The organism is Mesorhizobium sp. WSM4819 (assembly GCF_055811215.1).
In genome coordinates, this window is record NZ_JBVVQO010000002.1 from 56995 (window position 1) to 114505 (window position 57511).

The 57511-nt window shown below is 62.9% G+C and carries 47 protein-coding genes and 5 pseudogenes (2 of these 52 running past the window's edge); 17 read left to right on the plus strand and 35 right to left on the minus strand.

Going from position 1 to position 57511, the window contains the following annotated elements; genetic code table 11:
* Together argF and AC0L18_RS02390 are read right to left on the minus strand one after the other, a co-directional pair.
* Positions 1 to 669, minus strand: partial view of an ornithine carbamoyltransferase gene (gene argF / locus AC0L18_RS02385; protein WP_473490477.1) — the 5' portion only. The gene continues 243 nt to the left of window position 1, outside the view; only the first 669 of its 912 coding nucleotides appear in the window; it begins with the start codon at positions 667 to 669; its stop codon lies beyond the left edge, outside the window.
* A gap of 16 nt (positions 670 to 685) precedes the next feature.
* A complete protein-coding gene (locus AC0L18_RS02390; protein ID WP_287345646.1) occupies positions 686 to 1885 on the minus strand; it encodes an aspartate aminotransferase family protein in 1200 nt (399 codons plus the stop codon).
* Between the two features lie 355 nt (positions 1886 to 2240).
* On the opposite strand from AC0L18_RS02390, the gene AC0L18_RS02395 reads away from it, so the two are divergent.
* Positions 2241 to 2759 (plus strand): GcrA family cell cycle regulator, encoded by a 519-nt coding sequence (locus tag AC0L18_RS02395; protein WP_027155176.1) that lies wholly within the window; start codon positions 2241 to 2243, stop codon positions 2757 to 2759.
* A gap of 127 nt (positions 2760 to 2886) precedes the next feature.
* Here AC0L18_RS02395 and AC0L18_RS02400 read toward each other — a convergent pair whose 3' ends face one another.
* The 3 genes from AC0L18_RS02400 to AC0L18_RS02410 all read right to left on the minus strand — a co-directional run bounded on the left by AC0L18_RS02400 (position 2887) and on the right by AC0L18_RS02410 (position 6185).
* A complete protein-coding gene (locus tag AC0L18_RS02400; RefSeq protein WP_023802182.1) occupies positions 2887 to 3894 on the minus strand; it encodes a magnesium and cobalt transport protein CorA in 1008 nt (335 codons plus the stop codon).
* 91 nt (positions 3895 to 3985) lie between these two features.
* Positions 3986 to 4711 carry a phosphate signaling complex protein PhoU gene (gene phoU / locus AC0L18_RS02405; protein ID WP_023802181.1) on the minus strand — a complete coding sequence of 242 codons (726 nt, stop codon included), beginning with the start codon at positions 4709 to 4711 and terminating at the stop codon, positions 3986 to 3988.
* Positions 4712 to 4913: 202 nt separating this feature from the next.
* A complete protein-coding gene (locus AC0L18_RS02410) occupies positions 4914 to 6185 on the minus strand; it encodes a sensor histidine kinase (protein WP_473490478.1) in 1272 nt (423 codons plus the stop codon).
* A 193-nt stretch (positions 6186 to 6378) separates the two neighbouring features.
* Here AC0L18_RS02410 and ppk2 point away from each other — a divergent pair, with 193 nt between their 5' ends.
* Positions 6379 to 7287: a polyphosphate kinase 2 gene (gene ppk2, locus AC0L18_RS02415; RefSeq protein ID WP_473490479.1), complete on the plus strand. Its 909-nt coding sequence runs from the start codon at positions 6379 to 6381 to the stop codon at positions 7285 to 7287.
* 70 nt (positions 7288 to 7357) lie between these two features.
* Here ppk2 and AC0L18_RS02420 read toward each other — a convergent pair whose 3' ends face one another.
* The 3 genes from AC0L18_RS02420 to AC0L18_RS02430 form a co-directional block, all read right to left on the minus strand.
* Positions 7358 to 8104: an enoyl-CoA hydratase-related protein gene (locus AC0L18_RS02420; RefSeq protein WP_084646899.1), complete on the minus strand. Its 747-nt coding sequence runs from the start codon at positions 8102 to 8104 to the stop codon at positions 7358 to 7360.
* A 15-nt stretch (positions 8105 to 8119) separates the two neighbouring features.
* On the minus strand, positions 8120 to 8758 hold the full coding sequence (locus tag AC0L18_RS02425) for an acyl-homoserine-lactone synthase (RefSeq protein ID WP_027155170.1): 639 nt from the start codon (positions 8756 to 8758) through the stop codon (positions 8120 to 8122).
* A gap of 97 nt (positions 8759 to 8855) precedes the next feature.
* Positions 8856 to 9590 carry a helix-turn-helix transcriptional regulator gene (locus AC0L18_RS02430; protein ID WP_023802176.1) on the minus strand — a complete coding sequence of 245 codons (735 nt, stop codon included), beginning with the start codon at positions 9588 to 9590 and terminating at the stop codon, positions 8856 to 8858.
* A gap of 276 nt (positions 9591 to 9866) precedes the next feature.
* Here AC0L18_RS02430 and AC0L18_RS02435 point away from each other — a divergent pair, with 276 nt between their 5' ends.
* The 4 genes and pseudogenes from AC0L18_RS02435 to AC0L18_RS02450 form a co-directional block, all read left to right on the plus strand.
* The gene (locus AC0L18_RS02435; RefSeq protein WP_473490480.1) at positions 9867 to 10700 is read left to right on the plus strand and encodes a transporter substrate-binding domain-containing protein; all 834 of its coding nucleotides are present in this window, start codon (positions 9867 to 9869) and stop codon (positions 10698 to 10700) included.
* Between the two features lie 321 nt (positions 10701 to 11021).
* Positions 11022 to 11273, plus strand: a complete 252-nt coding sequence (locus AC0L18_RS02440; protein ID WP_473490481.1) for a prevent-host-death protein — start codon at positions 11022 to 11024, stop codon at positions 11271 to 11273.
* Positions 11274 to 11394: 121 nt separating this feature from the next.
* Complete coding sequence (locus AC0L18_RS02445) at positions 11395 to 11661, plus strand: hypothetical protein (protein ID WP_473490482.1); 267 nt, start codon at positions 11395 to 11397, stop codon at positions 11659 to 11661.
* Positions 11662 to 11864: 203 nt separating this feature from the next.
* A pseudogene (locus AC0L18_RS02450) lies at positions 11865 to 12014 on the plus strand (transporter substrate-binding domain-containing protein); the annotation flags it as partial.
* Positions 12015 to 12107: 93 nt separating this feature from the next.
* Here the strand turns inward: AC0L18_RS02450 and AC0L18_RS02455 are convergent.
* A complete protein-coding gene (locus tag AC0L18_RS02455) occupies positions 12108 to 12518 on the minus strand; it encodes a tellurite resistance TerB family protein (RefSeq protein ID WP_091600334.1) in 411 nt (136 codons plus the stop codon).
* Positions 12519 to 12685: 167 nt separating this feature from the next.
* Here AC0L18_RS02455 and AC0L18_RS02460 point away from each other — a divergent pair, with 167 nt between their 5' ends.
* Positions 12686 to 14335: a lysine--tRNA ligase gene (locus AC0L18_RS02460; protein ID WP_473490483.1), complete on the plus strand. Its 1650-nt coding sequence runs from the start codon at positions 12686 to 12688 to the stop codon at positions 14333 to 14335.
* On the opposite strand, the gene AC0L18_RS02465 is transcribed toward AC0L18_RS02460, so the two are convergent.
* From AC0L18_RS02465 to AC0L18_RS02495, 7 genes are all read right to left on the minus strand, one after another.
* Complete coding sequence (locus AC0L18_RS02465) at positions 14298 to 15134, minus strand: thermonuclease family protein (protein ID WP_473490484.1); 837 nt, start codon at positions 15132 to 15134, stop codon at positions 14298 to 14300. The two genes, AC0L18_RS02460 and AC0L18_RS02465, sit on opposite strands and share 38 nt — an antisense overlap.
* Before the next feature lie 9 nt (positions 15135 to 15143).
* Entirely contained in the window at positions 15144 to 15794 is a 651-nt protein-coding gene (locus tag AC0L18_RS02470) for a S24 family peptidase (RefSeq protein ID WP_091600331.1), read from the minus strand.
* Between the two features lie 82 nt (positions 15795 to 15876).
* A complete protein-coding gene (locus AC0L18_RS02475; protein WP_473490485.1) occupies positions 15877 to 18096 on the minus strand; it encodes a 3-hydroxyacyl-CoA dehydrogenase NAD-binding domain-containing protein in 2220 nt (739 codons plus the stop codon).
* Between the two features lie 14 nt (positions 18097 to 18110).
* On the minus strand, positions 18111 to 19319 hold the full coding sequence (locus AC0L18_RS02480) for an acetyl-CoA C-acetyltransferase (protein ID WP_473490486.1): 1209 nt from the start codon (positions 19317 to 19319) through the stop codon (positions 18111 to 18113).
* Between the two features lie 30 nt (positions 19320 to 19349).
* Positions 19350 to 20519 carry an acyl-CoA dehydrogenase family protein gene (locus tag AC0L18_RS02485; protein WP_473490487.1) on the minus strand — a complete coding sequence of 390 codons (1170 nt, stop codon included), beginning with the start codon at positions 20517 to 20519 and terminating at the stop codon, positions 19350 to 19352.
* 56 nt (positions 20520 to 20575) lie between these two features.
* Positions 20576 to 22372, minus strand: a complete 1797-nt coding sequence (locus AC0L18_RS02490) for an acyl-CoA dehydrogenase (RefSeq protein ID WP_473490488.1) — start codon at positions 22370 to 22372, stop codon at positions 20576 to 20578.
* Positions 22373 to 22669: 297 nt separating this feature from the next.
* Positions 22670 to 23131 carry a MerR family transcriptional regulator gene (locus tag AC0L18_RS02495; RefSeq protein WP_023802166.1) on the minus strand — a complete coding sequence of 154 codons (462 nt, stop codon included), beginning with the start codon at positions 23129 to 23131 and terminating at the stop codon, positions 22670 to 22672.
* A 446-nt stretch (positions 23132 to 23577) separates the two neighbouring features.
* Between AC0L18_RS02495 and AC0L18_RS02500 the strand changes: the two genes are divergently transcribed.
* From AC0L18_RS02500 to AC0L18_RS02515, 4 genes are all read left to right on the plus strand, one after another.
* Positions 23578 to 27555, plus strand: a complete 3978-nt coding sequence (locus AC0L18_RS02500) for a peptidoglycan-binding protein (protein ID WP_473490489.1) — start codon at positions 23578 to 23580, stop codon at positions 27553 to 27555.
* Positions 27556 to 27744: 189 nt separating this feature from the next.
* Complete coding sequence (locus AC0L18_RS02505) at positions 27745 to 28668, plus strand: sulfite exporter TauE/SafE family protein (RefSeq protein WP_473490490.1); 924 nt, start codon at positions 27745 to 27747, stop codon at positions 28666 to 28668.
* Positions 28668 to 29459 (plus strand): TIGR02186 family protein, encoded by a 792-nt coding sequence (locus tag AC0L18_RS02510; RefSeq protein WP_473490491.1) that lies wholly within the window; start codon positions 28668 to 28670, stop codon positions 29457 to 29459. Before AC0L18_RS02505 ends, AC0L18_RS02510 begins: the two co-directional genes overlap by 1 nt.
* 108 nt (positions 29460 to 29567) lie before the next feature.
* Positions 29568 to 30824, plus strand: a complete 1257-nt coding sequence (locus tag AC0L18_RS02515; RefSeq protein WP_473490492.1) for an Hsp70 family protein — start codon at positions 29568 to 29570, stop codon at positions 30822 to 30824.
* Positions 30825 to 30830: 6 nt separating this feature from the next.
* Here AC0L18_RS02515 and AC0L18_RS02520 read toward each other — a convergent pair whose 3' ends face one another.
* A complete protein-coding gene (locus tag AC0L18_RS02520) occupies positions 30831 to 31733 on the minus strand; it encodes a LysR substrate-binding domain-containing protein (RefSeq protein ID WP_473490493.1) in 903 nt (300 codons plus the stop codon).
* A 279-nt stretch (positions 31734 to 32012) separates the two neighbouring features.
* Here AC0L18_RS02520 and AC0L18_RS02525 point away from each other — a divergent pair, with 279 nt between their 5' ends.
* The 3 genes from AC0L18_RS02525 to AC0L18_RS02535 are packed head-to-tail and all read left to right on the plus strand — an operon-like array spanning position 32013 to position 36622.
* Complete coding sequence (locus AC0L18_RS02525; RefSeq protein ID WP_473490494.1) at positions 32013 to 34946, plus strand: molybdopterin oxidoreductase family protein; 2934 nt, start codon at positions 32013 to 32015, stop codon at positions 34944 to 34946.
* On the plus strand, positions 34943 to 35677 hold the full coding sequence (locus AC0L18_RS02530) for a 4Fe-4S dicluster domain-containing protein (RefSeq protein ID WP_473490495.1): 735 nt from the start codon (positions 34943 to 34945) through the stop codon (positions 35675 to 35677). Before AC0L18_RS02525 ends, AC0L18_RS02530 begins: the two co-directional genes overlap by 4 nt.
* 9 nt (positions 35678 to 35686) lie before the next feature.
* A complete protein-coding gene (locus AC0L18_RS02535) occupies positions 35687 to 36622 on the plus strand; it encodes a dimethyl sulfoxide reductase anchor subunit family protein (protein ID WP_473490496.1) in 936 nt (311 codons plus the stop codon).
* Between the two features lie 6 nt (positions 36623 to 36628).
* Here AC0L18_RS02535 and pdeM read toward each other — a convergent pair whose 3' ends face one another.
* From pdeM to AC0L18_RS02565, 6 genes and pseudogenes are all read right to left on the minus strand, one after another.
* Complete coding sequence (pdeM, locus tag AC0L18_RS02540) at positions 36629 to 37345, minus strand: ligase-associated DNA damage response endonuclease PdeM (protein ID WP_027155152.1); 717 nt, start codon at positions 37343 to 37345, stop codon at positions 36629 to 36631.
* Positions 37342 to 39864, minus strand: a complete 2523-nt coding sequence (locus AC0L18_RS02545) for a ligase-associated DNA damage response DEXH box helicase (protein ID WP_473490497.1) — start codon at positions 39862 to 39864, stop codon at positions 37342 to 37344. Before AC0L18_RS02545 ends, pdeM begins: the two co-directional genes overlap by 4 nt.
* Positions 39865 to 40020: 156 nt before the next feature.
* Positions 40021 to 40386: pseudogene (locus tag AC0L18_RS02550) on the minus strand (endonuclease domain-containing protein).
* Positions 40387 to 40535: 149 nt separating this feature from the next.
* Positions 40536 to 41396, minus strand: coding sequence for a C40 family peptidase (locus AC0L18_RS02555; protein ID WP_473490498.1), 861 nt, complete (start codon positions 41394 to 41396; stop codon positions 40536 to 40538).
* 94 nt (positions 41397 to 41490) lie between these two features.
* Positions 41491 to 41841, minus strand: coding sequence for a MarR family winged helix-turn-helix transcriptional regulator (locus tag AC0L18_RS02560; RefSeq protein WP_023802155.1), 351 nt, complete (start codon positions 41839 to 41841; stop codon positions 41491 to 41493).
* Between the two features lie 62 nt (positions 41842 to 41903).
* Positions 41904 to 43268, minus strand: a complete 1365-nt coding sequence (locus AC0L18_RS02565; protein ID WP_473490499.1) for a leucyl aminopeptidase family protein — start codon at positions 43266 to 43268, stop codon at positions 41904 to 41906.
* A gap of 122 nt (positions 43269 to 43390) precedes the next feature.
* Between AC0L18_RS02565 and AC0L18_RS02570 the strand changes: the two genes are divergently transcribed.
* Entirely contained in the window at positions 43391 to 44212 is an 822-nt protein-coding gene (locus AC0L18_RS02570) for a tetratricopeptide repeat protein (RefSeq protein ID WP_473490674.1), read from the plus strand.
* 217 nt (positions 44213 to 44429) lie between these two features.
* Here the strand turns inward: AC0L18_RS02570 and AC0L18_RS02575 are convergent, their stop codons facing one another.
* From AC0L18_RS02575 to AC0L18_RS02620, 10 genes and pseudogenes are all read right to left on the minus strand, one after another.
* Positions 44430 to 45446 (minus strand): type II secretion system F family protein, encoded by a 1017-nt coding sequence (locus tag AC0L18_RS02575; RefSeq protein WP_473490500.1) that lies wholly within the window; start codon positions 45444 to 45446, stop codon positions 44430 to 44432.
* A gap of 12 nt (positions 45447 to 45458) precedes the next feature.
* Positions 45459 to 46472 carry a type II secretion system F family protein gene (locus AC0L18_RS02580; protein WP_473490501.1) on the minus strand — a complete coding sequence of 338 codons (1014 nt, stop codon included), beginning with the start codon at positions 46470 to 46472 and terminating at the stop codon, positions 45459 to 45461.
* A 29-nt stretch (positions 46473 to 46501) separates the two neighbouring features.
* Positions 46502 to 48016 carry a CpaF family protein gene (locus AC0L18_RS02585; RefSeq protein ID WP_473490502.1) on the minus strand — a complete coding sequence of 505 codons (1515 nt, stop codon included), beginning with the start codon at positions 48014 to 48016 and terminating at the stop codon, positions 46502 to 46504.
* Positions 48017 to 48045: 29 nt separating this feature from the next.
* Positions 48046 to 49329, minus strand: a complete 1284-nt coding sequence (locus AC0L18_RS02590) for a CpaE/TadZ family protein (RefSeq protein WP_473490503.1) — start codon at positions 49327 to 49329, stop codon at positions 48046 to 48048.
* Positions 49330 to 49378: 49 nt separating this feature from the next.
* Entirely contained in the window at positions 49379 to 50107 is a 729-nt protein-coding gene (locus tag AC0L18_RS02595; protein WP_473490504.1) for a CpaD family pilus assembly protein, read from the minus strand.
* A 14-nt stretch (positions 50108 to 50121) separates the two neighbouring features.
* On the minus strand, positions 50122 to 51642 hold the full coding sequence (locus AC0L18_RS02600) for a type II and III secretion system protein family protein (RefSeq protein WP_473490505.1): 1521 nt from the start codon (positions 51640 to 51642) through the stop codon (positions 50122 to 50124).
* The gene (gene cpaB, locus AC0L18_RS02605; RefSeq protein WP_473490506.1) at positions 51639 to 52451 is read right to left on the minus strand and encodes a Flp pilus assembly protein CpaB; all 813 of its coding nucleotides are present in this window, start codon (positions 52449 to 52451) and stop codon (positions 51639 to 51641) included. The genes AC0L18_RS02600 and cpaB overlap by 4 nt, the downstream gene beginning before the upstream one ends.
* A 210-nt stretch (positions 52452 to 52661) precedes the next feature.
* The gene (locus tag AC0L18_RS02610; RefSeq protein WP_473490507.1) at positions 52662 to 53180 is read right to left on the minus strand and encodes an A24 family peptidase; all 519 of its coding nucleotides are present in this window, start codon (positions 53178 to 53180) and stop codon (positions 52662 to 52664) included.
* 141 nt (positions 53181 to 53321) lie between these two features.
* Entirely contained in the window at positions 53322 to 53489 is a 168-nt protein-coding gene (locus AC0L18_RS02615) for a Flp family type IVb pilin (RefSeq protein ID WP_473490508.1), read from the minus strand.
* A gap of 337 nt (positions 53490 to 53826) precedes the next feature.
* Positions 53827 to 54104 (minus strand): annotated as a pseudogene (locus AC0L18_RS02620) (GIY-YIG nuclease family protein); the annotation flags it as partial.
* A gap of 250 nt (positions 54105 to 54354) precedes the next feature.
* Here AC0L18_RS02620 and AC0L18_RS02625 point away from each other — a divergent pair.
* Positions 54355 to 54703: pseudogene (locus AC0L18_RS02625) on the plus strand (transposase); the annotation flags it as partial.
* Here the strand turns inward: AC0L18_RS02625 and AC0L18_RS02630 are convergent.
* Positions 54697 to 55084, minus strand: a pseudogene (locus AC0L18_RS02630) (diguanylate cyclase domain-containing protein); the annotation flags it as partial. The pseudogenes AC0L18_RS02625 and AC0L18_RS02630 overlap by 7 nt on opposite strands.
* A gap of 115 nt (positions 55085 to 55199) precedes the next feature.
* Positions 55200 to 57005 (minus strand): GtrA family protein, encoded by a 1806-nt coding sequence (locus AC0L18_RS02635; RefSeq protein ID WP_473490509.1) that lies wholly within the window; start codon positions 57003 to 57005, stop codon positions 55200 to 55202.
* 127 nt (positions 57006 to 57132) lie between these two features.
* On the opposite strand from AC0L18_RS02635, the gene AC0L18_RS02640 reads away from it, so the two are divergent.
* A protein-coding gene (locus AC0L18_RS02640) for a glycosyltransferase (RefSeq protein WP_473490510.1) crosses the window boundary here: on the plus strand, positions 57133 to 57511 show its 5' portion. The gene runs 608 nt beyond the window's last position; only the first 379 of its 987 coding nucleotides appear in the window; its start codon is at positions 57133 to 57135; its stop codon lies beyond the right edge, outside the window.

The window sequence follows — 57511 nt, forward strand, 5'->3', positions numbered from 1 at the left end:
GCAATCGGTAACGACACAGTCGGCCTCGTGGACGGCCTCCTCGGGCGAGCGGGTGAAGTTCAACTTGCCGCCATGCGCCCTCGACCAGTCGACATGCTTCTGCGCCGGCTCGCTGCCTTCCGGCACGGCCACGTTGAGGTTGAAGCGGAACCGCGCCGAGGCCTCCAGCAGCGAATGCAGCACGTTGTTGCCGTCGCCGGTCCAGGCGATGGTCTTGCCGGCGACCGGGCCGCGATGCTCCTCGAAGGTCATGATGTCGGCCATCAGCTGGCAGGGATGGGTGTCGTCGGTCAACCCGTTGATGACGGGGACGGTCGCGTTCTCGGTCAGCTCCAGCAGCCGGTCATGCGACGTGGTGCGGATCATGATCGCATCGACATAGCGCGACAGCACCTTGGCCGTGTCGGCGATGGTTTCGGAGCGGCCGAGCTGCATCTCGGCGCCGGTCAGCATGATGGTCTCGCCGCCGAGCTGGCGCATGCCGACGTCGAAGGACACGCGCGTGCGCGTCGACGGCTTGTCGAAGATCATCGCCAGCACCTTGCCTTCAAGCGGTTTTGTCCACTCGCCAGCCTTGAGCCTTGCCTTTCGCACGACGGCATCGTCCAGCATAAGGCGCAGATCGCCCTCGGAAACGGCGGAAAGATCGGTGAAATGGCGAAGGCTCATGTGGGTCTTCCGACTGTTATTTCGCCGCAGCCGCGGCGATGGCGTCCGACAGGCCCCGGGCGCCGGCGCGGATGCGGTCGAGCGCCGCATGGATCTCGGCGTCGGTGACGGTGAGCGGCGGCAGCAGGCGAAGAACGTTGTCGCCGGCCGGAACCGCCAGCAGATGCTGGTCGCGCAACGCCATGTTCACCTTGGTGTTGGGCGCGGCGCATTTCAGGCCAAGCATCAGGCCGCTGCCTCTGATGTCTTCAATGACATCGGGAAATTCGTCGGCGACACCCGCCAGCCCCTGCTTCAGCAGCAACGCCTTGCGCTGCACATCCTCCAGAAAACCGTCTGCCAGTACGACGTCGAGCACGGCGTTGCCGACCGCCATCGCCAGCGGATTGCCGCCGAAAGTCGTGCCGTGCACGCCGGCGGTCATGCCGACAGCGGCCTCGTCGGTGGCGAGGCAGGCGCCCACCGGGAAGCCGCCGCCGATGCCCTTGGCGACCGCCATGATGTCGGGCGTGACGCCAGCCCATTCATGCGCGAACAGTTTTCCGGTGCGGCCGATGCCGCACTGGACCTCGTCGAAGATCAGCAACAGATCATGCTGTTCGCAGAGCTGCCTCAGCCGCTTCAGCGACTGCGTCGGCACCGGGCGAATACCGCCCTCGCCCTGCACCGGCTCGATCAGGATCGCGGCGGTCTCTGATGTGATCGCCTTTTCGGCGGCGTCGATGTCGTCGAAGCCGACCTGGTCGAAACCTTCGACCTTGGGGCCGAAACCTTCCAGGTATTTATACTGGCCGCCGGCGGCGATGGTCGCCAGCGTGCGGCCATGAAAGGCGCCTTCGAAGGTGATAATGCGAAAGCGCTCGGGATGGCCCTTGACGAAATGGTAGCGCCGCGCCGTCTTGATGGCGCATTCCAGCGCCTCGGCGCCGGAATTGGTGAAGAACACCTTGTCGGCGAAGGTGGCGTCGGCCAGCCGCTCGCCCAGACGGCTCTGCCCCGGAATCTCGTACAGGTTGGAGACATGCCAGAGCTTGGCCGCCTGTTCGGTGAGTGCCGAGACCAGATGCGGATGGCTGTGGCCCAGCGAATTCACGGCAACGCCGCCGCCAAAATCGAGATACCGCTCGCCCTTGTCGGTGACCAGCCAAGTGCCTTCCCCATGGTCGAAGGCCAGGGGTGCGCGGGTAAAGGTCTCGAAAAGCGCCGAACCGCTCATTATATGCGTCTCCGGAACCGGAAAATCAAAAAGCCGCCAAAGCGGCGGCCTGTGCGGCTTATCGTGTTTTTCGGCCATGAAGTCAACGAAAACGTCGCGCAAGGACGCGCGGCAAGCTTTCCAGCGAGACGCCGGCTCATCAGCGACCGGGCAAGTTGGGGAAAACCGAAAAAACCGATTCGTGTTGGCCCTCGGACTCTTGTCACCGAGTCAGCGCATAAGGTACTTATAGGTCGAGAAATAACTAGATTTCGTGCGGCGGACCTAATCACCCGATATATGTGGTGTCTGCCCGGCGGAAGCCGGATCGTGGAAGGATTCCGATCGCCGCACATTTCAGCAGGAGCGCGGTCTCATGAATTGGACTGACGAGCGGGTCGAACTTCTTAGAAAATTGTGGTCGGAGGGGCTGAGCGCCAGCCAGATCGCCGCCCAGCTTGGGGGTGTCAGCCGCAATGCCGTCATCGGCAAGGTGCATCGGCTGAAACTGTCGGGCCGCGGACGCGCGACTGCCACGCCGGCACGCCAGAAGAAGAGCGTGCAGGGATCGACCGTGCAGAAATCGGTGTCGCGGGCCGCGAGCACTGCGCGGCATATCACCACGTCGATCGGCGCGACCGCGCTGCAGGCGCAATTCGACGCCGTACCGGTGACGCGTCATTATGTCCGTCCGGTCGAGAACGTAGTCGTGCCGATCTCGCGGCATCTGCAACTCGTCGAATTGACGGAGCGGACATGCAAATGGCCGAATGGCGATCCGCTTTCGGAGGAGTTCCATTTCTGCGGCAACGACGCGGCCGAAACCGGACCCTATTGCAAGTATCACGCCCGTGTTGCGTTTCAGCCCGCTTCGGAGCGGCGGCGCAGTAGGTAGGGGAGTAAGGGAGTAAGGCAGTATATATGGGGTGAACTGCAAAAGACTGCGCTCGTGAGGCGCCATCTTTCCTTACTGCCTTACTGCCCTACTGCCCTACTGCCCTACTGCCCTACTGCCCTACTCTTCACAGCCAGCCGCTCTTGCGGAAGCGCCAGTAGAGAACCGAGCAGACCAAAATAATCGCTCCCAGAACGACCGGGTAGCCATATTCCATCCTAAGTTCCGGCATGTCGTTGAAGTTCATGCCGTAGATGCCTGCGAGCGCCGTCGGCACCGCCAGGATTGCAGCCCATGAGGCGAGCTTCTTGGTGATCGCCGTTTCCTGGCTCTGGCCAACCAGGAGGCTCGCCTCGAAGGCAAATGCGAGCACCTCCCGCAAGCTGTCGATCTTCTCCTGGACGGTGCGGATGTGGTCGGTGACGTCGCGGAACAGCGGGTGCATGGCCGCATGGATCTGCGGCAGGTCGGCGCTGGTCAACCGGCGGCAGACTTCCACCAGCGGCAGCGCGGCGTTGCGCAGGCGCAAGAGATCGCGGCGCAGCATATAGAGCCGCTCTATGTCGGAGCCGGTCATCGGCTTCAGCAGAACCCTGTCCTCGATCGCCTCGACCTCGTCCTCGATCTGCTCGAGCACCGGCATGTAGTTGTCCACGATGAAATCGAGAATGGCATAGAGGACGAAATCCTCGCCTTTGGCTAGCGAATGCGGGCAGCTTTCCCAATGCTGGCGAACGGCGGCATAAGAAGTCGACGGACCGTGCCTGACGCTGACGATGTAGCCGGCGCCGACGAACAGATGCGTCTCGCCGAAGGTGACGCGCCTGTCGATCAGTTGAGCCGTGCGGGCAACGATGAACAACGCATCGCCATATTGCTCGATCTTCGGCCGCTGATGCGGATGCTCGGCGTCCTCGATCGCCAGATCGTGCAGGTGGAATTGCGCCTGGACACGAAGCAACAGGTCGCGGTCCGGCTCCAGCAGGCCGATCCAGACGACATGACCAGGCTTCTTGGCCCATTCGCCGGCTTCCTCGATCGGAATGTCGGCGACACGCCGGCCGGCGGTATAGACGCTGGAAGCGACGATGGCCGATGTCGGCGGGGCCGGCGTCAGGTTCCGAACGGTTTCCATCGCTACCTCCTGGAGGCATGGCCTCGGGTCAGGATCAGGAACGTTCGGTAAAGCTTAGCCTAAATCAGCAAGGGGTTCGAGAGGCAGCCGTTCACTTCGCCGGTAGCGTTGCGGGAAGCACAATCTTGTCTGTCTTGTCACCTTTCGGCCGCTCGGCCGGCATCTGGTCGCCGGTGACGATGTAGTAGATCGTCTCGGCGATATTGGTGGCGTGGTCGCCGATCCGCTCGATGTTCTTGGCGCAGAACAGCAGGTGCGTGCAGGGCGTGATGTTGCGCGGGTCTTCCATCATGTAGGTCAGCAACTCGCGAAACAGCGAGGTGTACACGGCGTCGATCTGATCGTCGCGGTCACGCACGAAGCCGATCTTTTCCACCGAGCGCGACGCATAGACGTCGAGCACTTCCTTGAGCTGCGTCAACGCCAGGTCGGCTAAGGCCTCGATGCCGCGGAACAGGCTGGTCGGCTGGCGCCCTTCTATGACGGCAACCACGCGCTTGGCGACATTCTTGCCGAGGTCGCCGACCCGCTCGAGATCCGCCGAGATGCGAATCGCGCCGACGATCTCGCGCAAATCCGTCGCCATCGGCTGGCGCTTGGCGATGATGATGATCGCCTTGTCGTCGATCTCGCGCTGCCCCTGGTCCAGAACGGCATCGTCGCGGATGACCTTCTGGGCAAGGCCAGGGTCAGCGTTGACCAGAGCGGCAATCGCCTGTTCGACCATGCGTTCGGCATGCCCGCCCATCGCGGCAATGCGCTTCGACAGATATTTCAGCTCCTCGTCATAGGCGCTGACGATGTGCACGGACTGCATGGAGATGCCTTCCCGGGTCTTCTGGTCCGAGTCGTTCCTCGAATCCCCGCTGATACGCTAGCCGGATGACAGAAAAAAGAAAGCGTTAGAGCGACGTGCGTCCACTAGGCCACAGAATAGGCTCTAAAGTCCTGTATCCACGCATCCGGCGGTCCTAAAGTCTTCCGGTACTCGGGCCGGCCCGTTCTTAGATAGTGAGGTGTCAGTGCGCCGGCAAATGCACCGTGAAAGCTGCGCCGTTGCCGACCTCCGACTTGATCGACAGTCTGGCGTTGTGGCGCGTCAGGATATGCTTGACGATGGACAGGCCAAGGCCGGTGCCCTTCTGGGTCCGGCTGTTTTCGACATCGACGCGGTAGAAACGTTCGGTGATGCGCGGGATGTGCTCCTCGGGAATGCCGGGGCCGAAGTCCCGGATGGTGACGTCGATGCCCGGTTCGGGACCGTCATCGCTGTGGGCAATCGTCACCACGACACGTCCACCCGACTGTCCGTATTTGCAGGCGTTTTCCAGCAGATTTTCGAAAACCTGGAAAAGTTCATCGCGATCCCCCGGCACATTGAGTGGTCCTTTCGCGAAATCCCGCTCGATGGCAACGCCGTTTTCCCGGGCAAGCGGACCCAGCGAATCGATGACGCTGTCGAGGGTCTGGCGGAGATCGACCTCGGTTCCCGGCTTCAGATAGGGTTTCATCTCCAGCCGCGACAGCGACAGCAGGTCGTCGATCAGGCGCGCCATGCGGCCGGTCTGGTTGTGCATGATCTGCAGGAACTGCTCGCGCGCCGCCGGGTCGTTGCGGGCCGGGCCGCGCAGCGTCTCGATGAAACCGGAAATCGAGGCGAGCGGAGTTCGCAGCTCATGGCTGGCATTGGCGATGAAGTCGGCCCGCATCCGGTCGATGCGGCGCGCCTCGCTCTGGTCCTTGAAGACCAGCACATAGAGGTCGGTGCCGTGGCCGACCGAAGATGCACTCACGCGATAGGCCCGTTCGACCGGCAGCTTTTCGGTATATTCGACGACGTCCGAAGCGGCGGCGCCCGACAGGATACTGTCCAGCAAGGCCTGCATCTCGGGCGCGCGGAATTTTAGCGACAGCGACATGCCCGGTGCGATGCCGCCGAAGGCGGCGAAGGCGGCGGCGTTGGCATGGACAATTGTCGCGGTGCGATCGAAGATGATCAGCGGATCGGCAACGGCGGCCGCCAGATATTCTCCCGACAGCTGTTGTAGCCCGCCTGCCTCGATCGCCGCGGCATCCTCCGCGGACTGGCGCGCTACGCCGGCAGGCAGCATCGCGGCGGCGAGCAGCAGCACAGCACATGCCAGCAGCACAACATGGAAGGACATGTCTGCGAAACCATAGACCGTCAAGATCGCGACGATGCCGGTCGCTAGCAGCCAGCGGCTGTTCCACAACCGGGTGGCGACGGCTTGCGCCGTGGTTCGCTGTTCTGCGCCGCCCATATCAGCCATTGTCAGCTACTGTCAGCCATTCGCGCGCACTGTGCCTCCGTCCCACCCCGACCGGCAGGTTGGAAACTTCCCGCTGACCGGCGCTATCACTAAATCTGCTGCATCGTTCCTTTCGAAAATCGATTCCGATTTTCGGGCCGATGCAGTAAGGCTCCCAATAGCATGAGTCCGGAAGCTGGAAAGGTTCGTCTCGATGAAAAACCCTAGGGAAAATGCTGCCGCGCCTGTTCCAGGTCCGCAAAAGATCCGGATCAACGGCAAGGAGTTCGAGTTCGACATCGAGGATCCCAAGCTTCCGGACTGGATCGAGGACAACAAGCTGACCGCCGGCGGCTACCCCTACGACAAGAAAATAAAAAGCGACGAGTATGACGAGACGCTCGAGCGGGTGCAGATCGAGTTGGTCAAGGCACAGGCATGGCTGCAATCGACGGGCAAGCGGGTGATGTCGCTGTTCGAAGGACGCGATGCCGCCGGCAAGGGCGGCACAATCTTCGCGCTGCGCCAGTACATGAACCCCAGGACAGCGCGCAACGTGGCGCTGACCAAGCCTAGCCCAACCGAAATCGGGCAATGGTATTTCCAGCGCTATGTCGCGCACTTTCCGACATCCGGCGAGTTCGTCACCTTCGACCGCTCCTGGTACAATCGCGCCGGCGTCGAGCCGGTTATGGGCTTCTGCACGCCGGAGCAGCATCAGAAATTCCTGGACGAGACGCCGTATTTTGAACGGATGATCTGCAACGAGGGCATCCATTTCTTCAAATTCTGGCTGAACATCGGTCGGGAAACACAGCTCGAGCGGTTTCACGATCGCCGCTGGAGTCCTTTGAAGAACTGGAAATTCTCGCCGATCGATATTGCCGGCATCGCCAAATGGGACGATTACACCAAGGCGCGCGATCTCATGTTCGAACGCACGCATAAGGAATTCGCGCCCTGGATCATCATACAGGCCAACGACAAGCGGCGCGCGCGACTTGCCATCATCCGGCGCATCCTGTTGTCGCTTCCCTATGACGGCCGCGATCTCGACGCCATCGGCAAGGAAGACAAGAAGATCATCGGGGAAGGGCCGTCGTTCCTGGGAAGACAGGCCTGAAGCGCTGCCGCGCGCCCCAAGGACGCGCGGCACGATTCCGGATATTCCTGTCATTCTGCCGAATGACGTCTCATGCCGCCAGCCGGGCAATCCGCTGCAGCCGCCGCAGTGTGGTATCGTCCTGCAAAGCCTGCTGAAACAGCGAAATCTCCTGGTCGATGCGATCGCAGAGTGCGCCTGTGTCGCCCTTGAGCAGGTCGCGCGTCTGCAGCAGTGCGGCGACCGGCTTCTTGGCGAGTTGCCTGGCTCTGCCAAGTGCGGCTTCCTCGACGTCGCCCACCACGATCTCCGTGACCAGGCCAAGCATCCTGGCGTCTGCGGCACTGAGCGTGTCGCCCAGGCAGAAGAAGCGGAAAGCGCCGGCATAACCGAGTTTTTGCGGCGCCAGGATGCTGGTCGCCGCGTCCGGCACGAGGCCGAAATCGACGAACGGCACCCGGAACGTGCTTTCGTCAGATGCGATCACCATGTCGCAGTGGAACAGGATGGTGCAGCCGACACCGACGGCGTCGCCGTCGACACAGGCAAGGACCGGTTTGGGGAACGTCGCCAACGTGCGGAACATGTCGGTGACGGCAGCGATCAACCGTTGATGCTTGGTGGCGTCGAGGAACTCGGAGAAATCGCCGCCGAGGCAGAAGCAGCCGGCGAGGCCGCGCAGCACCACGACGCGCACATCATCGTCGATTGCAGCTTCGTGGAAGATCCTGGCCAGGCTTTCATAGGCTCGCCCGTCCAGCACCGGCCGGCCGTCATCCGACGACACCGTGACGATCAGCGAATGATTGCGGAACTCTGTTTGCGGGTGGATGTTCATGGCTGTCTCCAATTCTCACGAGGCCTGCCTCATTCCGAGCCTGTCGGGATATCCCCTGGCCAGAACCGGCGCGAAATGACTGCGACGCGACCGCACCACCTCAAGCGTGTGCTCGTTGAAGGTGAGCAGTGTGGCGACGACCTGCTGGTTGCCATAGGTGCGCTGGTAGCCAAGCGGTTTCGCCAAGAAGTGCAACTGCAGCGCCCGCAGGACCCACATCGGTTCGAACTCGATGATCACCTGGTTGACATTCCGCTTCAGCCCCCACTCGACGAAGCCGGCAATGAGCTCGGTGCCGACCGTCGAGACGCCGCGCTTGCCGTCACGAAAGCCCGGCGCGACCGCATAGCGGGTCAGTTCCCACACGTTCGGCCCGGATGGCGGCGTGCCTTCAAAGAGGTCCGCCAGCACCTCGGTCAGAAGATGCGCACGCGTTGTCGGCAACATACGCTGATAACCGGCGAGCTCGCCATTGCGGATGACGAGCTGATGCACCGCCTCGTCATGATCGAACTGATCGATCTCAAGGCCGTCGGGGCGCTGCAGATCGGTCCACCCCATCTCCTCGACGAAAATCTTGTAGCGTAAGCGATGAACGGCCTCCCAAAGGTCGGGACGTTCCATAAGTTCCTGTGTTGTAAGGGAAAAAAGCATCTGCCGTCTCCTAGGTTCAATAGGAAGATACGGCCGGGCTGTCCCGAGGAAATTACGCGATCACGTAGGCAAGAATTTCTAGGCCGGCACGGCCGAGCTAGCTAATATAGCCGCGCCTTATCGCTTCCGCGACCGCCTGCACCCGGTTGACGGCACCGAGTTTGCTTTTGGCGTTAAGAAGGTGTTTCTCTGATGTGTGTTCCGAAATGCCGAGAATCTGTGAAATCTCCCATTCGGACTTGCCGACGGCGGCCCATTGCATGCATTCGCGCTCACGCGGCGTCAGTTCGACGTGGTGGTCGAGGGTCTTGGCCGCCATCGTGTGGATCTGCATGGCGCGGCCAATCGCATAGGTCGCCACCAGCGACACCAGCCCAAAATCGGCGCCCGACAATTCGACGGCCTCGCCGCCCAGCGACACCATGACGATCTGGCCATCGAGCGTGATCAGCGGGAAGGCCAATCCGTCGCGCAGCTTGAATTCGCCGGCGTCGCCCATCACTTCGCCGCTGCTCTTGTCGATGCGGATGCTCTGGGACGCTTCCCGCCACTGGAACGGCGCCTGCAGCTGCTTCATGTGGCTGACAACGGGGTCATGGTCGACATAGTTGCGCGCCACATAGCGCTCCAGCCATTCTCCAGGCCACTCGCAAAGCAGCACATGGTCCTTTTGCTGGCCTCTTGGCGTGCCCGGTTGCGGAACCGTTCCGGCCATCAGCGCCGTCAGGCCGAACTCCGAGGTTATGCCAAGCAGTTTTTCGCAGACCGCGGCCGCCGTATCGGCGTGCTGCAGCTGATCTATGAATTCCAGTGTGCGATCGAAATGGCCCATTGCAACATCTACCCCATGTTGCCTTCCCGCGTTGAGATCAACGGCCCAGTGCTTGACCCGCACTTTGCCCTCGACCCCGGATTACAAACCTGCTCCCCTCAGTTTGCAGCGGCTTGCGGCTACCCTCCAGCCGACCGCCACACATGTTTGCAAGCTCGCCGAAGCATAGCCCTAAATCGGCGTGATGAAATCAAAAACCGTTGTGCCTGTGGCATTTTCGTACCAAAAGCCACATTGGACAGGACAGGGCGGAGCTCGATGGTGGCAATTCGGTGGATGACCATCGTCTTGATGCTGGCAATGACGGGGGCAGCGTGGCTCACGGGAGCGCGTGCCGCGGAGCCGCAAGTGCCGGTGCTGTGGGATGCCAAGGAGCGGCTGCCGAAGCCTGACCTTTCCGCGCTGCCGCGTCTGAGATTCCTGACCACCACCGATTTCCCGCCGTTCAACTTCCTCGACGGGGCGGGCCGCTTGTCCGGCTTCCACGTCGATCTGGCGCGCGCGATCTGCGCCGAACTCGGCATCGCCGAAAAATGCCAGATCCAGGCGCTGCCTTGGGCCGAGCTCGAAGGGGCGCTGCAAAAGGGCGAAGGCGAAGCGATCATTGCCGGCATTGCCGCCACGCCGGAGTCGCGGTCGAAATATGCTTTCTCGCGTTCCTACCTGCAGTTTCCGGCGCGCTTCATCATGCCGAAGGCAAAGGCGCTCACGGAGCCTATCTTCGACAGACTGCGTGGCAAGCGCGTCGGCGTGGTCGCAGGCTCCGCGCATGAGCGGATGCTGCGCGATTACTTCGGAACCGTCCAGGTCGTTCCTTTCGCGCAGCTGGAAGCGCTCTACGACGGTCTCAAGGCCGGCAAGGTCGACGCCGGCTTCGGCGACGGCATGCGCTTCGCCTTCTGGCTGGGCAGTTCGAATGCCGCAGCCTGCTGCCGCTTTGCCGGCGGTCCCTATCTGGCGCCCGAATATCTGGGGTCGGGTATGGCCATCGCCACCAGGGCCAACGATCCAGCGCTGGCCGCAGCGTTCGACTACGCACTGCAGGAGATTTCGGTGAAGGGCATCTTCGCCGAATTCTATCTGCGCTATTTCCCGGTCAGCTTTTTCTGATCCGCGCGAACGGCGAACTTGACGAGTTGCCCCGCGCAGATGACGAGCCGATCCGCTTGGGCGATCCGAAGGTGCCGCATGAGTGCGGCCCCTTTCGGGCGTCCTGCCCGTATACGACACGCCGTCTCAGCTTGGCGGGAGCTTCACCGTCTCGATTGTCGAGACGCTTTCCAGACCAACCGCGCCGCACTCAGCAATGAACGAACAATGCCGCTCTTTCGAGCGGATCGATCCTGATAAGAATGGTGGCGCTCGCGCGCCACCATTCTTGCTATTCTTACGTGAATTACCTATTATAGGTACTTCAAAGGAGGTACGGCGATGAAGCAATTCACATTCTCGGACATGAATCGCGTCTCAGGCGAAATCCTCGAAACGGCATTGATCGAGCCGGTGGCCCTGACCAAGCGCGGCAAGGAAAAGCTCGTCATCCTGTCCGCTGCACAGTACCACCAGCTCGTCGGCCAGCCGCATTCGGTCGCCTATACACTCGAGGACGCACCGCATGAAGTCCACAATGAACTCATGACTGGACTGGATGCAATAATTTCCGGCGACACGCCCGATGCTTAAAGCCGGCGATCTGCTCCGATATTATTACCTTTGGGCGCGGGAAGCAGACGCCGGCGAGGAATCCGGACGCAAGGCGAGGCCGGTTTGCATCGTTGTTCGGACGCCAGCAACGCCAGCAGCCTTGTTTCTCTTTCCGCTGACTTCGCAAAAACCCGACCGGTCGCGCCCGCATCTCGCCATCAGCGAAATCGAATGCCGCCGCGGCGGCCTCGACTATCCGTCATGGCTGGTCCTGGGCGAATACAACCGGGTGCAGATCGATAAAGCCTATGATCTGGCGACGACGACGCCGATCGGCGCGTTCAGTCCGGCATTTGTCCGCAAGATTGCTGGCGTGATTAAAGAGACGGCGGCGCAGCGTCGATTGCGTGGCATCGTTCGCAAATAGCCGGACTGTCCGCCTCGCGGCGCACCAGTCGCGTATCGACGAGATTCAACGTCTGCTCGCTGCCTACCGCGCCTGACAACTCTGCGAACCGTCCATGAGAAGCTTGCCCCGCTTGCCTCCCTGCCGGAGACCCCAGTCGGGATAGTAGAGGAAGTCGCAACTTTACAGAAAGATGAAAATCGAGCTGGCGGCGCGTTCGAAAAGCGCCTGGCTATCTGGGATCGGGTATGGCCATCGCCACCAGGGCCAACGATCCAGCGCTGGCCGCAGCGTTCGACTAGGCACTGCAGCAGATTTCGGTGAAGGGCATCTTCGCCGAATTTTATCTGCGCTATTTCCCGGTCAGTTTTTTTCTGATCCGGCCCGGTCAGCTTTTTCTGATCCGGCCCGGTCAGTTTTTTTCCGATCCGGCCCTGTCAGTTTCTTCTGAACCGTTGGGGTCTGGATCAAGTCAGCGTGCGCAGGCGAGCCTTGGCAGCTCGGGCGATGGCGGCGACGGTGAGCGTGTCGAGATCGAGCTGGCGACGGATAAGCTGCAGCACCCTCACCTCCTCCAGGCGCATTTCGAGGTCGACCGCCGCAACCTCGAAGGCTGCGGCATAGGCGGTGTCAAGCAGGCGCTCGGGCAGTGCTTCAGCGACGTGCGCCAAAACGCCTTCCAACCCGTCCTTTTCGTGCAGCAACTTCTGGCAGTCCTGGGCGACGCCGACCAGCCGGTTGTGGTCGAAGTCCTCGAACACCGGCCATGAGCGGACGACGTCGCCAATCCGCGCCAATTCGACATTGGTCATGTCACGATCGGACGCGGAAGTGATGACCATAAGATAGATCAGGGCTTCGTGCGGTGGCAATGGCATTTAACAACTCCTCAACGGGCTCCGAAGTTAGGAACGCGGCACCGACGTCGCAAGGAAAAAGCGCCGCGATCGTTGACGCCCACGGCAGGCACGCCTAGAGACCGGTTGAAAAAATCATCCGGCCCCTTCTTGCGACGATGCCGGCGAATAATTTGGAAAACAGTGACATGGCGGGGTCAAACATCATCGATCTCAATCCCGAGGTGCTTGCGGCAGCGGCCGAAAGCAAGGCGTGGCCGTTCGAGGAAGCCAGGAAGATCGTCGAGCGCTACAAAGGGGCTGACTTTCCCGAGACTGTCCTGTTTGAGACCGGCTACGGTCCGTCGGGGCTGCCGCACATCGGTACTTTCGGCGAGGTCGCACGCACCTCGATGGTCCGCCACGCCTTCCGCGTCCTCACCCGGGACACCGTCAAGACCAAGATCTTGTGCTTTTCCGACGACATGGACGGCATGCGCAAGATTCCGGACAGCGTCCCCGATCGCGCCGCACTCGAGCCGCACCTGCACAAGCCGCTCTCGTCCGTCCCCAATCCTTTCGGCGGCGACTATGCGAGCTTCGCAGACCACAACAACGCAATGCTTTGCCGCTTTCTGGACACGTTCGGCTTCGACTACGAGTTCGCCAGCGCGACGGAATACTACAAGGCTGGCCGTTTCGACGACGTTCTGCTGCGCGCCGCCGAACGTTTCGACAAGATCATGGACGTGATGCTGCCGACGCTCGGAGAGGAGCGTCAGGCGACCTACAGTCCCTTCTTGCCGATTTCCCCCAAAAGCGGCCGCGTGCTTTACGTCCCCATGAAGCATGTCGACGCCAAGGCCGGGACTATCACCTTCGACGATGATGGCACCGAAACCACGCTGCCCATAACCGGCGGCAGGGTGAAGCTGCAGTGGAAGCCGGATTTCGGCATGCGCTGGGCCGCGCTCGGCGTCGATTTCGAGATGTTCGGCAAAGACCACCAGACGAATGCGGTGATCTACGACCGTATCTGCAATATCCTGGGCGGGCGCGCTCCCGAGCATTTCGTCTATGAGCTGTTCCTGGACGAGAACGGCCAGAAGATTTCGAAGTCGAAGGGCAACGGACTGACCATCGACGAGTGGCTGACCTACGCGCCGACCGAAAGCCTCGAGCTCTATATGTACCAGCGGCCGCGGCAGGCCAAGAAGCTCTATTTCGACGTCATTCCGAAGGCGGTGGACGAGTATTACGCCTTTCTGTCCGCCTATCGCCGGCAGGAGTGGAAGGAGCGGCTGGGAAATCCCGTCTGGCACATGCATGACGGCAACCCGCCTGTCGTCGACCTGCCGGTATCGTTCGCGCTGCTGCTCAATCTGGTCAGCGCCTCGAACGCCCAGAACAAGGACGTGCTGTGGGGGTTCATTTTGCGCCACACGTCAGGCGTGACGCCGAAGACCCATCCCGAGCTCGACCGGCTGGCCGAGTATGCGATCCGCTATTTCGACGATTTCGTGAAGCCGGCCAAGGTGTACCGGGCCGCCGATGCGGTCGAGCGCGAGGCGCTGACGAAACTGTCCGAAGCGCTCGCCGCATTGCCGATAGATGCCGATGGCGAGGCGATCCAGAATGCCGCTCTCAACGTCGCGCGCAAGATCGAGCGCTATCAGGACCACTCGAAGCAGAGCCCGGAAGGCGGGCCGGGCGTCTCCGTCGCCTTCTTCCAGATGATCTACCAGATTTTGATCGGACAGGAGCGCGGCCCGCGCTTCGGTTCCTTCGCTGCGCTCTACGGAATAGCAGAAACCCGCGCGCTCATTCAGAAGGCGCTGGCTGGTCAGCTGGCGGCGTAGCCGCCGCCGAAGGATCGAGAATCGGCTGCGTCGGCTGCGCTGTGGCCGCAAAGGGGGCTGGTGCCGGAGGCAGGCCGGAGAGACTGGGCGCCGGCCCGAAAATGCCCTTCCTCGCCATACGGGCCTTCTCGCCGGCCTCGACGTAAGGGCCACCCTTGGCGGCGCGCGCCCAGCCGTTTTCGATCAACCACTGGCCGACATCCTGGTTGCCGACGCGGCATTCGGCGGTGATCAGGTCGCGGCCGCCCTCGGGTGGCACCGTGCAGACCACCGCCCGACCGCGCAGGAAGGCACGGAACGCCGTTCGCGCCCGGGTGCCACACGTCCACGACTTGCCGCCGTCGGTGCACGTTTCGTCCTGCCTGACGATGTCGACGCCGGAAATCGCGACGGAGTAGCCTTTGGCCTCGATCACACCGGCGGCCGATGCAACCGGCTGGAACAGTTTTGTCCCGTTCCAGTCGTCGGGCATTTTCGTTTTGGGCGGCTTGGGCGGTCCGGCCAGCGCCAACTCACTCAGCGGCGCGCGCGGCTCGACCCGCTCAAGCTCTTGCGGCTGAAGCTGCGGCGGCGCGACGACTTCGGGATCGATGGCCCTGGAACGCGCCTCTGGGCTCGCCGCCTTGGGTCGCGGATTTGCTGATGTAGCAGGCGCTTGGGATTGCGCCGCGATGCTGGCCTGCGCCCGAGCCGCGACGCGCCCATTTTCGTCCTGCAGCACGGCGCGGCCACCTGCGGCAATCGCAGCCCCCATTGCCAGGATCGTCAATACCGCGGCGGCGGCATGAAGCGGACTCACCGGCGGCCCCTACTGGCTTGCCCAGACAATCCGCGCCACCCATTCGACATCGCGCATCGGGATGTCGCGATCCGGGTGATCGGGATTGAGCGAGACCAGCATGATCGACTTCGCCGTCTGACGGTCCAGCACCTTGGCCATCACCTCGCCGGCATTGGTCTTGACGACGACGCGGTCGCCCTTGCGGGTGGCGGCGCCCGGCTCGACGATCAGCACGTCGCCGTTGCGGTAGAGCGGCAGCATGGAATCGCCCTGGACCTGCAGCGCATAGGAGGTTTCAGTCGCCCGTGCCGGAAGCTCGATCAGGTCCCAGCCCTGCCCCACGGGGAAGCCGGCATCGTCGAAGAAGCCGCCGGCGCCGGCCTGGGCGAAGCCGAGCAGCGGCACCGAAGACGTCTGTGCCGGCAGAGATCCGGGAACGGTCTTGCCCCGGCCTTCGACCAGTCCGGTGAATTCGTCGAGCGAAGCGCCGGTCGCCTCGATGATCTTGGCCAGCGACTCGGTCGACGGCCAGCGCGGCCGCCCGTCCGAGGACAGCCGCTTCGATTTGTTGAAGGCCGTCGAATCGAGGCCCGCGCGTTTCGCCAGCCCCGACGCCGAGAGCGAATAGCGCTCGGCGAGAGCATCGATGGCGGCCCACACGCGGTCATGCGAGAGCACTTTTGCTCTCCTTCAGAACAGGAAAAAATACCTTCTCCGTTCTAACCGGTGGCCGTGAGTTTGTCCACCATCGAAGGCGGCGTCACGCCGCCTTCTTGGCCTCGCTCCTGGCATAGGGGTCGAAGCGTTCGTAGAAAGTCTCGTCCTTCTCTGCCATCTCGAGCAGGAGCTTCGGCGCTTTGAACTCGCCGCCGTACTTCTTCTGAAGACCCTTGGCGATCTTGACGAATTTCATTGCGCCGATGCCGTCGATGTAGGACAGCACGCCGCCGGTAAAGGGCGCGAAGCCGAAGGCGAGGATCGAGCCGACATCGGCCTCGCGCGGATCGGTGACGATGCCCTCCTCCATCACCCGGGCCGCCTCCAACGCGATGGTGACCAGGAGCCGCTGCTTCAGTTCCTCATAGTCGACCTCTTCAGGCGGCAACTGCCGATAGAGATCCTTCAGGCCCGGCCACAGCTTCTTCTTGGCAGGCTTTTGCGGATAGTCGTAAAAACCCTTGCCGTTCTTGCGGCCGAAGCGGCCATGCGTGTCGACCAGCGTGTTGATCAGCGTCATCTGCTTCGGGTCGACCGCCTTGTCGCCGAGATCGCGCATGGTCTGCTTCATGATCTTCTGCGCGAGGTCGATCGCCGTTTCGTCCGTCAGCGCCAAGGGGCCGACCGGCATGCCGGCGGCCTTCGCCGCGTTCTCGATCATCGGCGCCGGAATCCCCTCGATGAGCATCTTGTAGGCTTCCGACATGTAGCGCAGCACGCAGCGGTTGACGTAGAAGCCGCGCGTGTCGTTGACGACGATCGGCGTCTTCTTGATCGCGCGGACGAAGTCGATCGCAGTGGCCAGCGCCTTGTCGCCCGTCTTCTTGCCCAAAATGATTTCGACCAGCATCATCTTGTCGACCGGCGAGAAGAAATGGATGCCGATGAAATTCTTCGGCCGCGCCGAATTCTTCGCCAGCGACGTGATCGGGATGGTGGACGTGTTCGATGCAAAGACCGCCGCCGGCTTCAGCACGGCCTCCGCCTTTTCGGTGGCGTCCTTCTTGACGCCCGAATCCTCGAACACCGCCTCGACCACCAGGTCGCAGCCTGCGAGGTCGGCATAGTCCGCCGTCGGCGTGATCAGCGACAGCAGCCTGTCCTTGTCCTCCGGCTTGGCGCGGCCCTTCCTGACCTGATCCGAGATCAGGCTGTCCGAATGCGCCTTGCCCTTGGCGGCAGCGTCCATGTCGCGGTCGAGCAGCACCACCGGAATGCCGGCCTTGGCCGTGACATAGGCGATGCCGGCGCCCATGAAGCCGGCGCCGAGCACGCCGATCTTCTTGAACTTGGTTTCCGGCACGCCGGCCGGACGACGCGCGCCCTTGTTCAGTTCCTGCAGCGACACGAACAGCGAGCGGATCATCGCCGCCGCTTCCCTGGTCTGCATGATCTCGGTGAAATAACGCTGCTCGATGCGCAAGCCGGTATCGAACGGCACCAGCAGGCCTTCATAGACGCATTTCAGGATGGCTGCGGCAGCCGGATAGTTGCCATAGGTCTCGCGACGCAGGATGGCGATTGCCGGTGGCCACAGATTGGCGCCGGCCACCGAATAGACCGGGCCGCCGGGCAGCTTGAAGCCCTTCTCGTCCCACGGCGCCACTGGCTTCAAGCCATTCTTGATCATGGCTTTGGCGGTTTCGACCAACTTCGTCGGTTCGGCAATCTCATGGATCAGGCCCATCGACTTGGCCTTCTGCGGCGACAGCGTCTGGCCGGAAGTCAGCATCTGCAGCGCCTGCTGCTGGTCGGTCAGCCGCGGCACGCGCTGAGTGCCGCCGGCACCCGGGAAGATGCCGATCTTCACTTCGGGGAGCGCCATCTTGACCTTGTCGGAATCGGCCGCGACACGGCCATGGCAAGCGAGCGACAGCTCGAACGCGCCGCCCATGCAGGTGCCGTTGATCGCCGATACCCACGGCTTGCCTGAGGTCTCCAGCTTGCGGAACAGGCCGGTCATGTAGCCGGCATTGTCGAACAATGCCTTGGTCGCCTTGTCCAGGTCCTTGGCTTTATCGGCTGCGAACTTCGACAGCATCTTCTGCAGCATGGTGATGTCTGCACCGCCGGAGAACGTGTCCTTGCCGGAGGTGATCACCGCCCCCTTTATTGCCGCGTCGCTCGCCACCTTGTCGACGATGGCGTTCAGCTCCAGCATCGCCTCTTCGGTGAAGACGTTCATCGAGCGGTCGGGCATGTCCCAGGTGACCAGCGTGATGCCATCGGCGTCGATGTCGAGGGTGAAATTGGTGTAGCTCATCGGTCTCTCTCCCGTCAGACGCGTTCGATGATCGTTGCGGTGCCCATGCCGGCGCCGATGCAGAGCGTCACCAGCGCGGTGTTCAGGTCGCGGCGCTCCAGTTCGTCCAGCACCGTTCCGAAGATCATCGCACCGGTTGCGCCGAGCGGATGGCCCATGGCGATGGCGCCGCCATTGACGTTGATCCTGTCGTGCGAAATGTCGAAAGCCTGCATGTAGCGCAGCACCACCGAGGCGAACGCCTCGTTGAGCTCGAACAGATCGATGTCCGACAGCTTCATCCTGGCACGCTTCAGCAGCTTCTCGGTCACGTCGACCGGACCGGTCAGCATCAGCACCGGCTCCGAACCGATATTGGCGAATGCACGGATGCGAGCGCGCGGCTTCAGGTCGAGCGACTTTCCAGCCTTCTTCGAGCCGAGCAGAACGGCCGCCGCGCCGTCGACGATGCCGGACGAATTGCCGGCATGGTGGACGTGATTGACCTCCTCCACCTCGGGATGCTTCTGCACCGCGACGGCATCGAAGCCGCCCATTTCGCCGGGCATGACGAAAGACGGGTTGAGGGCCGCCAGCGACTGCATATCGGTCGAAGGCCGCATGTGCTCATCGTGGTCGAGGATGGTCAGGCCGTTCTGGTCCTTGATCGAGATCACCGAATTCTTGAAGCGGCCTTCGCCCCAGGCTTTGGCGGCGCGCTTCTGGCTTTCGACCGCATAGGCGTCGACGTCGTCGCGCGAAAAGCCGTACTTCGTGGCGATCAGATCGGCCGAGATGCCTTGCGGCACAAACCAGCCCGGCAGGCCGACCGAGGGGTCCATGAACCAGGCGCCGCCGGACGCGCCCATGCCGACGCGCGACATCGATTCGACGCCGCCGGCGATGACGATCTCGTCGGCGCCCTGCGCGATCTTGGCGGCGCCGAAATTGATGGCGTCCAGGCCAGAGGCGCAGAAACGCGAGATCTGCATGCCGGGCGCTTTCGTGTCGTAACCGGCCTCGAAGGCGGCGGCGCGCGGAATGACAGAACCCGCCTCGCCGACCGGATCGACGCAGCCGAAGATGATGTCGTCGACGGCGCCGGTGTCCAGCCCATTGCGGTCACGGATCGCCGCAAGCACCTTGGCGCCGAGCCGTACCGCCGGCACCTCGTGCAGCGAGCCATCCTTCTTGCCCCTGCCGCGCGGCGTGCGCACGGCGTCATAGACATAAGCTTCGGCCATTTTCCTGCTCCTTGGTTTGCTGAAAGTCTCTCAGAGAGAGCGCCCGATCAGCAATTTCATGATCTCGTTGGTGCCGCCGTAGATGCGCTGGACGCGGGCGTCGCGGAACATCCGGGCGATCGGATACTCATTCATGTAGCCATAGCCGCCATGCAATTGAAGGCATTCATCGACGACTTTTCCCTGCAGGTCTGACAGCCAGTATTTGGCCATCGAGGCCGTCACCGGGTCGAGGCCTCCATTGATATGGCGGGCGACGCAGTCATTGTAGAAGACCCGGCCGATGGTCGCCTCGGTCTTCAATTCGGCCAGCTTGAACTGGGTGTTCTGGAAATCGATAATCGCCTTGCCGAAGGCCTTGCGCTCCTTGACGTAGTCGATGGTCAACGCCAGCGCCCGTTCGACCATGGCGATGGCGCCGGTGCCGATCTGCAGCCGCTCCTGCGGCAATTGCTGCATCAATTGGACAAAGCCCTGGCCTTCCTCGTGGCCGAGCAGATTGGAGGTCGGCACGCGCATATCGTTGAAGAACAGTTCCGACGTGTCGTTGGCCTTGAGCCCGATCTTGTCGAGGTTGCGGCCGCGCTCGAACCCTTCCACCTCGTCGGTCTCGACGACGATCAGCGAAGTGCCCTTGGCGCCCTTCTCCGGGTCGGTCTTGGTGACGATTATGATGAAATTGGCGAGCTGGCCGTTGGTGATGAAGGTTTTTGAGCCGTTGACCTTGTACTGGTTGCCGTCCTTCTCGGCGCGCGTCTTGACGCCTTGCAGGTCGGAGCCGGCGCCGGGCTCGGTCATGGCGATGGCGCCGATCAGCTCGCCGGTCGCCAGTTTCGGCAGCCACTTCTTCTTCTGCTCCTCCGAGCCGTAGTGGAGGATGTAAGGGGCGACGATCGAATTGTGCAGGCCGATGCCGAAACCGTCGACGCCGACATGGCCGATCGCCTCGATGATGGCGCTCTCATGCGCGAACGTCCCGCCCGAACCGCCATATTCCTCCGGCACAGAGGCACAGAGCAGACCGGCCGCGCCCGCCTTCAGCCAGCTCTCGCGGTCGACCATCTCGTTCTTCTCGAACTCGTCATAGCGCGGCTCGATCTCTTCCGACATGAAGCGGTGCGCCATGTCGTAGAGCATGCCGACCTCGTCCGCCGCCCAGGCAGGTTTGGGAAGGCCAAGAATTTCGGCGGGGTTGGTCATGCTGTTTCTCCCTTGCGCCGACGTCCCCCTCCCCTCGAGTTGAGGGAAAATCGAGCTTAGAACGCTTCCGCCGGCAGTGCCATCAATGTATCGGCGCCGCTGGAGATGCGGGCGAGGTGTGCCGACGTTTCCGGCATGATCCGCTCCATGAAGAAGCGCGCCGTCACCAGCTTGCTGTCATAGAAGGCCGAAGAACCATTGGCGTCATTCGCCAATTTCGCCTCGGCTGCCTTGGCCATCTGCGCCCACATATAGCCCAGCGCCACCAGGCCGAAGAGATGCATGTAGTCGGTCGAGGCGGCGCCGGCGTTATCGGGCTTGGCCATGCCGTTCTGCATCAGCCACATCGTCGCCGCCTGCAGATCGTTGAGGCCCTTCTTCAGCGCCTTGGTAAAGGGCGCCATCTTCTCATCAGTGCGGTTCTCCTCGCAGAATTCGCCGACCTCCCTGAAGAAGGCCTGCACGGCGCGGCCGCCATTCAAGGCCAGCTTGCGGCCGACGAGGTCGAGCGCCTGGATGCCGTTGGCGCCCTCGTAGATCATGGCGATGCGGGCATCGCGCACGAACTGGCTCATGCCGTGCTCTTCGATATAGCCGTGCCCGCCGAACACTTGCTGCGCCATCACCGCGTGGTCGAAACCCTTGTCGGTGAGCACGCCCTTGACCACCGGCGTCATCAGCCCGGTGTAGTCGTCGGCAGCCTGGCGGTCCTTGTCGTCACTGGCACGGTGGGCGATATCGGACTTGATCGCCGTCCACAGTGCCAGTGCGCGACCGGCCTCGTTGAAGGCCTTCGTGGTCATCAGGCTGCGGCGGATATCGGGGTGGACGATGATCGGGTCGGCCTTCTTGTCCGGCGCCTTCGGCCCAGACAGCGAGCGTCCCTGCAGGCGATCCTTGGCATAGGACACAGCGTTCTGGTAGGCGACCTCCGACACAGAAAGCCCCTGCAGGCCGACGCCGAGCCTCGCTTCATTCATCATCGTGAACATCGCTTTCAGCCCGCCATTCGTCTCGCCAAGCAGCGTGCCTTGTGCCTCGTCATAATTCATGACGCAGGTCGAATTGCCATGGATGCCCATCTTCTCCTCGATCGAGCCGCAGGAGACGGCATTCTTCTCGCCAGGATTGCCAGATGCATCGAGCTTGAGCTTCGGCACGATGAACAGCGAAATGCCCTTCACGCCTTCCGGCGCGCCCTCGATGCGGGCCAGCACCAGGTGGACGATGTTGTCCGCCATGTCGTGCTCGCCGGCCGATATGAAGATCTTCTGGCCTGAGATCCTGTAGGTGCCGTCGCCGTTGGGAACCGCCCTGGTGCGCAGCAGGCCGAGATCGGTGCCGCAATGCGGCTCGGTCAGGTTCATGGTGCCGGTCCAGACGCCTTCGACCAGCTTCGGCAACCAGAGCGCCTTCTGCTCGTCGGTGCCATGGGTAATGATCGCGGCGATGGCGCCCTGCGTCAGGCCGGGGTACATCATCAGCGACATGTTGGCCGAGATCATATATTCGGAAACAGCGGTATGCACCGCGTAAGGCAGACCCTGGCCGCCAAATTCGACGGGTGCGGCCAGCCCCAACCAGCCGCCCTCGCGGTATTGGTCGAAGGCCTCCTTGAAGCCCTTCGGCGTCGTCACCGAACCGTCGCCATGGCGCTCGCAGCCTTCCATGTCGCCGACGCGGTTCAGCGGCTGCATGACATTTTCAGCGAGCTTGGCGCCCTCGGCGAGGATGGCCTCGAGCACGTCCGGCGTCGCGTCGGAAAATCCGGGAAGATTGGAATAGCGCTGGTAGCCCAGCACTTCTTTCAGCACAAACAGCGTGTCCTGGACCGGCGCCCTGTAGATCGGCATGCATTTCCTCCACCATGCGGCCTTGGCCCCGAATCCCCAATGTGAAGTCAGACGGGCATGCGGACCAATGTTCAGGTCGGAATAGCAAAAGTTGACGTTTGCGTAAACGTCAATTTTTTTGATGCGACAAATTAATCCCCGCCGCTCGCTCATAGCGTAACGGCGCTGGCCGTAGCCAGTCCGAACAGATTGAAAGATATTCGTCCCGTCGCAGCCGCAAGACAAAGGGAAGAGCCGCGCAGCCAAGGCCCACGCGGCTCTCTCCCAGAAGGCCGTTCACCGGAAGCCGGCGAAGAATTACCCGGCGACGCTGGCCTGCGGCGCCGAGCGCTCGCTCAGCATCTGACGCACCGCCGCCATCGAGTTGCTCAACTCGTTGATGGCATCGTCGATCAGAGCCCGCTGCTTCTGCAGGCGGGCAAGCTGCTTCTCCGACTTGTCGAGCGTCAGTCGCAACTGCTTGGTGTTGGAACCGCTGGGGTCGTAGAGGTCCATCATTTGCTTGACGTCGCGCAGCGAGAACCCGACCTTGCGGCCGAGCAGGATCAGCTTCAGCCGCGCCTTGTCGCGGCGCGTGTAGAGACGGGTCGAGCCGTCGCGCTGCGGATTGAGAAGGCCCTTGTCCTCGTAGAAACGCAGCGTACGCAGCGTTACTCCGTATTTCTTGGCCATCTCGCCGATGCGGACAAGATCCTCGCCGGCTTTATCGGACATGTCATTGGTATTGGCCGCGGCTTCGCCGGGCGAAACAAGTTTCATGGTCACTGGCTTTCCCCATCTGGTGGCGCCGCGGTCCTGGACCGTGCGTCGCCTGAGTCGAAGCGGGGGCGTGCTTCCACTCGTGGTTTCAACAAACAAAATCGCAAACGGCACAATCTGCACCCTTACGTTTACGTCAATTCTATACCGATAGCCGCCTCACGAAGCAAGGGCGTCGTGCGGGAGGACCTTTTTGCCGCATCCGCCAGCGCATGGCCCGGCGGCGCTTCAGGCGCTCGTCAACATCGTTGCAACTTCTTAAGCTTGGTTAACGCGTTGTTTACCACGTTGGGCGAATTGTGCGCATGTCGGTCACCCGTGGTTATCCTGTAGCGAATTTTTCACGGTTTCGGAGTCCACCGCAGCAAAGCCGCGGCCGTCTTCGTTTCCGGCAGGACTTTGGGAACTGGTCATAAAGCCAGCAGCGATTGTGAACGGGCGCATCGATGAACAGCAAGCAGTCCTATCTCGATACACTCAACACCGGCCGGCAGCGCAGGCCGTACACCACGCTTGAACAGCTCAACCGCTCTCTGGAAACGCTGGAGCAGCGGCTGGAGCGGACGCGCGAGGACTTGAGCGAACGTCCCGATCCGCGCCGGCTGAGCGCGGAGCCGCGCTATGCCAGCGCCCGGCCCTATGAGGATCCGCGCCCGGCGCAGCCGCCGAAAAGCCCGGCGCCAGCTGCCTTCGACCAGAATTACCAGGCGATCGCCCGCGACATCGACCGCGTGCGCGGCCAGGAGGACGGCGTCGCCGTGGTCGGCAAGATCGCCGGCGAATTGCGTGGCCTGCGCGAGGAACTGCGCCACCAGATGACCGCCGGCCTGCAGCGCGAATTCGAAGCGCTGCGCAACGACATCGAGCGGGCTTTCCAGGCAAGCACCCAGCCGGGTGGCCAATCGGCGGGAGGCAAAGGCAGCGCCGAACTCGGCGTCGAGTTCGAGCGGCTTTCCGGCGCCATCCAGTCCCTGGCCGAAAAGAGCGACGACAGAAGCGTCAACATGCTCCGGCTCGATCTGGAGCAGGTCAAGGCCGCACTCGACACGTTGGCGCGCGAGGAGAGCGTGGAGGCGGTCGGCCGCCGCTGGGACGAGTTCGACCGCCGCTGGACCGCGTTCGAGGATCGTGTCGATGCCGATCAGCGACAGCGGTCGGACGCACCCGGTCTTTCGATACTGACCGAAAGGCTCGAACAGATCAGCAATGCCGTCAACAATCTGCCGGAATCGCTTTCGCTGCGCTCGCTCGAAGAGAAGGTCCGCACGCTTGCCGGCGCCGTCGAGCATTTCGCCCGCCAGCAGGACAGTCTCGGCAGCAGCACATTGGCGATTATCGACGAGCGGCTGGACGAGATTTCCCGCGCCATCGTCGCCTCGACCGTCGCTGCGCAGGCCAATTCATTCGACCCCGAAGCATTCGAGCGTATCGAGAAGCGGATCGCCTCGCTTGCCGAACAGATCGAGGAAGTGACGCAAGTTCACCCGAGCGGCGAGGTCATCGACCGCCTCAACATGCTGTCGAGCCGGGTCGACGATCTTGCCAACCGGGCCAATTTGCCTGAGCAGGCGATGGAGCGTCTCGACAAGCAGATCGCGCTTATTGCCGACAAGATCGACCGGGCGCCTGCCATGCCGGACGCCGACTATATCTTCCAGGGGCTGGAACAGCGTTTCGACGTGCTGTCCGGCATGATGGAGCGCCGCCAGGGCGACGCGATCGAACAGGGCAACATGCTGTTTCGTGATCTCGAGCGCCGGCTGGACGAAGTTGCCGACAGGCTGGACCAGCGCATGCCGCAGATCGACGGGGCCGGCATCATGGACGCCCTCGACGCCCGCTTCAGCGCGCTGGCCCAGCGCTTGGAGACGCGCGTTCCCGATCACGCAGGTGAAGCGGCGATCCGTGGCCTGGAAAGCCGGCTCGAAGACATTTCAGTCCGGCTGGATTCATCGGCGGCACAAGTCGCCGGTATCGACCCGGCCCTGATCCGCAGCCTGGAAGCGCAGGTCGCGGGCCTGTCGGCGCACCTTTCGAAACCCGGCGCGCCACTGCCGGAATTGGAGGATATCAGCCCTCGTCTCAACGAAATCGAGAAGTCGCTGGCTGGCACCCGCGATTCCATCCTCAGCGCGGCGCGCGAGGCAGCCGAGAGCGCCGTCCGTTCGTTGGCGGGCTCCAGTGCCAACACGGCGGCCGTCTCTGGCCTCGCCCAGGATCTGAAGACGCTCGAAGCACTGACGCGCCGTTCCGACGAGCGCAATTCGAGGACCTTCGAAGCCATCCACGACACGCTGCTCAAGATCGTCGACCGGCTGGGCTCGCTGGAAACCGGCGAGCCGACCGACGCTGTGAGCGAACTTCTGAATACGCAGCCGGCCGAGCCGGACAGCTGGCGCGGCGTGCGATCGTCAAAGATGGCCGTACGTGACGCGCCGTCCATGGACATCGACCAGCCACTGCCGCTGACGGAAGACATGGCCGACCTCGACAGCCATGTCTCTGCCATGATCAGCGATGAACCAGGTTCCCATAGCGAACCGGGCACGCGTAGCGACCCGGGCACGCGCACGCCGGCCGAAGCCGCCGCGGCCGCGGCCATGGCGGCGCTTGGCTCGGACACGTCGGAAAAAAGCCAGCCGACCGGCGGCCGGAAGTCGATGCTCGGCGGACTGGCGCGCGCCTTCAAGGCCAAGAAGGAGACGATTGTTCCACCGCTTGCCGGCTCCGCGCCTGATGTCGAGATACCGATTGCCGATCTCGACGAGCCGCTGGACCCGAAGGTTGCCAACCGGCCGCTGGAGCCCGGCTCCGGCCCACCTGACCTCAACGCCATCATGAAGCGCGTGCGCGACGAACGCGGCCCGCCCGGCAGGGCCGGCAATGCCGACGCATCGAAATCCGACTTCATCGCCGCTGCCAGGCGCGCGGCGCAAGCGGCCGCTGCCGAGGCCGACGCTCTCAAGCGGCAATCGACGATGAGGGGGCCGGTAAAGGCGCTCAGGATCGGCGACTTGCTCAAGGCGCGACGCAAGCCGATTCTGATGGCAGCCGCCGCGGTCATGCTGGCGCTCGCCGGCCTGCAATTGGGCAAGGCCTTTGTCTCCGACCCGGTCGATATTGCCAGCAACGACACGACGCCGATGGCGGCCGCGCAGCCAGCGGAAAGCGCATCGATCGGTACCGTCAACGAGCCGAAGACGGACGCACAAACTGCAGGGGATAGCGCATCAGGCGGCGCTGTCCGGCAGGCAAAGCCATCCGAATCGGTAGCCGAGGACGACATGCCGGCGCAGACCGCCATCGCCACGCCGTCGGAAAACGAAATATCGGCGGATGCCGAAACGCCGATCGACTCAGGGTCCGCGGCCGAGCCTGTTCCTGCGCCAATGGCTTCAACGACGTTGCCCGATCCGGCGGCGGCGAACGTGACAGCGTCGGCACCTGCGGGCCCGACGGTTGCGGACGCCGAATCAATGGCCACCGCGCCGGACGCCACCCCCGCGACCCAGGACATGACCGGCACGGTCACTTCAGCGGTTGCATCGACGGCGGCGGCCACTGCCAAGATCGACATTCCAGCCGATGCCGGCCCGGCTGCCTTGCGTGACGCAGCGGCCGGCGGCGACGCCGAGGCACTGTTCGAGATCGGCTCGCGCTACGCCGAATCGCGCGGCGTCAAGCAAGACATGGCAGCGGCCGCCAAATGGTACGAGAAATCAGCCGAGCTCGGCTTCGCACCGGCGGAATACCGCATCGGCAACTTCTACGAGAAGGGCACCGGCGTCGCCCGCGACGTCAAGAAGGCGAAGACCTGGTACCAGCTCGCCGCCGAGCAGGGCAACGCCAGCGCCATGCACAACCTCGCCGTGCTCTTCGCCATGGCGGCGGACGGCGTGACCGACAATGAATCGGCTGCGCACTGGTTCCAAGCCGCCGCCGATCTCGGTGTCAAGGACAGCCAGTTCAATCTCGGCATCCTGGCGGCGAAGGGCGTCGGCATGAAGCAGAATCTCGAAGAGTCCTACAAATGGTTCGCGCTCGTCGCCAAGACCGGCGACAAGGATGCGGCGGCAAAGCGCGACGAGATCGCCAAGGCGCTCAGGCCCGAGCAGCTCGAACGCGCACGCGCCGCCACGGAGCTGTGGAAGGCAAAGCCGCTCGATCCTGCGGCCAATTCGGCCGATATTCCCGAATCGTGGCAGGACGGCACGCCGCAGACGACCGCCAGCGTCGACATGAAGAAGGTCGTTCAGAACATCCAGCGCATTCTCAACAAGAACGGCTACGAGGCCGGCAATGACGACGGCGTGATGGGCCAGAAAACCAAGGATGCCATCATGGCTTTCCAGACCGACAACGATCTGAAGCCTACCGGCACGGTCGACGAAAAGCTGGTCAAGGCGCTGCTTGCGCGCAAATAACGTCAGATGCGTCGTTTCCGCGACGCCTTTGCCACACATTTGCCTGTTAACTGATTGAGTTGTTTTTTGTTTCGGCGACGTGGCGAGGTTTGACTTCGCCGCCCGGCCGGCGCAAGAACGGACAGGCTTTTGGCGCGAATGCCCGCCACGGTTGCATTCGCCGACGGGCAAACTGATCGAGACTGACGGGTGGGCATCTATCTCCCGATCGCGGAAATTTCCGTCAACATCTTCGTGCTGCTGGCCATGGGCGCGGCGGTGGGCTTCCTCTCGGGCATGTTCGGAGTGGGCGGCGGCTTCCTGATCACGCCGCTGCTGATCTTCTACAACATACCGCCGGCGATCGCAGTCGCCACCGGCGCCAACCAGGTCATCGCCTCCTCCTTCTCCGGCGCATTGTCGCACGTGAAGCGCGGCACGCTCGACTTCAAGCTCGGCGGTGTGCTTTTGGCCGGCGGCATCGTCGGCTCGACCGGCGGCATCTTCGTCTTTGGCTTCTTGCGCCGGCTCGGCCAGCTCGACCTGTTCATCTCGCTGCTCTACGTCGTGCTACTCGGCACCGTTGGCGGGCTGATGCTGGTCGAGAGCGTTAATGCGCTGCGCGCCGCGCGCAGCGGCGCGGCACCGGTGCTGAAGAAATCCGGCCAGCACAACTGGATCCACCGCTTGCCGCTGAAGATGCGGTTCAGGGCCTCGAAGCTTTTCGTCAGCGTCATCCCCGTGCTCGGCCTCGGCGCCGGCATCGGTTTCCTGTCGTCGATCATGGGCGTCGGCGGCGGCTTCATCATGGTGCCGGCGCTGATCTATCTCTTGAAAGTGCCGACCAACGTCGTCGTCGGCACCTCGCTGTTCCAGATCATCTTCACCTCGGCCTACACCACGCTGGTCCATGCCACCACCAACCAGACGGTCGACGTCATGCTCGCCTTCCTGTTGATGGCGGGCGGCGTCGCCGGCGCGCAATACGGCGCCAAGGCCGGCCAAAGGCTGCGCGGCGAGCAGCTCAGGGCGCTGCTCGCTCTGCTGGTCCTGGCGGTTGCCATCCGGCTCGCCATCGATCTGTTCGTGACGCCGCCCAGCCTCTATTTGCTGTCCGGCGCGGATCCGACCTGATGGCGGGTTTTAGGACGTTCCTGGCCGTTGCCTCGCTGTCGCTGTTCGCCGCCTCGTCACCGGCAAGAGCGCAGACGCCGGTTACCGAAAACATCCAGATCGGCCTGTCCACCGACCATGTCTCAATCACCGCCGGCTTTTCCGGCGCCGACCTCACCATCTTCGGCTCATTGGAAAATGCCGACCCGCGTGTCGCGCGCCAGGGGCGCTACGACATCGTCGTCGTGCTTGAGGGTCCGGCCCGGAAGGTCGTCGTGCGCCGCAAGGACCGGGTGCTCGGCATCTGGATCAATCTTGAGTCCGAGACCTTCAAGAATGTGCCGGTGTCCTATTCGGTCGCGACGACGCGGCCGCTGCAGGACGTCACCGACCCCAACAGCTACAAGCAACTGTCGCTCGGCGCCGCCAACATCTACATGCAGCCGGCCGACGCTGGCGAAAGTCCGGCGACCATCCAGGAATTCACCGCAGCGCTGCGCGAGCGCAAGACGGCGACCGGCCTCTACAGCGTGAATGTCGGCGGCGTGCAGTTCCTGTCGCAGAACCTGTTCCGCGCCACCGTCAGGCTCGCCCCCAATGTTCCGGTCGGCACCCACAAGGCACGAGCGTTCCTGTTCAAGAGCGGCCTGTTCATCAAGGAAAGCTCCGCCCAGCTCGAAATCCGCAAATCCGGTTTCGAACAGTCGATCTTCCGCGTCGCCCACGATTATTCTTTCCTGTATGGCGTCTTCGCGGTGTCGTTGGCCATGCTGACCGGCTGGCTCGGAAGGCTCGTCTTCCGGAAGGATTAAACTCTCTTCAAAAGGCGGTTCCCCTTTTTACGCTCGTGGGTTAGACCGCGACCCCGGCCCGGCCGAACACCGGCTGTCGCTCCCCAATCAAAAATACTGGACTTTGCGATGCGACCAGCATTCGGCGGTATCGACTTCGGCACTTCGAACTCCACCGTCGGCGTGATCAGGAACGGCCAGCCGCAACTGGTGGCGCTGGAAGACGGCGAGGTGACGCTGCCCAGCGCGGTGTTCTTCAATTTCGAGGACAACCGCACCTACTTTGGGCGCCGCGCCATCGCCAACTATACCGACAGCATCGAGGGTCGCCTGATGCGCTCGCTGAAGAGCGTACTCGGCGGTACGCTGGTCCATGAAAAGACGCGCATCAAAACCCGATCGATCGCCTTCACCGAGATCATCGGCCTGTTCGTCGGCCACCTCAGGAAAAGGCTGGAAGAGGATGCGGACGATACGGTTGAAAGCGTGGTGCTCGGTCGTCCCGTGCAGTTCGTCGACGACGATGCCGAGGCCGATGCCAAGGCCGAAGGCGAACTCGAAAACGCGGCCCGCAGCCAGGGCTTCAAGCATATCGCCTTCCAGTTCGAGCCGATCGCGGCGGCGCTCGACTACGAGCAGACGGTGACGGGCGAAGAGCTGGCGCTGATCGTCGACATGGGCGGCGGCACGTCCGATTACTCGATCGTGCGGGTCTCGCCGCAGCGCGCCCGCTCCCTTGATCGCAAGGACGACATCCTGGCGAGCCGAGGCATCCACATCGGCGGCACCGACTTCGACCGGCTGTTGAGCATCGCCCATGTGATGCCGCAGCTCGGCTACCTCTCGCCGACCAAGGACGGCAAGCGCAACTTGCCGGCCAGCTACTTCATCGACCTGGCGACATGGCAGCGCATCAATCTGGTCTACACCGCCCGCGCGATGACGCATCTGCGCCAGATCCGCTACGAGGCGGAACGCGCCGACCTGGTCGACCGCTTCATCGACATCGTCGAGCATCGTTACGGGCACGCGCTGGCCGCTTTGGTCGAGAGGGCCAAGATCGAGCTGACGGAGCAACCGTCCGCCGAGGTGATGGTCGCGCTGACGGGAGCGAAGTTTGCGACCGAAATTACGCGCGCCGGGATCGACGACACGATCGCCAGGGATATCGAACGGGTGGCCGCGACGGTTGGTGAGACGATCCGCGACGCGCAGGTGAAACCGTCCGACATCACCGCGGTGTTCCTGACCGGCGGATCGACCGCCATCCCGCTGGCAAGGCAGCAGATACTGGCCCTGGTGCCGCAGGCGTCGGTCATCGAAGGTGATATGTTCGGCTCGGTCGGGCTTGGGCTGGCGCTCGATGCGCAGCGGAAATTCGGCTGACCCGGCTTACCCGCGGACGGTCTCGCCGGCCCTCGCGCCCAGATGCGCCTTGAGCGCCATCTGGGCCAGACTTGCCTGCCGGTCACGATGCGTGATCATGGCGAAATCGCGCTTTGGCAGATCGATCGGCACGGCTCGCAGGCTGCCCTCGGCGACCGCGCGTTCGACAACGAGCTCCGAAATGATGCTGGCGCCGGCGCCGGCCTCGACCGCCTGACGGACCGCCTCGTTGCTCGGCAGCACCAGGAATATCCGCAGCTCCGCGAACGAGATCCCTTCGCGGCGGGCAAGATCTTCCAGCACCTCGCGCGTGCCCGATCCGCCTTCCCTGATGATCCAGCGGAGTTCCCTGATATCGGGATGCCCGCGCGAGACTTCGGCGATCTCGGCATGCGAATGCGCCACGACCAGCATCAGGCGATCCACGTCGACCTTGGCGCGCCGCAATATGTCCGATTCAGTGCGCCCCTCGACCAGGCCAAAATCAGCCGTACCGTCGAGTACGGTGGTCTCAACCTGCCTGGTGTTGCCAATGGTCACGCTCAGCCTGACGGCGGGATAGGCCTCGTGGAAGGAGGCCAGCCGGCGCGGCAGCCAGTAGCTGGCGATGGTCTGGCTGGCGGCGATGGAAAGGCTCCCGGTGATCGTCTGCGAGACGTGCTCCAGCACGTCGTGGGCGGCAGCCGCCCGTTCGAGCACGGCCTTCGCCTCGGGCAGAAACCTGCGCCCGGTCTGCGCCAGTTCGATGTTGCGACCGACCCGGTTGAACAGCTGGACGCCATGCTGCTGTTCGAGCGAGCGGATGGCGGCTGAGGCGGCCGATTGGGAAATACCCAGCAGTTCGGCCGCCTTGGTCATGTGCCCCCGTTCGGCGACGGCAACGAATATCCGCAGTTGGTCCAAGGTCATGCGGAGAATTAAGAAACAATTTCGATTGGAATTACAAGAGCAACTTGTTAGACGGATCGATTGCTTTGTTCTAATTTTCCCGGCGGAGTTGGAAAAAAATCGCGGCCAACCTGCAACGGGTAGAAAAGTGATCGGGCGGTTCAAATCCTTGTTTGCCCATCGGACCCGCGGTCTGCGGCGTCGGCTTGCCGGCGACCGCTATCATCCGGAAGAACACTACATGCGCGGCCCCGGGCCGAAGACGAGAGCCAAAATCGCAGACCGCAAAAGCGCCGGATCATGAACCACGGACCGCTGCGCGGCGCCAATTCCGCACCGTCCCAACGGTCGCTTGCCGACACCCGCGCGCCCGACGAGGGTGATGGCGTCGATACCTCGCCCGATGTCTCCGACAGCATCGCCAAGACCACCTGCTACATGTGCGCCTGCCGCTGCGGTATCGACGTCCACATCAAGGACGGCAAGGTCCGCTACATCAACGGCAACAAGGACCATCCGGTCAATCGCGGCGTGCTGTGCGGCAAAGGCAGCGCCGGCATCATGCAGCACTACAGCCCGGCCCGGTTGAAGAAACCGTTGCTGCGCACCGGTCCGCGCGGCTCGGGAGAATTTCGCGAGATCGAGTGGGAGGAGGCTTTCTCGATCGCGACGGAACGGCTTTCGAAAATCCGCCGCACCGATCCGAAGAAACTCGCCTTCTTCACCGGCCGGGACCAGTCGCAATCGTTGACCGGCTGGTGGGCGAGCCAGTTCGGCACGCCGAATTTCGCCGCCCATGGCGGCTTCTGCTCGGTCAACATGGCGGCCGGCGGGCTCTATACGATCGGCGGCTCGTTCTGGGAGTTCGGCGAACCCGACTGGGACAACACCAAATACTTCATGCTGTTCGGCGTCGCCGAGGACCATGATTCCAACCCGATCAAGATCGGTCTCGGCAAGCTCAAGGCGCGCGGCGCCAAGGTGGTCTCGATCAATCCTTGCCGCACCGGCTACAACGCCATTGCCGATGACTGGATCGGCATCCGGCCCGGCACCGACGGCCTGTTCGTGTTTGCTCTCATCCATGAACTGCTGAAGGCCGGCCGCGTCGATCTCGATTATTTGCTGCGCTACACCAACGCCCATGTCCTCGTCATCCAGGAGCCGGGTGCAGCAGATGACGGGCTGTTCGCACGCGACAGCGGCGGCAATCCGCTGGCCTGGGACAGGCTGGCCAAAGTCTCCGTCAGCGCCACCGATACCGACGCAAAGCCGGCGCTGACCGGCAACTTCCAGGTCGATGGCCGCCGCTGCGTTCCGGTCTTCCAGCTTATTGCCGACCGCTACCTGCACGAGAGTTATTCTCCCGATGCGGTCGCCGAACGCTGCGGCGTTACCGCCGACACCATCCGCCGCATCGCCGCCGAACTGGCGCATGTCGCCTTCGAGCAGGCGATCGAACTGCCGGTGGCGTGGACCGACTGGGCCGGCCGCCGACACGAGACGATCAAGGGCCGGCCGGTGTCGATGCACGCGATGCGCGGCATCTCGGCGCATTCGAACGGTTTTCACACCTGCCGCGCCATCCACCTGCTGCAAGTACTCCTGGGTACGGTGGACGTGCCCGGCGGGTTTCGCTTCAAGCCGCCTTATCCGCGGTCGGCGCCGCCGGGGCCGAGGCCGGCGGGCAAGGACGTCAGGCCGATGACGCCGCTCGAAGGCATGCCGCTCGGTTTCGTCTGCGGCCCGGACGATCTGCTGGTCGATGACGTCGGCACGCCGATCCGCATCGACAAGGCCTATTCCTGGGATGCGCCGCTGGCAGCACACGGACTCATGCACACGGTCATCCGCAACGCCTGGGCCGGCGATCCCTACAGGATCGATACGCTGTTCATGTACATGTCCAATATGGCCTGGAACTCGTCGATGAATACCGTCGAGACGATGGCGATGCTGACCGACATGGATGCGTCAGGCGAGTACAGGATCCCGTTCATCATCTATTCCGACGCCTATTATTCCGAGACCGTGCCGTTCGCCGATCTCGTGCTGCCGGACACCACCTATCTCGAGCGTCATGACTGCATCAGCCTGCTCGACAGGCCGATCAGCCACGCCGATGGACCGGGTGACGCCATCCGCCATCCGGTTGTCGAGCCGGACCGCGACGTGCGGGCGTTCCAGACGGTGCTGATCGAGCTCGGCGCGCGGCTCGGCCTGCCCGGCTTCGTCGCCGACGACGGCTCGGCCAAATACCGCGACTATGCCGATTACATCGTCAATCATGAGCGCAGGCCAGGCATCGGCCCGCTCGCCGGCTGGCGCGGCAAAGACGGAATTTTGATCGGCAAGGGGGATGCCAATCCCGACCAGCTTCAGCGCTACATCGACAATGGCGGCTTCTGGCACCACGATTTTGCCGACGACCAGCGCTACTACAAGATGGCCAACCGATCCTACCTCGAGTTTGCCGAGACCATGGGTTTCATCCCGAAGGCCGAGCCGATCGTGTTCCAGCTCTATTCCGAGCCGATGCAGCGGTTTCGCCTCGCCGCGCGCGGCCATGGCCGGGTGCTGCCGCCGAAGGCGGAGCGCAGCCGCATCGAAACCTATATGGACCCGCTGCCGTTCTGGTACACGCCCTTCGAGGAGGCGGTTGTCGACGTTGAGAAATACCCTCTGCATGCGCTGACGCAGCGGCCGATGCACATGTATCATTCCTGGGGCTCGCAGAACGCCTGGCTCAGACAGATCACCAGCCAGAACCGGCTGTTCGTGCACAGCCGAACCGCCGCCGGCTTCGGGCTTGCCGATGACGACTGGGTTTGGATCGAGAGCATCAACGGCAGGGTCAAGGGACAGATCAAGCTGGTCGACGGCGTCAACGTGGACACGGTGTGGACCTGGAACGCGATCGGCAAGCGGCGCGGCAGCTGGGGCCTGAAGGACGACGCGGCCGAATCCAACCGCGGCTTTCTGCTCAACCATATCATCGGCGACCAGACTTCTGCCGGTGCGAACGGCAAGCGCTACTCGAATTCCGATCCGGTCACCGGCCAGGCGGCATGGTTCGACCTGCGCGTCCGCATCGTCAAATGCGCGGCTGAAGAAGCCGGCTTCACCGAGCCGCAGTTCGAGCGCTTCCGGCAGCCACCGCATTTCAAACCCTCGCCCGACAAGCTCAGTTTTGGCGCCGAGTTTCGCCGGGCAAGAGAAGCTTCCAGACCATGACTTGCCTTCCCGCCCATACCGACAAGAAGCTCGGCCTGGTCATCGACCTCGACACCTGCGTCGGTTGCCAGGCCTGCGTTACCGCCTGCAAGGAATGGAACACCGGCGGCCACATGGCGCCGCTGACCGACATCGATCCCTATGGCGGCGATGCCGATGGGGTCTGGTTCAACCGCGTGCACAGCTATGAGCACATGACGGAGATGGGTGGGCGCACGGTCAATTTCCCGCGCTCCTGCCTGCATTGCGAGACACCGGCCTGCGTCACCGTGTGCCCGACCGGCGCCTCCTACAAACGGGCCTCGGACGGCATCGTGCTGGTCGACGAAGACAAGTGCATCGGCTGCAAATTATGCAGCTGGGCCTGCCCCTATGGCGCGCGCGAATTCGACACCGATGTCGGCGTGATGAAGAAGTGCACGCTGTGCGTCGACCGCATCTACAACGACAATCTGGCGGAAGAAGACCGCGTGCCGGCCTGCGTCGCCGCCTGTCCGACCAGCGCGCGGCACTTTGGCGATCTCGGCGACCCGGCATCGGCGATCTCGCAACTGGTGGCCGAACGCGGCGGCGTCGACCTGATGCCCGAACTCGGCTATCACCCGACCAACAAATATTTGCCGCCGCGCGCCCACACGCCGCGCGCTGCATCGGTGCCGGCGCCGAGGCTCGAACCGTTGCGGGTTGAAGGCGGTTTCCTCGGCTGGGTCGATCGCATGCTTTCGCATTGATCAGCATCCATGCATCCAGCCTTCTCCGTCGTCTTCTTCACCACTGCCACGGGCGCCGGTTACGGCCTGCTCGCGCTGCTCGGCGTGCTGGCCGGACAAGGATTTGTCCCGCCTGATTTCTGGCTCGGCCTCGTCGGCATGGGGCTGGCGCTCGGCCTGATCTCGGCCGGCCTGCTGTCGTCGGCCGGCCATCTCGGCCGACCAGAACGCGCCTGGAGAGCATTCTCGCAATGGCGCAGCTCATGGCTGTCGCGCGAAGGCGTTGCCTCGGTCGCGACCTTCGTGCCGGCGGGATTGTTCGCCTTCGGCTGGCTGTTCCTCGGCCGCACAAACGGCTGGGTGGCCGTCGCCGGGCTGCTGGCTGCGGTCGGCGCGGTCGCCACCGTCTGCACCACCGGCATGATCTATGCCTCGCTGAAGCCGATCGCCCAGTGGCACAGCCGCTTCACTTTGCCCGGCTATCTGATCTTTTCGGCGATGAGCGGCAGCGTGCTTTTCAACGCGCTGCTGCAGGGCTTCGCCCTCGGCTCGACTATCGTTCTGACAGGTTGCGTACTGCTGACCTTGCTCGGCTGGGGCTGGAAGCTGGCAAATTGGCGCTACAATGACAGGCTGGAAATCCCGACCAACGCCAACACCGCTACCGGACTTGCCGGCGGTACGGTGCGGTCGCTGGAATGGCCGCACACCGAAGAAAACTACCTGCTCAAGGAGATGGGCTTTCGCATCGCCCGCAAGCACAAGGCGCGGCTGCGCCAAATCACGCAAGTGCTGGCCTTCGCTCTGCCCGTCTTGCTGCTGATTGCCGCATTCGCCTTGCCATGGCCCTATGCGGCGGTGCTGTCGGCACTCGCCACATCAGCCCAATTCGCCGGCATGCTGGTCGAACGCTGGCTGTTCTTCGCCGAAGCGAAACACACCGTCACCCTCTACTACGGCCGATAGAGCAGCTCAGCCCGGCCGCAGCATCGCGTGGGAAATCGCAAAAATGCGCTCGGTGCCGAGCATATAGGCCATCAGCGTCTCGCGGCGGAACAGCCCGGCATAGGCGCGGTCGAGCACATTGAGCGAGCCGGTATAGGCGCCGAAGGCCGGCATGATCATGCGGCCGCCGTCGCCGGCAAAGCAGCGCCGTCGCACCGAGCGGCCCTGCTGCACGATGCGGGCGCAAGGGTGCAGATGACCTGATACCTCGCCTTCCACTCTCACCGCCGAAGGCTCGTGCCGGAATACGAGAGAGCCTATGGCCAGCTCGCGCACCGTCTCGCCGGGCAGGTCGGCCGGCGCATCCGGGTCATGATTGCCGGCAACCCAGAACCAGTCGCGACCGGCCATCAGCGCTTCCAGCCGTTCGCGAAAGCTCGCATGCATGCGCGCGGCGCCGCCGCCGTCATGAAAGCTGTCGCCGAGGCTGATGACGATCGCCGGCTGATAATCGGCAATCACCGCCTGCAATCGCAGCAACGTCGCACCGGTATCATAAGGCGGGATCAGTGTACCGCGCCGTGCCAGCGACGAGCCCTTTTCCAGATGCAGGTCGGACACGGTCAGAAGCCGAAGCTCGGGAAAATAAAGCACGCCGCGGCGATCGCAGATCGCACGCTCGCCGGCGATGCCGATAGGATCGGCATCCGCCAGGAGCGCCGTCATGGCGAGTGCGAATGTCATTTCGTCCCCATGGCTTCCTCGACCAGCGTTGCCGCATCCATCAGCAGCGTATCATCGGCCTCGCCATGCACCGGCATCTTGCCGATCTCGAGCATGATCGGCACGGCGAGCGGCGAAATCTGCTCGAGGTCTTTATGCACGATTCGTCCCTGGATACGCGAGAGCATCTCGGCAAGTCTGCTGACATCCAGCAGACCCGCAGCCGCGTCGGCACGCGTCGCCTGCAGCAGGATGTGGTCGGGCTCATGGCTGCGCAGAACGTCGTAGATGAGGTCGGTCGAGACGGTGACCTGACGGCCGCTCTTCTCCTGGCCCGGATGACGTTTTTCGATCAGTCCGGAGATGAGCGCGCAATTGCGAAAGGTGCGCTTCAAAAGCCAGCTGCCGGCCAGCCAGGCTTCGAGATCGTCACCCAGCATGTCCTGGTCGAAAAGCGCGGCCAGCGACGGTTTCTTCGCCCGGAACATCCTGCCCATATCGGCCAGCGACCATATGGCAAGCGCATAGTCGGTGGCGACGAAGCCGAGCGGCCTGGCTCCCGCCCTGTCGAGCCGGCGGGTAAGCAGCATGCCAAGCGTCTGGTGCGCCAGCCTGCCCTCGAACGGGTAGGCCACCAGATAGTAGCGGTTGCCGCGCGGAAAGGTCTCGATCAGCAGGTCGTCGCGCTTCGGCAGCACCGATTTGGCGGCCTGGAAGCGCAGCCAGTCGGCGACCTGTTCCGGCAGCTTCTTCCATCGCTGCGGGTCATCCAGCATGATGCGGACCTGTTCGGCGAGGTAAGTCGAAAGCGGGAATTTGCCGCCACCATAATAGGGCACCTTGGCGTCACTGCCGGGCGCATTCGACACGAAACATTCATTGTCGCGGATGCCCTCGAAGCGCAGCACCTTGCCGGCGAACATGAAGGTGTCGCCATGCGTCAGCGTTTCGAGGAACGCCTCCTCGATCTTGCCGAGAACCCGACCGCCGCGCGAGGCAGAGCCTTTGCTGCCGGCCTTGACATAACGCACGTTGAGCGCCGGCACCTCGATGATGGTGCCGACATTCAGCCGGTACTGCTGGGCGATGCGAGGATTGGAGACGCGCCACAGCCCGTCCTTGTTCAGGCGGATGCGGGCGTACCGCTCGTAGTTCTTCAGCGCATATCCGCCGGTGGCGACGAAGTCGACGACACGATCGAACGTCGGCCGGTCGAGTTCGGCATAGGGCGCGGCGGTTCGCACCTCCTCGAACAGCGCATCGGCATAAAAAGGCGCGCCGCAGGCGCAACCCAGGACATGCTGCGCCAGCACGTCGAGCCCGCCATTGACCAGTGGCGGCGTGTCCTGGGCGCCGAGATAATTGGCGTCGAGCGCCGCCCGGCATTCCAGCACCTCGAAGCGGTTGGCCGGAATCAGGATGGCCTTCGACGGCTCATCCATGCGGTGGTTGGCGCGGCCGATGCGCTGCGCCAGCCGGCTCGCACCTTTGGGAGCGCCGACATGCACGACCAGGTCGACATCGCCCCAGTCGATGCCGAGGTCGAGCGTCGACGTGGCGACGATGGCACGCAAGGCATTCTCGCCCATGGCTTTTTCGACGCGCCGGCGCTGGGCGACATCGAGCGAGCCGTGATGCAGCGCGATCGGCAAAGTGTCCTCATTGACCCGCCACAATTCCTGGAACAGCAGTTCGGCCTGGCTGCGCGTGTTGACGAACAGCAGGGTCGTCTTGTGTCGCTTGATCTCGCTATAGATCTCCGGTGTCGCGTAGCGGGCCGAATGTCCGGCCCACGGCACGTGCTGTTCCGAGTCGAGGATGGAGATGTCGGGCTTGGCGCCGCCGGTGACGACGATCAATTCGGCCATGCAGCCGGGTGGATTCTGGCTGACCAGCCAGCGCCGCAATTCGTCCGGCTCGGCGACCGTCGCCGACAGGCCGATCGTCTGCAAGCTGGGAACAAAGGATCGCAGCCGAGCCAGCCCGAGCGACAGGAGATGCCCGCGCTTCGACGTCACCAAGGAATGCAGTTCGTCGAGCACCACATAGCGCAGATCCTCGAAGAAGCGCCTGGCGTCGGGCGCAGCAATCAGCAGCGCCAGTTGCTCGGGCGTCGTCAGAAGGATGTCGGGCGGGGCCAGCTTCTGCCGCTGGCGCTTGTGCGCGGGCGTGTCGCCGGTGCGCGTCTCGATGGTGAGAGATAGGCCGATCTCTTCCACCGGCTTGCCGAGATTGCGCTCGATGTCGACGGCCAGCGCTTTCAGCGGCGAGATGTACAACGTATGGATGCCGCGACGCGCCTGCCCTGGCTTTCCCCCTGGCCGCCCGGCCAACTCGGTTAGTGAAGGCAGAAATCCGGCCAGCGTCTTGCCGGCGCCGGTCGGCGCGATCAGCAGAACCGATTGCCCGGCCTGGGCAGTCGCCAGCAATTCTATCTGGTGGGCGCGCGGCGACCAGCCTCTTTGCGCGAACCATTTGAGGAATGGCTCGGGCAAGCGCACGGCGGCATTCTGTTCGGCGAGGCGCGGCTGCTCTGTCACCCGCCAGAGGTAGCGCGGCGCCGTGCAATCGCCAAGCAGAATCGGAACAAAAGGTGATCGTGCGCTTTTCCTTCGCCCCCTTGTGGGGCATCGGTCAATGCTCGGTCGCTATTGAGGTTGGCGCTCTACGGCGCCCCCCTCTGTCCTGCCGGCGTATCAAGTCGCGCGGGCGAGCCCTGCCTCGATCACAATATGCTGGCAGACGTTGTCGATGTCGCGAATGACATCGTCACTCAAGAAGCGCAGGAGGGTCCAGCCGTCCTGTTCAAGACGCTTTGTTCTTGCCTTATCGCCTGTATTGGCGTCGGCATGCTGCGAACCATCGACTTCGACGACGAGCTTCTTGTCCGGGCAAGCGAAGTCGACAATGTAACCGGCGATCGGAAATTATCGGCGGAAGCCAAGCCCCATCAGGCGATGCGCGCGAAGCTCGTTCCAAAGCTTCAGTTCGGCGTCGGTCATGGCCTTGCGCATCGACTTGGCATTTGCACGATTTCGCGGACGCAATGGCGTGTGAGGCATTGGTCAATGCTCGGTCGCAATTGAGCTTGGCGCTCTACGGCGCCCCCTCTGTCCTGCCGGACATCTCCCCCACTTGGGGGGAGATCGGCAGCTTCGCTTTGGCCGCCAATCCTGCAACGTTGGTGACTAGAGAAGGAAAAGCGCTTGCGCTACGGCCGCCTAAACCCTGTCGGACCGCCATAGAGATAGCCGATGCGGGCGACGGCTTGCCTGAACCCTTCACGCGAGACCAGCATGGTGTGGCCGTTGGCGTGGATCATCGTTTCCGGGTCGATCATGACAGCGACATGGCCTTTCCAGAACACCAGGTCGCCGCGCCGCAACCCGGCAAGATCCGGACCCGGGTCGAGCGGCTCGCCGATGGTCGCCGCCTGCATGTCGGAATCGCGCAGCACTTGCCTGCCGGTCATGTGCATCGCCAATTGCACGAGGCCGGAGCAATCGATGCCGAAGCCGGAGGCGCCGCCCCACAGATAGGGGGTGCCGAGAAAAGTCTCCGCGACCGCGACATAGTCGGCAGCCGGCTCTCCTAGAGGCCTGAGATGGCCTGAGATGACTGCCTCGCCGGACGGCAGCAACGCATAATGCGTGCCGCGCGTTTCTGCCGCGCCGGTCACCGTCAGCGCCGATCCCATCGACAGTTGCCCGCTCAGCGAAAGCCGCAAATCAGGTCCCGGATAGAGGAAGGTGCGCGGCACCGAGACGACATGGGTGGGCGCATGGTCCCGTCTGCCCAGCACGGTGTCGGCGACATAGCCGACATAGCCGTCGCGCTCCGACTGGATCCAGGCCCAGCCCTCGGCATCTTCGAAGACGAGGACGTCGTCACCGAACAGGGCTTGCGTGTTGACGCCGGCATCCGGCCGCGGCGCCTTGCGGATGTCGGCCACTGCGGCTGAAACCCGCGCTGGCCGCCCGGCGACGAAGCGGGCGGCGGCGACCTCGCCTTTCAGCCTGATATCGGCGAGATCAGAACGGAAGGCGTGAAGGCGGGCATCCCTGGCGGTCAAATCGGCAACTCGACTCTGGCTTGGTGTTGGAGCATGGTCTCTTCCGAAAACGGTGCTGCTTTGCTTCGCTGACCTGCGGTTCGGAATCCCTGCTCTAGATCGGCAATTCCTGGGCTCTGGCAATAATAACATCGCCGAAGCGCTCGACAAAGAGAGCACCTTCTACGGTTCGCTTGACCAGCACGTTGCGCTTGTCGAGCTCATCGCGATGGCGCGAAACCAGCTTCATTGCGCCCATCGTGTCGAGCGCCCGGGTGATCACCGGCTTGGTGACATTGAGCCGCGCGGCGAGCCCGCGCACCGTATGCGGCGGTGGATCGAGATAGATCGTGAACAGGATCGCCGTCTGGCGCATGGTGAGGTCCGGCGCATCGTCGCGCACCTGGTACAGCATCACCTGCTGCCACAGTCGCAAGGCCTGGCTCGGGCGCATCGAAATCGACATCCGGCCACAATGACGGCAAATTGTTTCGGTTCCGTTTCAGTCCTCGTGCTGAACAGGAGCTGTCAGGCGTAGCGTTTCGAAATAACCCTTTCCAGCGCGCGGATGCCTTGCGCCTCGCCGCCGGCGAGACCGTACGGACGATCGGACGGGTTCCAGGCGAAGATGTCGAAATGCGCCCAGGCGGCGGTCTTCTCGACGAAGCGCTTCAGGAAAAGCGCCGCGGTGATCGAGCCGGCGAAACTGTCTGACGTGACATTGTTGATGTCGGCGATCTTCGACGACAGCTTTGCGCCATAGGGTTTCCACAGCGGCATGCGCCACAGTGGATCCTCGACTGCGACGGAGGCCGCAGCCAGGTCGGAGGCCAGCGCTTCATCGCCGGTGTAGAACGGTGGCAGATCGGGACCGAGCGCGACGCGAGCAGCCCCGGTCAAGGTCGCCATGTCGATCAGCAGTTGCGGCTCGTCGTCGTCCGCCAGAGCCAAGGCGTCCGCCAGCACCAGCCGTCCCTCGGCGTCGGTGTTGCCGATCTCGACGGTGATGCCCTTACGGCTCACCAACACGTCGCCGGGCCGGAAGGCGTTGCCGGCAATCGAATTTTCGACTGCCGGGATCAGCACACGCAGCCGGACCTTCAGCCCGGCGGCCATGATCATCGAGGCGAGGCCCAAGACGTTGGCCGCGCCGCCCATGTCCTTTTTCATCAACAGCATGCCCGAGGACGGCTTGATGTCGAGGCCACCGGTGTCGAAGCAGACGCCCTTGCCGACCAGCGTCACCTTCGGGGCGCTCTCCGGTCCCCAGATCATGTCGATCAGCCGCGGTGCGCCTGTTGAAGCGCGGCCGACCGCATGGATCATCGGGAAATTGTTCTTGAGCAGGTCGTCGCCCCTGGTCACCGACACTTCGGCGTCGTACGTCCCGGCCAGCGTCCGAACTGCCTTCTCCAGCTCGTCAGGTCCCATGTCGCTGGTCGGCGTGTTGACCAGATCGCGCGTCAGGAAAACGCCCTCGGCGATGCGGCGAACATAAGCCCCTTCAGCGCCGGGCGGCAGCGAAAAACGCAGCGTCTTGCCAGGCTTTTTGCCGTAGCGGGTGAAGACATAGCCGCCGAGCGCCAGTGCGATGGCCGCGATTTCCGGCTCGGCCAGTGTGGAGGCGAAATGCCAGTCGCCTGCGGGCAAGGCTCTCGCCAGCGCGCCGATGGCAAGCGCGCCTTCGCCGTCGCCCGTGCCGAACAGGGCGCCGGCAAGCGCGCCGTTTTCGTCGGGCAGGATCAGCGTCCGGCCGGCCTGACCGGAAAAGCCGTTGGCCCTGGCCCAGGCGCGCGAGGAGGAGGCAAGCCCTGCCGCATCCAGTCGATCCTTCGCCACCAGATACACCGGCAAAGTGGTCTTCAGTTTTCCCTCGACGAGTTCGACTGGCATTCGATGATCTCCGGCTTCCGAGTCGGCGCTTTTTAACGATCCGTTAGGGTTAACAGAATATTTCTGCGGGAGGGAAGATGGCCACGTAAAAGCCAATTTGACGAATGGAGGCCCTGGTGCAGATGCCGACCAACCGCATGACCAACGCCACGGCCAAGCGGCTGATCACCACGGCGTTCATAATAGCGCTCGCGGCCAGCGTCGCAGGCTGCGGAACCAGCAAGCTGACGACCGGCTCGATCGGACGCCCCAGCGGCAAACCCTTGGAAACCATGTCGGCCGGCGAGTTGCACAAGGCGACGATCGCGCTGGGTCAGTCCTACGCCAAGAACCCAAACGACAAGCGGATCGCGACGAATTACGCCGCGGCGCTGCAAATGGATGGCGACGCCGACCAGTCGCTCGCCGTGATGCGCAAACTGGCGATCGCGCTGCCGAAGGACCGCGACGTGCTCGCTGCCTATGGCAAGGCACTTGCCGCCAACGGGCAGTTCGAGCCGGCGCTCGATGCGGTGCGCCGCGCGCAGACACCGGAGTATCCCGACTGGAAGCTGGTGTCGGCGGAAGCCGCTATTCTCGACCAGCTTGGCCAGAGAGACGAGGCGCGCCAGAATTACCGCAAGGCGCTTGACCTCAAGCCGAACGAACCTTCGATCCTTTCCAATCTCGGCATGTCCTATGTGCTGGAAGGTGACCTGCGCACGGCTGAAACCTATATGCGCTCGGCCGCCCAGCAGCCGAATGCCGACAGCCGCGTCCGCCAGAACCTGGCGCTGGTCGTCGGCCTGCAGGGCCGCTTCGACGAGGCCGAGAAGATCGCCTCGCAGGAGCTGTCGCCCGAACAGGCGCAGGCGAACGTGACTTACCTTCGCCAGATGCTCGCCCAGCAGAACGCCTGGAGCCAGCTCAAGGACCAGGACAAGACAAAGCCCGCCACCAACTGACCGCGGCTCGTCATACATATCGATGTCGACGCTGCCCCTCATTGCCCTGGCATTTCTCCCCGTAAACGGGGAGAAAGAAGCTGACTGGCCATCGGCGCCCTTCCTGAAACGCTTGTCGTCGGCGAAACCGTCGACGACGCGGCTTTCTCCCCGTCACTATACGGGGAGAAATGCCCGGCAGGGCAATGAGGGGCAGCGCCGGCCTGTCAAGAATGCATTACTGGCTGCTCGATGTCGTCTGGTCGCCGAAAATGCCGCGCTCGCTGACCTGGATGCCGGCGGGGCCCAGGATGATGGCGAACAGCACCGGCAGGAAGAACAGGATCATCGGCACGGTGAGCTTCGGCGGCAAGGCCGCGGCCTTCTTCTCGGCGGCGTTCATGCGCATGTCGCGGCTTTCGCCGGCAAGGACGCGCAGTGCGTGCGCCACCGGCGTGCCGTAGCGCTCGGCCTGGACCAGCGCCTGCGACACCGACTTGACCGATTCCAGGCCGGTGCGGCTTGCAAGGTTCTCGTAGGCCTGCTTGCGTTCCTGCAAATAGGAAAGCTCGGCATTGGTCAGGATGAACTCTTCGGCAAGCGCCACCGACTGCGCGCCGATCTCGTCGGCGACCTTACGAAACGCCGCCTCCACCGACATGCCGGATTCGACGCAGATCAGCATCAGATCGAGCGCGTCCGGCCACGCCATCTGGATCGACTGCTTGCGCTTGGTGGCGCGGTTGTTGACATAGAGCACCGGCGCGTAAAAACCTGCATAGGCGACGACGATACAGACGAACAACTTGATGAGAGGCGGCTGCTCCGGCAACCCGCCGAGCACGAACAGATAGATCGCAGCCAGGGCAAAGCCGACAAAGGGCAGGACCAGACGGAAGAAAAGGAAACGCGTCAACGGATTCTGCCCGCGGAAGCCAGCCACCTTGAGTTTCTGCAGGGTGCCTTCATCGGCGAGGGCGCGCCTGAGGTCCAGCCGGTCGACAATATTGCGCATGCCGATCGACTGTTGCTCGCGCAGGCCCTTGCGGCGGCGGTCGGCATCTAGGGCAAGCCGCGCACGCTGCTTGGCGCGCAGTTCGTCGCGCTCCAGCGCCACCGATTTCATGCGCGCCTTGAGCTGGTTTCCGCCAAAGGCAGGCAGCAGCGTGAACACGGTGGCAAACACCGCAATGCCGACCAGCAGGGCAATCAGAAATGCCGGATCGGTAAGGGTTTTGACGACGTTCTCGGTCATGCGCTCGAAATCCTAAACCTCGAAGTTCATCATCTTGCGCATCACCAGGATGCCGATCGACATCCAGACCGCGGAGCAGCCGAGGATCAGATTGCCGACGCTGGTGGTGAACAATGGCATGATGTAGTTCGGGCTTGTCAGGTAAACGAGACAGGCGACGACGAAAGGCAAGGCGCCGATGATCACCGCTGACGCCTTCGCTTCCATGGACAGCGCCTGGACCTTGGCCTTCATCTTCTTGCGGTCGCGAAGCACGCGCGAAAGATTGCCCAGAGCCTCGGAAAGATTGCCGCCGGCCTGGGACTGGATCTGGATGACGATGCCGAAGAAGCTCGCCTCGGTGCACGGCATCGTCTCGGCCATGCGCATGCTGGCGTCGGGGATCGACAGGCCCATCTGCTGCGAATCGATGATGCGGCGGAACTCGGTCTTGACCGGTTCGGGCGATTCATTGGCGATCAGGCGGACGGCGTCGTTCAGCGGCAGGCCGGATTTGACCGCACGCACGATGATGTCGAGCGCGTTCGGAAATTCGTTGAGGAACGCCTTGACCCGGCGGGCGCGGCTAAACGAGACGAACCAGCGTGGCAAGCCGAGGCCACCGACCAGCAGCGCACCCGGCAAGACATACAAAGGCGCACCGGCGAAATAGGCAAGAAACGTCAGGACGACGCCGCAAACCGCCGAGTAGAGATAGAAGCGCTCGAGCGAGACCTTCATGCCCGCCTGACGGATCTGGGCCTTCAGGGGCGGCTTTTTGGCGAGGCTCTGGCTGGTTTTGTGCTTCTGTTCGAGGTCCTTCAGTGAATCCTGAACCGATTTGCGCCGCTTGGCCGCTTCCGCCACGCGATCGCGCGAAGCCTTGACGACGGCACCATCCGTCTCGGCGGTCTTGATCGTTTCAAGCCGCCTGCCGACCTGCTTTTCGGTGCTGATCCGGTTGAACAGAAAAGCATAGGCGACCGCGCCGGCGCTGAAGCCGGCGAGCACGATAAATGCCAACACGGTGCCGTCAATTCCAAACATCGGCCCTGGCCCCTACGCCTCCAAATGGATCAGTCAGCGCGTTTCTCCATCGCCTCGAGCGCATTGGCGAGGCGCTGTTCCTCGCCATAGTAGCGAGCGCGCTCCCAGAAATGCGGACGACCGATGCCTGTCGAAACGTGCTCGCCCAGCAGCCTGCCGTTCGCGTCCTCGCCTTTGATGTTGTAGAGAACGATGTCCTGCGTGATGATGACGTCGCCTTCCATTCCGATCACCTCGGTGATGTGGGTGATGCGCCGCGATCCGTCGCGCAGGCGTGCGGCCTGGATGATCACGTCGACGGAACCGACCACGATTTCACGCACGGTTTTCTGCGGCAGCGTGTAACCGCCCATCGCGATCATCGATTCGATGCGGTTCAGGCATTCGCGCGGGCTGTTCGAGTGGATCGTGCCCATCGAGCCGTCATGGCCGGTGTTCATCGCCTGCAGAAGATCGAACACTTCAGGTCCGCGCACTTCGCCGACGATGATGCGCTCGGGCCGCATGCGCAGGCAGTTCTTGACAAGATCGCGCATGGTCACCTCGCCCTCGCCCTCGAGGTTGGGCGGGCGGGTTTCCAGACGCACGACATGCGGCTGCTGCAGTTGCAGCTCGGCCGAGTCCTCGCAGGTGATCACGCGCTCATCGCGGTCGATATAGTTGGTCAGGCAATTGAGCAGCGTCGTCTTGCCCGAACCGGTACCGCCTGAAATGACGATGTTGCAGCGGACGCGGCCAATGATCTTGAGAATCTCGGCGCCGGGCGGCGAAATGGCGCCGAACTTGACCAGCTGGTCGAGTGTCAGCTTGTCCTTCTTGAACTTGCGGATGGTGAGAGCGGCGCCGTCGATGGCGAGCGGCGGCGCGATGACGTTGACGCGGGAGCCGTCGGGAAGGCGCGCGTCGCAGATCGGGCTCGATTCATCGACGCGGCGGCCAACCTGGCTGACGATGCGCTGACAGATGTTGAGGAGCTGCTGGTTGTCGCGGAAACGGATGCCGGTCTGCTCGACCTTGCCGTTGACCTCGATATAGACGTCCTTGGAGCCGTTGACCATGATGTCGGCGATGTCGTCGCGAGCGAGCAACGGCTCCAGCGGCCCGTAACCGAGCACGTCATTGCAGATATCCTCGAGCAGTTCTTCCTGCTCGGCGATCGACATCGCGAAATTCTTGATCGCGATGATGTCGTTGACGATGTCGCGGATTTCCTCGCGCGCGCTTTCGGGATCGAGCTTGGCGAGCTGCGACAGGTCGATGGTGTCGATGAGCGCGGCAAAGACCTGGCTCTTGGTGTCGTAGTAGGTCTCGCTCTTTTGGCGCTGGAGCTTTTTCGGCTCCGGCGCCAATGGCGGCGCCTCGACAGCACGCCGTGCGGGCGGCGCGGCAGACGCGTCAGGCGTGCCGGATGACGGCGGCGGTGCGGGTTTGGCGAGAACCGCCGTTTCCGCAGGTTTTGCCGCCGGCGCGGCAGGCGCAGGTGCCGGCTGACGGAATTCCGGGGTGAACCGGCTGCCGTCGTCGCTACCTCTTTTACCAAACATGATCGATTACCAATTCCGCTCCGGAAGCATCACTTCTTGCCGCGCGAGAGCTTGCCAAGGAGATTGCCGAGGCCCGCTTTCTTTCTTGCCTTGATTTCGCTGCGCCCGGTCAGCACATGCGCAATCTCGTTGATCGTGCCGACAACCGGGTTCCTGGCATCCATTTCGCCGAGCATGCGCCCGTTGTTGGCGGCGTTTCCGAACAGCAGCGGCTCGAAGGCAATGACCGACATCGGCGACAGGCCGAGCGAGTCGGCGAAGTCGGACGACGAAATCTCCGGGCGCTTCGGCACTCCGGCCTGGTTGATGATCAGCTTCGGCGGCGGATCGTTCGGGCGAAGCCGCTTGAACATGTCGGCCAGATTCTTGGTGTTGCGCAGATTGGCCAGCTCCGGCGTCGCCGTGATCACGATCTCGTCGGCTTTGACCAGTATGTTCTTGGTCCAGCCCGTCCAGACGTGCGGAACATCGAGCACCAGAAGCGGCACGCTGCGCTGCGCCGTGTCGATAAGCTGCGTGAAAGCGTCTGGATCGAAATCGTAGACCCGATCGAGCGTTGAAGGCGCTGCAAGCAGCGACAAATGCTCGGCGCACTGGGCAAGCAGCCGATCGAGATAGACCTCGTCGAGGCGCTCCGGCGAGAAAACGGCTTCGGCAATGCCTTGCGCCGGATCCTGATCGAAATTGATGTTGGCCGTTCCGAAAGCCAAGTCGAGATCGGCGACAACCACTTCGGACTTGAACAGCGACGACATCGCCCAGGCCACATTATGGGCAATGGTCGAGGAGCCGACGCCACCCTTGGCGCCGATGAAGGCGATCGAGCGGCCGATCGGCTCAGCTTCCGGATCAACGAAAATCGTCGATATCACGCTGACAATATCGGCCATCGATACCGGCGCGATGACATATTCGGAAATGCCGGAGCGGATGAGCTCGCGATAGAGCCCGACATCATTGTAGTGGCCGATGACCACGACCTTCGAGGTCGGATCGCAATATTCGGAGAGCTGCGTCAGCTGCTCGAGCAATTGCTTCGGCTCGCTGCGCGATTCCAGCAGGATCAGGTTCGGTGTCGGCGCCGATTGGTAGAATTCGATGGCGGTGGCGACGCCGCCCATATGGACCTTCAGATGGGCCTTCGCCATGCGGCGATCCTCGCCGGCGCGCTCGACCGGATTGGCAACGCCGTCGGTCTCGCAAAATGCCTGGATCGAGATGCGTGGGATCGGCCGCAACGCCTGCATGGCAGCGATGTCCTGCTGCGAGGTATCGCCGCCATCTATCGCCGTGTCGTAGGCAAGGTTGCTCATTGTCATTTCTTTCCGTGACTTCTCTTCCCGTAACTTGCGCGGCTCGAGCTCAATACTCGACTTCCGAATTGCCGAGGAATTCGTCCGAGATGCCTCTCTGGCGGTAGACGTCGATCACCGCGCTGCGATTTTCCGCGTCGATATCGGATTGCTTGCGCGGCCCGAGCAGATCGGTCGGATTTGCGATCTGGGCGGCAAGATTGTTCTGATACGAGCAGCCGAAATCGGCATAGTGCTTGTTTTCCGAGGTCTGCATCAGGTCTTCGGGCCAGCGTCCGCATCTGTCGGTCTGCGCCTTCACCGAGACATAGGCGACGCGGATCGGCGCGGACGCTTCGGCCGAAGCCGACTGGTAGGTGGTGATGACGATCCGGTTGCGGCTGATGCCGCTGGCAATCGCAAGCCTGGCGAAATCGCGACCGGCCGCGGTCGCGGCGATCTCGTTGGCCGAACCGCTCGGGATCGAGATCGTCAGGGTCGGAGCGGCGCTCTTGTCATAGCCATCCAGGAAGCCGAGAAGCGTGTCGCGCTGCGACCCGGTCATGCCGCGATCGCCGGCGCCGACCGGAAGGTCGATCTTCTGGTTTTTCTCCGTAATGACGATCGGATGGTTGGTGCGATAGTCGTCGGGAACAGCGCCGACCGTGATGCTGTCCCGCTTGGCGCAGCCCGCCAGCGATGCGGCGACCGCAACCGCTAGGACCGGCAGGCAAATCCGCGAACGGCCGGACCGCATCGCTGCGGTGATCGTCCTTGGCTTCAACGCTGACTGAGACATGTCCGCTTCCCCGCTTACTTGTAGATGAAGCCGACAACGCCGTGGTAACGGCCGTTGGGCTTGTCGGTCTGCATGGTGCCGTAGACGCGATTGACACGGCCAAGGAACATGCCGGCACCATCGCTGGCAGCGTTGAAATTGTCATCCGGCTTGGCAAGGGCGTTGCGCGTCACCGGCCTGACCAGATAGGGCGTGATGATGATGACCAGCTCGGTCTCGTTGCGGACGAAGTCCCGGCTGCGGAACAGCGTGCCGAGCACTGGAATCTTGGTCAGCCCAGGCAGCCCGGCCACCGCCTGCCTGATGTCGTCCCGAACCAGGCCGGCGATCATCATCGAACCGCCGGAAGGCAGCTCAACGGTGGTGTCTGCCAGGCGCTTACGGATCGACAGCAAAGTGGTGCCGGGCAAGTCGCCACCCCCTTCGAGCACTGTGGCGCCTTCCGTCGTAGGTTCCGAAACCGACGTCCTCACTTTAAGGCTGATGCGGCCCGCCGAGAGCACGACAGGCTGGAACTCGAGGCCAATTCCATATTCGAGCTTTTCGTTGTCGTAAGTAATCTGTCCCGTTTGATTGTCGGCTGAAACGTTGTTCGTTCGGCCTGTGATGAGATTGAATTCACCGCCGACTTTGAACGTCGCTTTCTCACCTGAGACTGCGGTCAATGTCGGCTCGGCCAGCGTCTTCATGACACCGCTTTGCTCCATGGCGTTGATGTACGCTTGAAGCGCCGAGGTACCGATTGCAAGTCCCGAACCTTGCGACAGTGGCTTTCCCAATCCGTATGCGGGGCTGCTCAGTGCGCTCCAACTGATGCCGTTGCTGCCGCCGTCACCAATAAGATTGACGCCGAGCTGCTTCATCACCGAGCGGCTGACTTCGGCCACCGTCACTTTCAGCGTCACCTGGTCGTCGCCGATGATCTGCAGCAGGTTGACGATCTGGCTCACGCGACGCTCGGAATCCGGATTGTCGATGTCGACACCGGCTTCGGCCGAGCCGCCGGAGGCGGTCTGCGAATACTGTCCCGTGGTCGCTTCACCGCCGGACACGAAGATGGTGGCTAGATCGACCGCACGCTTGGCATCAAGCGGAGTATCCACGGTTCCGGTCAGGACGACGTTGTCGTTCAGCAATTCGACCGTGATGCTCGACGACGGTATGAAGCGCCTGATATAGTCTTCCAGTCCGGCGACGTCGCGTTCGACCGCCAGATCCAGGCTGACGATCTGTTCGCCATTGGGGCCGAAGACGAAGATGTTGGTGTCGCCGACCGCCTTTCCGAAGAGATAGATGCGCCTGGCAGTGCGGGTCACCGCATCGGCGACCGCCGGGTTGGCGACGAGAATATCATAGGCATCGCTCGGCAGGTCAATGACCACGGATTTGTTGAGACCGAGCTTGATGCGCTGGGTGGCGGTCGAAGCCGACACCTCGGCGCCTGCCGCATTCGCCTCGAGGAGGCCATGTGCATTCGATCCAAGCAGGAACAGGCCGATTGCCGCAGCCAGTGTGACCGGAGCTTTTAACCTCATTGCCTTGCTCCCACTTCGGACACTTCGCCCGACTTGATCAGGCGCACTGTTCCGCGCCGGCCATTGCCGGAAACGAGATAGTCGGCCTCGCCAGGGTTCTTCTCCTGGGTGTCGGTGATCGACCGCAGCGCCAAGGTCAGGCGATCCGCCATCTGCTGGGCGACGGTGATGATTTCCGCCTGCTGCGGTGTCAGTTCCAGCGTCGCGGTCTGGCCGACCCTGGTCCGCTTGCCTTCCTCGTCCTCCTGGATGGTCTGGTCGATCGCCAGGACGCGAATGTTCTTGAGGATGGTTTCGGTGGTAAAACCGCTGCCGCCGGCTGCCGGATCGGCTCTGCGGGTCATGATGACGTCGACGAAATCGTTGGGAAGAATGAAGCCGCCGGCCGACGTGTCGGCCGATACGGCTGTGGCGACGGCCCGCATGCCGGAGGGCAGGATCGACGACATGAAGCTCTGTCCCTCGCCGATCAGCTTGGAGCGCCGCAACGGCTCACCGGCATACATCGCCACACGGGCGACGCCGCCTTTCAGCTTCTCCAACGCATCGGGCTCGGCGGCGCGGGTTATGAAATTCGCGTTGATGCCGTCGGCCGGCCAGGACTGCCAACTGATGTTGTTCTCCAGCGGACTGCCCATCGGAACGTCGCCCGACAGGACAAGCACGTCCTGCAGCGCGATTGCCGGCGCCTCGGGGCCGGAATCGATGATTTGAGGCGGCGGCGTCGCCACCATGTTTTTTGCGACATATCCTGCGCCACCCGCCGCGGCGACCGCCACGCCCAGAATGATCAGTCGGGATGCTGGCATCTGTCCGAACCTCGTCCTTGGCAAACAAACTAGCCAAGCCGGACCATGCAGCGGCAATCGTCAAAACAAGGTTAATTTAATACTTACGATCGTGCTTAATTTAAGGTTTATATAAATTTGAAGCATCTGCTCCGGCCAGTAGAAAAGGCGGCCAAACGCCCTGCTCAAAAGCCATATCGAATGTGGAAGGCTGGCCTGATGCGGGAAGAATCAGGCCGCCAAGCTGGCGAGCGCCCACGCCATCAACGGCGAAGCCGGAAAGGTGAGCAGGCCGCCAATGCCGAGCGCGATGCCATAGGGAACGCCTGATGTCTCGTCGGCGAAATGGCGTAAAAACGGATTGTGGCTTGTGACGGCAGCAAGCGGCGATTTCCGATAGACGAGGATGGCGAGCGTCAGCAGGCCGCCGATGACGGTCGAGACCAGGAGATATTCGACGAGGTGGATGTTCAACCCCATCCAGACGGCGCTGGCGGCCAGCAGCTTGGCGTCGCCGCCGCCCATGCCGCCCAGCGCGAACAGCCCGAAGGTCACGGCGAGGACCAGGCCGCCGGCGGCGAAATGCCAGCCATAGCTTGCCCAGTCCATGCCGGTCAGCGGCGCGACCAGCGCGAAGACGGCGACAAGCAGCACCGGCACGCGATTGGCGATCGTCATCGACAGCATGTCGGAGATCGCGGCGAAAAGCATGCAGAACGGAAAGACAACGAGGATCAGGGCTTCAAGCATCGGCGTGGCGCCTGCGGTCGAACTGTGCGTAGTCTCAGCCTAGACATGTTCGATTAACGATTGGTGAGGCCGAAACTACAAATCACACGGCACGATTGAAGAAGGGCCGCCAGCGCGGCGGCCCTTCTGGGACGTCGTTGCCTACTTCGCCACTTCGGTAGCGATCGCGTTGAACTTGTTGTTCAGGGCAGTGCCGAGCTGGCCGGCGCCGACCATGATGGCGAGCGCGATGAGGGCGGCGATCAGACCGTATTCGATGGCGGTCGCGCCGGATTCGTCTTTCACAAAACGTGCAATAAGGTTAGACATTCGAGAGCTCCTACTCCAGGTGTTACAGCAATTCCGTCAACTTCTCTGTTGGCTGATCGGATACTGCCAATCTATCGAGAAGCTCTTTCGATCGACTTAATAAACAGCCTTACCGATTCCTTTCCGGCTTCGGTGACATTGCGTGGTTAATTGTAGACTAAGCGACGCCCATGGACCCGACAGGCACGGCAGGCTGCGAAAGGCGCAATTTAGCGACCTGGTTCCTCGACACAGTGATGTTGACGATCGGTGATCGGCAGCGAACGTCGATAAATCCCGTCTTTGAGACTAGCGGATGCATCCCACCTTCGTCATCCCAGAGCGAAGCGACGCGGCGCCACCCCGTTCCGCGAAAAAGCTCGAACCATTCTGGATTGGCCTTCTCGATCAGCTCGATCTTCCACTGGCGCGGCCAGCGCTACAGCGACTTCTCGCGCCGGATGGAGTCGCGAATGTCGAAATGTTCCTCGTACCAGACCAGGCGCTGCACGCCGTAGCGGCTGGTGAAGCGCGAGCCTGCGCCGGATTTGTGCTCCGGCATTTGGCGGCCAAGATCGTCTGTTCGCGGCTGTAGATCGTGCCGCGCTTCTGGCTCGCGGTCATATAGCCGGTCATGGACAAAGGGTAGCTCGGACCGTTGCGGATGCAAGTGCCGTTCTGGGCCGCTGCATTCTTCGGCTGATGTCACGGCATGGATCCCAGGGTCTGGGCTGCGTCGCTTCGCTCCTTGCTCCGCCCTAGGATGACGAAGACATGGTGGCTTGTGGCTAACCCGGATATCTCACACAGTTGAAGTGCATCGGGGCTGCGAATTATAGAAAGTTGTTTTGCGACAACAGCTTAGCTTTGATTGCGAGGCGCCCCGATGCAAACAGAGTGTAGCGCAGAACAGTTTGATTTTGCACCCGTCGAAAAGCGCGCGGTTGTGGCTGGTTTTGACGGCGGGACGATCACTTCGGATGCGGGCGCGCTTCTGCTGGGGCTGACGGACCGGGCGATCGGACTGGTCGGCCGCTTTGCCCGTTGCTTCACGGACGCGCGCAACGAGGACTTGATCGAGCATGAAGTGAAGACACTGGTTGGCCAGCGCATCTTCGCCATGGCGCTCGGCTATGAAGACCTGAACGACCACGACGAGTTGCGCCACGATCCGGTGATGGCGGTGCTGGCCGGCAAACTCAAGGCGCGGCGTCACCAGAAATGCGCGGTCGTAGGGCGCCGAAAGAATCTCGATCAGCATCATCGCGCGCTCGGCGGCGGCTTCCTCGGAGAACACCATCGGATACAGGAGTGCGAACTCATCCGAGCCGACGCGCGACGGTCGAGCCCGCGTCCATCGCCGCGCGCAGCCGCATCGCGACCTGGACGAGGATCGCGTCGCCGGCCTTGCGGCCGAACAGGTCGTTGATCGGCTTGAAGCCGCCGAGATCGAGGATGCCGACCGTAAAGGGTGCGGGGTCGTCTGCCCGGTCGCTGATGAGCCGGTCGATCTTGTCGGAAAAACGCCGGTGATTGCCCAGCCCCGTCAACGGATCGGTGAAAGCAAGATCAGTGCTTTCGCTGCGGTCCGGGCCGTGTGCGAAGGACGGCTGCATCAAAATTCCTGTGTGCGCGCAAAATACGGGATGATCGTGGCAGCAAAACATTGATGAAACGTATCGGCACCACTTGCCGAATCGATGATCGTTCGATTGGCGCGCGGCTGCCGGTTCAGTGAACCCGGTAGAGGACGAGTGGCTGGTCCAGCGTCTCCGATATCGGCTCAAGCCAGGACGGAGCGTCCCCCTTGACGATATCCGCCATCAGGCCGTTGGGCGCCCAATCCACCAGCGACCCGGTCTCGTCATTTCCGGGACAGAAGGCGAGCAGTCCGATCTTCTCGCGTCGCATGACTGCATGCGCCTGGTCAGGCGTTCCCATGAAGGCATCGAGCACCGCGACATTGCCAGCATTGTTGCGGTGATAAGGCCCTGCGAGAACCCGGTGAGGCGTCGTCGCGATCATCGGTGCGCCAAGGTTCGAGATCGTCAGCACCGTGGTCGGCGGCTGTTGGGCCAGCAAGGCAAAAGTTGCATCGGCGGTACAGGACAGTTTGCCCTTGCCGGCGGTTGTGGCGCCAGCGTTCTGCTTCGGCGCGATGGCATTGGCGATCGCATGCGAACCGGCGCTCCATACCAGCGTCAGCGAAATCAGCCAGGCGAAGACCATTTTGAGCGTCGCCTTGGCGGTGCGCCCCTGCGCATCGCGCCTCGCGGCCGCCACCATTGCGGCAAGCGGGATGATGGCGAACGGCAGCGAGAAACTCGTACCGCGTATCTGCCAGATGCTGACGGCGGTGGCTGCCACCAGGAAGCCGAGAAGCATCACTTCAGGCCGTCGCACGCCGTGCCGCAGCGTCGCCGTGACAAGTATCCCCACAGCAATGGCCGGCGTCGCATAATTCTGGGCGACATTCTCGGGTTGCAACGCGACTATGTTCCATAGCGGTTGCGCCTCGGTCACAGAATTCAGCCAAAAATCGCGCATCCTTGGATCGAGTCCGACAAAAGGGTCGCCCAAGCATTGCGGAGCGATCAGGATCGCGGCGGCGCCGACGGCGATCGCCAGGATCAGGAGACCGGCAAGCCGCGCCGGCATCCCCTTCGAAATAGTGACGGTGGCAGTGGCGGCAAGCCCGAGCCCGCCCAGCAGGGCGACCACAGCCAGCCGTGCCGAATAGGCGTCGCACTGCGCGATCCACCATGACGATGGCGGCACGGTCGCAACGAGCGCGAGAGCGGCCGCGCCGGTGAAGCCAAGGCCGAAACCGATCGCATCGCCGGGACCGTCCTTGCGTGAAAACAACAGCGCCGCCGCCGCGCAAGCGCCTGCCACCGCGACATAAGGCGCGGTCTCCATGCCGATCGCCAGCATCAGGGCAGCGCAAACGCCGCTGCCCGCTGCCCTGCGCCATCCGGGCGCCAGCAGCAGCTTCACCATGGCCAGGGCGAACACGACCTGGAGGTTGTGATGGTCCAGCGCCCGCGCGGTAAACAGGCCCATGGCATTCAGCGTTATGGCGCCGATCACCAGCGCCGGAAGCATTGTGTGCGGACCGGCCAGCAACCGCGCCGCCCGGACGATGAGAAACAGCGCCGCGATGCTGAGCAAGGCCGGCCAAAGTATCTCGGCAACCACCTCGCCCGCGGCCATGCTGCCGGTCAGCGCCGCCACTGCCAAAACGATCGCCGCGATCGGCACATCGACGATGCGCGACCAGTGCATGACGAAGCCGCCGTCCGGCCCCATGCGGTACTGGTGGAGGTCGAACCACGATTGTCCGCCCAGCCAGTCGCGGATCTGCGCCAGCCGCATCATGCTGTCGTTATCGCCGCCAGAATCGAACAATGTCGGGAAACCGGTCGCGGCCTGCGCACCGACCATCACCAGCGCCGCGAGCAGGCTCGCGGCGAGGTCGGCCTTCCAACCTTCAAGACGCGACGGCCGCGCGATAGCGAGCGTGGTGGCGTTGGACATGTCGATGGCTCCGGTGAATTCGTCCCAACTTAAACCTAGCCTTAACGGCTTCAATAAATAGTAAAGCTCCAGGTGCGGAGCGGGCGCGGACCGGTCGCGGCCCATTTCACCCTGCCGGAGTTCCACGATGCCACACAGCACGCGTCCCGACCTAACGATCGCGATCCTGATTCCTTGCTACAATGAGGAACAAACCATTGGCGACGTCGTGCGTCGCTTTCGCGAGACGCTGCCGGCCGCAACAGTCTATGTCTACGACAACAATTCGCGCGATCTCACCGCGCTCAAGGCGCGCTCCGCCGGCGCCATCGTGATCCGCGAAGCGCGGCAAGGAAAAGGCAATGTCGTACGGCGCATGTTCGCCGATATAGACGCCGATATCTATCTCATGGCCGATGGCGACGGCACCTATGCGCCGGAAGACACGCCGCTTCTCATCAACACGCTGATCACCGAGCGCTGCGACATGGTGGTCGGCACGCGTCGCGGCGTGACCGCGGATGCTG

What these genes read in the sequence shown, in the direction of transcription:
- AC0L18_RS02430 (WP_023802176.1), bottom strand. Translation starts at nt 9,590, where the DNA reads ATGGGCCATTTCGATCGCACACTGGAATTCATAGATCAGCTGCAGCAC.
- AC0L18_RS02520 (WP_473490493.1), bottom strand. Translation starts at nt 31,733, where the DNA reads ATGACCTTGGACCAACTGCGGATATTCGTTGCCGTCGCCGAACGGGGG.
- AC0L18_RS02480 (WP_473490486.1), bottom strand. Translation starts at nt 19,319, where the DNA reads ATGGCCGAAGCTTATGTCTATGACGCCGTGCGCACGCCGCGCGGCAGG.
- AC0L18_RS02590 (WP_473490503.1), bottom strand. Translation starts at nt 49,329, where the DNA reads ATGAGCAACCTTGCCTACGACACGGCGATAGATGGCGGCGATACCTCG.
- AC0L18_RS02600 (WP_473490505.1), bottom strand. Translation starts at nt 51,642, where the DNA reads ATGAGGTTAAAAGCTCCGGTCACACTGGCTGCGGCAATCGGCCTGTTC.
- AC0L18_RS02485 (WP_473490487.1), bottom strand. Translation starts at nt 20,519, where the DNA reads ATGACCAACCCCGCCGAAATTCTTGGCCTTCCCAAACCTGCCTGGGCG.
- AC0L18_RS02400 (WP_023802182.1), bottom strand. Translation starts at nt 3,894, where the DNA reads ATGGAAACCGTTCGGAACCTGACGCCGGCCCCGCCGACATCGGCCATC.
- AC0L18_RS02490 (WP_473490488.1), bottom strand. Translation starts at nt 22,372, where the DNA reads ATGCCGATCTACAGGGCGCCGGTCCAGGACACGCTGTTTGTGCTGAAA.
- AC0L18_RS02495 (WP_023802166.1), bottom strand. Translation starts at nt 23,131, where the DNA reads ATGAAACTTGTTTCGCCCGGCGAAGCCGCGGCCAATACCAATGACATG.
- AC0L18_RS02460 (WP_473490483.1), top strand. Translation starts at nt 12,686, where the DNA reads ATGGCGGGGTCAAACATCATCGATCTCAATCCCGAGGTGCTTGCGGCA.
- AC0L18_RS02525 (WP_473490494.1), top strand. Translation starts at nt 32,013, where the DNA reads ATGAACCACGGACCGCTGCGCGGCGCCAATTCCGCACCGTCCCAACGG.
- AC0L18_RS02560 (WP_023802155.1), bottom strand. Translation starts at nt 41,841, where the DNA reads ATGTCGATTTCGATGCGCCCGAGCCAGGCCTTGCGACTGTGGCAGCAG.
- AC0L18_RS02475 (WP_473490485.1), bottom strand. Translation starts at nt 18,096, where the DNA reads ATGAGCTACACCAATTTCACCCTCGACATCGACGCCGATGGCATCACG.
- AC0L18_RS02565 (WP_473490499.1), bottom strand. Translation starts at nt 43,268, where the DNA reads ATGCCAGTCGAACTCGTCGAGGGAAAACTGAAGACCACTTTGCCGGTG.
- AC0L18_RS02440 (WP_473490481.1), top strand. Translation starts at nt 11,022, where the DNA reads ATGAAGCAATTCACATTCTCGGACATGAATCGCGTCTCAGGCGAAATC.
- AC0L18_RS02390 (WP_287345646.1), bottom strand. Translation starts at nt 1,885, where the DNA reads ATGAGCGGTTCGGCGCTTTTCGAGACCTTTACCCGCGCACCCCTGGCC.
- cpaB (WP_473490506.1), bottom strand. Translation starts at nt 52,451, where the DNA reads ATGCCAGCATCCCGACTGATCATTCTGGGCGTGGCGGTCGCCGCGGCG.
- AC0L18_RS02425 (WP_027155170.1), bottom strand. Translation starts at nt 8,758, where the DNA reads ATGCTTTTTTCCCTTACAACACAGGAACTTATGGAACGTCCCGACCTT.
- ppk2 (WP_473490479.1), top strand. Translation starts at nt 6,379, where the DNA reads ATGAAAAACCCTAGGGAAAATGCTGCCGCGCCTGTTCCAGGTCCGCAA.
- AC0L18_RS02515 (WP_473490492.1), top strand. Translation starts at nt 29,568, where the DNA reads ATGCGACCAGCATTCGGCGGTATCGACTTCGGCACTTCGAACTCCACC.
- AC0L18_RS02435 (WP_473490480.1), top strand. Translation starts at nt 9,867, where the DNA reads ATGACCATCGTCTTGATGCTGGCAATGACGGGGGCAGCGTGGCTCACG.
- AC0L18_RS02535 (WP_473490496.1), top strand. Translation starts at nt 35,687, where the DNA reads ATGCATCCAGCCTTCTCCGTCGTCTTCTTCACCACTGCCACGGGCGCC.
- AC0L18_RS02575 (WP_473490500.1), bottom strand. Translation starts at nt 45,446, where the DNA reads ATGACCGAGAACGTCGTCAAAACCCTTACCGATCCGGCATTTCTGATT.
- AC0L18_RS02595 (WP_473490504.1), bottom strand. Translation starts at nt 50,107, where the DNA reads ATGTCTCAGTCAGCGTTGAAGCCAAGGACGATCACCGCAGCGATGCGG.
- AC0L18_RS02500 (WP_473490489.1), top strand. Translation starts at nt 23,578, where the DNA reads ATGAACAGCAAGCAGTCCTATCTCGATACACTCAACACCGGCCGGCAG.
- AC0L18_RS02585 (WP_473490502.1), bottom strand. Translation starts at nt 48,016, where the DNA reads ATGTTTGGTAAAAGAGGTAGCGACGACGGCAGCCGGTTCACCCCGGAA.
- AC0L18_RS02530 (WP_473490495.1), top strand. Translation starts at nt 34,943, where the DNA reads ATGACTTGCCTTCCCGCCCATACCGACAAGAAGCTCGGCCTGGTCATC.
- AC0L18_RS02395 (WP_027155176.1), top strand. Translation starts at nt 2,241, where the DNA reads ATGAATTGGACTGACGAGCGGGTCGAACTTCTTAGAAAATTGTGGTCG.
- AC0L18_RS02635 (WP_473490509.1), bottom strand. Translation starts at nt 57,005, where the DNA reads ATGTCCAACGCCACCACGCTCGCTATCGCGCGGCCGTCGCGTCTTGAA.
- AC0L18_RS02580 (WP_473490501.1), bottom strand. Translation starts at nt 46,472, where the DNA reads ATGTTTGGAATTGACGGCACCGTGTTGGCATTTATCGTGCTCGCCGGC.
- pdeM (WP_027155152.1), bottom strand. Translation starts at nt 37,345, where the DNA reads ATGACATTCGCACTCGCCATGACGGCGCTCCTGGCGGATGCCGATCCT.
- phoU (WP_023802181.1), bottom strand. Translation starts at nt 4,711, where the DNA reads ATGCAGTCCGTGCACATCGTCAGCGCCTATGACGAGGAGCTGAAATAT.
- AC0L18_RS02455 (WP_091600334.1), bottom strand. Translation starts at nt 12,518, where the DNA reads ATGCCATTGCCACCGCACGAAGCCCTGATCTATCTTATGGTCATCACT.
- AC0L18_RS02570 (WP_473490674.1), top strand. Translation starts at nt 43,391, where the DNA reads ATGCCGACCAACCGCATGACCAACGCCACGGCCAAGCGGCTGATCACC.
- AC0L18_RS02510 (WP_473490491.1), top strand. Translation starts at nt 28,668, where the DNA reads ATGGCGGGTTTTAGGACGTTCCTGGCCGTTGCCTCGCTGTCGCTGTTC.
- AC0L18_RS02410 (WP_473490478.1), bottom strand. Translation starts at nt 6,185, where the DNA reads ATGGCTGATATGGGCGGCGCAGAACAGCGAACCACGGCGCAAGCCGTC.
- AC0L18_RS02420 (WP_084646899.1), bottom strand. Translation starts at nt 8,104, where the DNA reads ATGAACATCCACCCGCAAACAGAGTTCCGCAATCATTCGCTGATCGTC.
- AC0L18_RS02615 (WP_473490508.1), bottom strand. Translation starts at nt 53,489, where the DNA reads ATGTCTAACCTTATTGCACGTTTTGTGAAAGACGAATCCGGCGCGACC.
- AC0L18_RS02610 (WP_473490507.1), bottom strand. Translation starts at nt 53,180, where the DNA reads ATGCTTGAAGCCCTGATCCTCGTTGTCTTTCCGTTCTGCATGCTTTTC.